This window comes from Marinospirillum minutulum DSM 6287 (genome assembly GCF_000422325.1).
Taxonomy (GTDB): Bacteria; Pseudomonadota; Gammaproteobacteria; order Pseudomonadales; family Halomonadaceae; genus Marinospirillum; species Marinospirillum minutulum.
This window is the reverse complement of record NZ_AULO01000011.1, coordinates 230,686-287,576: the sequence shown is the minus strand read 5'-3', so window position 1 is coordinate 287,576 and position 56,891 is coordinate 230,686. Positions and strand designations below refer to the sequence as shown.

Sequence of the window (56,891 nt, the reverse complement as noted above, 5' to 3'; positions counted from 1 at the left end):
TAAATGCGTTAAGGTATCTAGCTAAGCATCACGGTATGACTGAAGTTGCTAGAGCCGCTGGATTAAATCGTGAGAGCTTGTACAAAGCGTTTAGCGGCAAAGTGCAGCCTAAGTGGGATACGATTGCACGAGTGATGCGTGTATTGCACGTGGATATGACAGTGGTAGCTTAAATATGCACCTTAAAACTAGATGTCAATTTGTTTTTAGCTTATCTAAATAATCTGCCCAGGCTTGCATCATTTCTATACGATCGCCTTAAACGCTGGCAGACTATCTAAAGGGTATGCAAGAAGAAGCGCCTGAACAAGCTTCTGAGCTGATTAAATCCACAGTTAAAATGCAGGGTGAGGGTAACAATACTTTAGCGATAGGTTTGGTAGATCGTAACAACGACGTTGCTTGGGCTAACCTGAATGAAGTTGTGCGTTACTTCATATACCTAAGCAGGCAAAGAGAGGTGTTCGGTGCTTTGGTAGGGGGATATGAAGTATTATTTGAAGAATTACAGGCTGTTGCACTAGCAAGTTGAATCCAAGAAATAACTGGTATTGATTCTCGTTTAAAAAGGGTTGTTAGACAAACAGCCCTTTATTTAGACTAAAGTATTGATAGCTCGTAAAGCTTGATTTTATGGGTACTAAGGTGCCAAAAAGCAGGTTTATTGACGTATGTTAAGTAATTAATCTATTGCTTTAATTAGTAAACAAATGTAAAAAAGTTTAAGTGTAAATTAAAACCACAGTATCTGTTGGATTTGTAAACTAGAAACCAAAGGAATATGCAATGTCAGGAATTAACCAGTTCATTAAAGATAAACTGTCTGAAATGGGTAATAAAACGTGGATAACGCCAGATATTGACCAAAAGAAATTAAATAATGCTGTTAATGCCTTTAAGTTTGATGGCGAACCAACATCGATAATTGGTATTTGTGATAACACGACTTTTGGTAGTGCGAAAGAAGGTTTTATTCTTACTGGTCTTAAGGTTGTATTCAAAGAGGTTTTTGAATCGCCAGTTGAAATTTTTTATGAAGAAATAGAGTCAGTTGACTTTGTAGTGGACGTTACAACAAACAATAAAGGAAAAGAGAAAAAAAGTGAGTATTTAAGAATAATAACCAAGGATGGCAGAACTATAGAAGCCAAGTACTCTTCTTTAGTTAATCTTGAAAAACTAGCCGAAATACTTTCTAGCGTGATTAGTGACTATGAGAGTTACGAGGAACAGAATCAGTTACAGCCGATCGAAGAGTTATCAGATAGTCTTAAAGTAGCTTATCTCAAAATAATTGTGAACATGGCTTTTGAAAATGACGGCGAGGTTGATGATGCTGAGTTTGCAGAAATTATGCAGCTTATGTCTCGGCTTAAGTTAAGTGTTGAAGCAAGAAGTGAAGTAAGGCAATACTTAAGCAGTTTAGAAAACCTAGAGCCTGTTAGTAATTTAGTAGGCACTATTGATAGCGAAGCACCAGATGGAATGAGTAAGTCTCTACATATCTCATTAGTAAAGGACCTTATAAGCATTAACTCATCCTTGACAAGTAGCGTGACCAGTGATTTTGATTTCCTTCAAAAAAATCGTGATGTTTTTCAGGTGACTGATGAGCAGGTAGAGTTAACACAAATGGCTATTGTTAACGATAAAAAATTCTTGATCGAAATTATACTGACACTGCAATAACTAAAAGCGTTAAGGAGCTAAGTGCAAAAGCAGGTGCTGTTGGAGTACCACTTGGTGCAGTATATCTATCTGGTTCAGTAATGGGGATGTCTGCAGCAGGAATGACGTCAGGACTCGCTTCACTCGGCATGGGTGGCGTACTAGGGTTATCCAGTATGGCTACTGGTATTGGAGCTGCTGTTATCTTAGGTGTTGTGGCATATAAAGGAGTGAAGCACTTTACGGGATCTGGTGTAGATGAAGGTGATAAGCGCCGTGAAATTATGCTTCAAGAAGTTATTCGAGGGAGTCAATTAGCGGTCAATATGATGATTGAAGATATTAACCATCTTTCACTAGACTTAAATCGTGCACTTGCTTCTGAGAATGTTACAAAGGAAAAACTGTCAAAATTATCTGTAAAGCTCTCCCAATATATACGTGCTTCTAAAGTTATTTCTGATAGAAATGAAAATGCTGTAGCAGAAAAGACCCGTTTAAAATCGCCAGAGCTTTTAGATGTTGTACGTTTAAAAACATTAACAAAAAGTCATGATAAATCAAAGTATTATGATTTTGTGATGAATTTCTACAAAGAAGAAGTTGTAACTGAACAGAAAAATGGTCAGGAAGTAGAAAGTAAAGTGTACCGTTTAGTTAAGAATGGAAGTGTAAAAGACATGGAGCAGTTAGGGCAGTTTTTTGAATTGCTAGATTACTCAAGTACACAGTCTGCTGTAAAAGGTAAACTCCAAGGATTATTTTCTTAATGACAAAGTTTAAGGAACAAACAGATGCTTTACTAGTTCAGAGACACCAACAAACAGAAGGTGAGCAAAAGCTAGGTGAAATAGAGCAAGGCATCAATGAATTAAAAAAATTCAAAGTGAAAATCTTGATGACTTTGACGAACTTGATGCACAATTAGATGCATTGATGGCAGCAGAGGGAATTGTTTACGACCCTGGCGACTGCTCTTTAGAATTAGAGGTTGAGCTTGCACTAGATGTTGATGTTGAAGGCATTACAGCTCGTCATGAAATATCACTTATAAAAGCTTTAGAGCATGATAATGAAGCAGATTGGGAGAGCTACATAGCTTCAATCAGAAGCTATGCTTCTGAAAATGGTGTAAATCTGGAAGGTGACCCTTTCGCGCGACTAATGACTGAGTCGCAACGTATAGAAATCACTAAGCGTATCAACGACGATTTAACCTATAAAAAATCCAACTGTGATAAGTATGACTATATGATCGCAGCTACATGTGGAATGGTAGCTGGGCTAGTAGATGTCTTTTTTATTGGGTTGCCTGGTACTAGTAAAATCGGTGAAGCAGCTGATAAAACAGTTGATAGTGCAGTTATGGGGGTGTCTAAGCTTTTTGGTTGGAAGGGGCCAAGAGATCCGGAAGGCAATAGTGTAAAAAGTGCAGTTGGTTACTTAGAAAGAAATTACTCTGTTAATTACGACCAAGCATTATCCAACTCCCCAAATAAAAAAATGGGGACTAGCGGCCAAGTTAAAAACCTTACACCTAAGAACCACCATATTAAAAGTTTAGGTCACTCTCCTGACCTTATCGGTCTACTTTTCTCTATCATTAACCAATTTACTAGTACATCAACTTTTGTAAGTGATGGACGGTTAATTACAATAGATACTGAGACCTTTGAATTAAAAGGTAACAATTTTCCTGCTAAAGTTTTTGCTGGGTTTTGTAACTGGCTAGGTCATATAGCATCAGATATGGCTGGGTCCTCTGGATCAAAAGGACGTGGAGCTGGTGTGCCGATACCTTTCTACTCATTACTTCAATTTATAGATGTTGGTTCTTTTGGGCAGCATAGAGATACTTTTGCTAAGGTGGCCGTTAAAGTGTTCGAGGAAGGGTATGACCTTCGTCATGGTGTCGCTCTTGCAGTACCTGTGCTTATAGCTGAACTAATGACTCGCTTAGCTTGGACATTTAAACAAAAGGTTTATCATCAGAAAGAATGGAATGAATGTATTCCAACAGCTAATAATCCAGAGTTGCGGCGCATGTTGTTAGTAGCACATGGAACATTATGTCTCGTTGATGGTGTTGATGCTGGTTTGCGCTCTGGCGGTGACATTGTTCAGTTTATGTTGCGCTCCAATATTTTGGCGTGGGCAAGGTTCGGTACCTTGGCAATTAAAGAGCTACGTGCTTGGTACAAGGTGGGGCATATTGATATTGATGCTGCTAATGAGCATCTAGATAAAGAATATGCAAAGCTATTAGAAAACCAACTATAGAACCCTTAGAGCAAAATAAAGTAGGCTTCGTAATTTTAAAATGTATCTTTTTTATGAGATCTGAACTAACTATTTGAGGAGCGCTTACATCAAGCAGGGCAGATATTTGGTATCGTTGCTCTCTGGTGAGCTGTGTGTAGTGTCTCATGTTTGCTTCTCATTCTTGGTTGATTGAAAAGCATAAGATGCTACAGCAGCTTGCCTTCCAATCCTAACTTAATGAGTTGCACTTGAGAGTTGAATCTAGGAGGTGACATAACAATTTTGAACCAAGAAGAAAGTACGCCACTACATGTGGCGGTGGGGATGCTTTAATCTTTCAAATTATCTTCTATCCCCAATGCCCACCAGTAGGGTGCAAAGCTTTTTTCTGTGGCTTGGGCTACTAGCTTAATAAAGTCATCGTAGTCGCCTGTACAGTGCGCTTTATCTAATGATTGGTAGTAGGCCAAGCGTTGGTCAACTTCAATTACCGTAGCAGGGAAGCCAGCCTTCATTAGTTCAAGATTCATCAACAAACGTGCAGTGCGTCCATTACCATCAACAAAAGGGTGAATCTTCACAAATTCACCATGCACTCTGGCTGCTCTTTCAATCGGGTGTAATGCCTGTGCAGATTGATTGTACCAATCGACAAAGGCCGTCATCTGTTCAGCTACTTGTATTGCTTGGGGAGGGCGGTGTTCTGCACCAGAGATAAGTACGTTTACTCTTCTGTAGCTACCAGCATTCTCTGTGTCGATGTTTTTTAGTACTAACTGATGTAAAGATTTAATCGTCCACTCATCTAAAGGCTGCTGCTTAGTAACTAAATCTTCCACCAAAAAAATAGCATCACGGTGGTTTATAGCTTCAAAATGTTCTCGTATTGTTTTACCACCAATAGTGATGCCTTCTAAAGCAACCTTGGTTTCTTTAAGGGTGAGGGTGTTACCTTCTATGGCATTGCTGTGATACGTCCACTGCAATACAAGGCTCTCATGCAAGTTTTTAACGATCTGTGCATCTAAAGGCCGGTAGGTGTCTAGCTTGGCTTTTAGAGCGTCGAGCATAGAGAAGCTACGCATACTTTAGATCCTTTAAGTTACCGAAGGTGAAGTAGGTTGCTTCGGCAGGTTAGCATTATTCTTTTGCTAAGAAGCTAGTTGGTTTCCATCGAATTTTAATCAATTTTGTCTAGTGCAGAGGCTAGCAAGAAATCGTGTCTAGTCCAGTGTCTAGCCTACAGATTGAAAACCATTAAACCAAAAAAAGACCTACGCTAAGTTGCTGTAAGTCTTTGATTTTACTGCCTTTTTTGGTCGGAGTGATAGGATTCGAACCTACGACCCCTTGCACCCCATGCAAGTGCGCTACCAAGCTGCGCCACACTCCGTCATCTGTCTATTGCTATGTTTCTTTACTGTGTCTTCAGCCTAAGGGGGTTGCTGATTCAACGGGTCGTATTATAGGTAAGTTTAGTTTATTTGCAAGCTATTTTAAAAAACTTGAGTGTTTTCAATCACCTTGGTAGGCTTCTACTCTGGATTTAAGTTTTTGACCAGCCCTAAAAGTAACCACACGGCGTGCTGAAATAGGAATTTCTTCACCTGTTTTTGGGTTGCGTCCAGGTCGCTCACTTTTATCTCGTAAGTCGAAATTTCCAAAGCCTGAAATTTTTACTTGTTCGTTATCTGCTAGGCAGTCTTTGATTTCACTAAAAAAAAGATCAACCATTTCTTTGGCATCACGTTTGGTAAGTCCTAGTTCATCAATTAGCTTTTCAGCCATTTCTGCTTTAGTCAGTGCACCCATGTATTCCGCTCCTTGCAAGTGTTGCACGGAAACTATTCAAACAGATGAACAAGCTTGTTGTGCTTGCTCATCTGAAAGCAGGGTTGTTATCTAAGCTGATTTTTCTGCCTAGCACATAACTTGCTAGTTAATTAACTTGGTTTAGTTATTTTACTAAGTAATTAACTGCGTAGTTCTGCTGCATAACCCTGTGAAAAGGCCGTAACAACTTGATTAACTTGAGTATTAATTTCTTCATCAGTTAGAGTGCGTGAAGGATGCTGCCAGGTCAAGCCCAAAGCGAGGCTCTTTTTACCTTCTTCTACGCCTTTTCCTTGATAAACATCAAACAGGGTGACTTTTTGCAACCACTCGCCACCTTGAATGCGAGCTTCTTGTATGAGTTGTCCTACTGGTAGCTCTGCATCTACCACTAGAGCAAGATCACGTCGCATCTCAGGAAAGCGTGAAAGGCTTTGGAATTGAGCTACTTGCCCTTGAGTAATGCTAGCCAGTGTTACTTCAAATACAAATACCTTGCCGCGTAAATCGAGTGACTTCATCAGTTGTGGGTGAAGTGCACCTATCCACCCCGCAGTTACTAGCTTGCCATCTTCTTGCTGGTAGAGTATTTCTGCACTTTGTCCCGGGTGTAGAGCAGGGTTGCTTGCAGTGCGAAATTGCCAGCGGTCTGTGTTATTACCTAAATCTATTAATGCTTCTAAATCGCCTTTAAGGTCGAAGAAGTCAACTTCTTCAGCCTTACCTGTCCAACCTTCTGGGAAGCGGTTGCCGCTAATTAATCCAGCCAACATTGCTTCTTGTTTTAGGCTTTTGTCTGCTTGTTTAATGAAACGTAGGCCAGTTTCAAAAAAGCGCACTCGGGGTTGTTGGCGTTTTTGATTGTGGCTTAGTGCCTTGGCTAAACCGGGCAGTAGGCTTGTGCGCATTACAGACAAGTCTGCTGAGATAGGATTAGCAAGCGCAAGTGGTTCGTTGTTGGGGTCGAATAAGGTCGACCATTTAGGGTCAATAAAGCTGTAGGTTATGGCTTCTTGATAACCACGAGAGATAAGCAGTTCTCGAATTTTACGTTGGCTAATTTCACTTTCTGGGCGGCTTTGAATAATAAGGTTTGCGGTGGGTGCTTTAACGGGCAGATTGTCATAGCCGTAGACACGCGCAACTTCTTCGATTAAGTCTTCTTCTATGCTGATATCAAAACGGTAGCTAGGTACCTGAGCAACCCAAGCTGAACCTGTGTCGGTCACTTCTAGGCCAAGGCGGGTTAGAATATCGCTAACCTCGGCATCATCTAAGCGAATGGCAAGCAGCTGTTCTAAACGTGCTTTGCGTAGCGTTACTGGCTGGCGAACAGGCAGATGGGCTTCTGAAACGGCTTCTGTAATCGGGCCCGCTTTACCGCCAGTAATTTCTAATAACAGCTCGGTAGCACGTTCCATGGCTCTTTCTTGTAGCTTAAAGTCTACACCCCGTTCAAAACGGTGCGAAGCATCGGTATGCAAACCGTATTCACGTGCTTTACCAGCTAAGGATAAAGGGTCGAAGTAGGCTACTTCTAGCATTAAGTCTTGTGTTGTTTCATTACAGCCGCTGGCTTCGCCGCCCATTATGCCAGCAAGGGCTAGCGCTTGCTGATCATCGGCTATTACCAAGGTTTCAGGCTTTATTTTAAGCTGAGTGCCGTTAAGTAGGGTTAGTTCTTTATTAGGCTTAGCAAAGCGAACGTTGATTGCACCCTTGATATTGGCAAGATCAAAGGCATGCATTGGCTGGCCAAGTTCTAGCATAACGTAGTTGGTAACATCAACGACTGGGTCTAGGCTGCGAATACCGCCACGGCGCAGTTTTTCTTGCATCCAAAGGGGTGTAGCGGCCTTAATATTAACATCACGTATAATGCGGCCTAGGTAGCGTGGGCAGGCCGTAGGTGCTTCTAGGTTAATTGTTGGTTGATCATCAATAACAGGGCTAATGCGGTTAAGTACGGGTTGTGTAACACTAAGGCGGTTAAGTACGCCCACTTCACGCGCTAAACCTGCAATAGATAAACAGTCGCTACGGTTGGGGGTTAGGTCAACATCAAAAATTTGGTCATCTAGCTGCAAGTAGTCACGAATGTCTTGACCAACTGGCGCATCGGCGGGTAATTCCATAATGCCATCGTGGCTTTCAGAAAGTCCTAGCTCTTGTTCCGAGCTGAGCATACCAAAGGATTCAACCTGACGTAGCTTGGCTTTTTTAATTTTGAAGTTGCCGGGTAATACCGCACCGATACGAGCAAAAGCAGTTTTTAAACCGGCTCTGGCATTGGGCGCACCACACACCACGGCAAAGGTTTCTGTGCCATCGGTTACGCTACACACTTGTAGTTTGTCTGCATTGGGGTGGGGTTCGGCGCTAAGTATTTCACCAATAACCACACCAGTAAAATCACCTGCAGCAGCTTCTCTGCCATCTATTTCTAGCCCTGCAAGGGAAAGTTGTTCGTCTAGGCTGTTGGAATCTAATGCTGGGTTAACCCACTCACGCAGCCATTTTTCACTGAATTTCATTATTTTGGAATCCTGTCTTAAAAGGTCGGCAATTAACTAAGTTGGCTTAAGAATTTAATGTCGTTGTCAAAAAATAAACGTAGGTCATCAACGCCATAACGCAGCATAGAAAAGCGTTCCACGCCCATTCCAAAAGCAAAGCCGGTGTACTTTTCAGGATCTATCCCTGACATTTCAAGTACGCGGGGGTGCACCATGCCGCAACCGAGTACTTCTAACCAACGACCATCACCTCGGTCTACATCCACTTCTATGGAGGGTTCGGTAAAGGGGAAGTAGGAAGGGCGAAAGCGTACTTTTAAGTCTTGTTCAAAGAAGGCACGTAGGAATTGTTGCAAAATGCCTTTTAAGTCAGCAAAGCTAATGTTTTCATCAATAAGTAACCCTTCAACCTGATGAAACATGGGGGAGTGGGTCATATCAGAATCGCAGCGATAAACACGGCCTGGGCAAATAATGCGAATGGGCGGCTGCTTGTTTTCCATTTCACGTACTTGCACGGGTGAAGTGTGGGTACGTAAAAGTGTGTGGGCATCAAAGTAAAAAGTATCGTGCATGGCGCGCGCTGGGTGGTGCGCCGGAATGTTTAACGCTTCAAAGTTGTGGTAATCATCTTCAACTTCAGGGCCTTCGGCCACAGTGAAGCCTATGGAAGAGAAAAAATCTTCGATGCGGTTAATGGTACGGGTAACAGGGTGCAGGCCACCCATTTTTTGCCCACGACCTGGCAGGCTAATATCGATGGATTCAGCGGCTAGACGGGCATTTAAAGCAGCACTTTCAAGTTCTTCTTTACGTGTATTTAAAGCATCTTGAACGACCTGCTTAGCGTGGTTAATAACTTCACCGGCTTTGGGGCGCTCTTCTGCTGGTAGGCTGCCTAGGGTTTTTAGTAGGCTGGTGAGTTCACCTTTTTTACCTAGGTAGTGTACCCGGAGTTGGTCGAGGGTTTGACTGTCGGAGGTCTGGGTGATTTTTTCCAGTGCCTGATACACCCTTTGCTGTAATGTCTCGCCTTCTACAGTGAGGGAGGAGAGGTTTTCCATCTGCACAACTCCAGAATTAAATAGAGGTTAAATAAAAATCAATAAAAAAGGGGAAGAGCGCAGCCCTTCCCCTGATTACTTTTTACTAGCTTAAGCTAAAAAATTAGGCCAGAGCGGCTTTAGATTTTTCAACGATAGCTGTAAAAGTAGCCATATCGTGTACTGCTATGTCAGCCAGTACTTTACGGTCAATGGCGATGTCCGCTTTTTTCAGACCTGAAATGAAACGGCTGTAAGACATGCCATTCATACGGGTTGCTGCGTTAATACGGGCAATCCACAGAGCACGGAACTGACGCTTACGAACCTTACGGTCACGGTAAGCATACTGACCTGCTTTGATAACAGCCTGTTTAGCTACGCGGAATACACGGCTACGAGCACCGTAATAACCTTTAGCTAATTTTAGAATCTTTTTGTGACGACGACGCGCCTGAACACCACGCTTTACGCGAGCCATACTTTACTCCTGAAAATGAAATAGAAAAACTTAAAGTCCGGCCAGCATACGCTTGATAAGCGGCTGATCCGCAGCTGCAACTTGCTTCATATTACGCAGTTGACGCTTACGCTTAGGGCTTTTCTTAGTCAGGATATGGCTACGGTGTGACTGCTTGTGCTTAAAGCCGTTGGCAGTCGCTTTGAAACGCTTACGCGCTCCGCTTTTGGTCTTAATTTTATTCTTAGACATTGCTAAGTACTCCACAAGTGCATTTTTTAATGCGTTGCAAGGGATTGGGCATGATCCGAGCCCTGTTGCTTACCTAGTTGCACCCTAGCGTATAACTAGAGTGCAGTAGGGGATCATTTCTTCTTAGGTGCTAGCATCATTACCATTTGTCTGCCTTCTAAACGAGGGCGAGATTCAACAACAATGGTATCACCTAAGTCTTCTTCGATCCGTTGGAAAAGGCGTAAACCAATATCTTGGTGTGCCATTTCACGACCACGGAAACGAAGCGTGATTTTTACCTTGTCACCATCTTCAAGAAAACGGACTACGTTACGGAACTTGATTTGGTAGTCGCCTTCATCGGTGCCAGGGCGGAACTTTAGTTCTTTGATCTGGATTTGTTTCTGTTTTTTCTTTTGAGCGTTTTTTGCTTTTTTCGCTTCAAACTGGAATTTACCATAGTCCATTATTTTACAAACAATGGGGTCGGCATCAGAAATTTTAACCAGATCTAATTCAGCAGCAGCTGCACGTTCTAGTGCATCTTCTAGCGTAACTACGCCCACCTGTTCACCGTCTTGGTCTATAAGACGTACTTCGGTGGCTTGAATATTTTCATTTATTGGTGGCAGGTTCTTTTTTGGATCCCGCCTAATTGGATTAGCGCGCTTGATTGCTATATCTCCATCAATTTTTAGGGTGACACATGGGGCTCTTGTGACACAGGTTAGTGTTTTTCGAGCAGTCTGGACTTAAAAGTTTCTAAATCCATTGAACCAAGGTCTTCGCCATGTCGAGTACGAACTGAAATGGTTCCATTCTCAACTTCCTTATTACCAACTACAAGCAGATAAGGAATCTTAGCGAGGGTATGCTCGCGGATTTTAAAGCCTATCTTCTCATTTCTCAAGTCCGTTTCTACACGGAAGCCTGAATTTATTAAACTTTTTGTTAAATCTTTAGCGTAATCGGCTTGTTTGTCAGTAATATTCATTACTGCAACCTGTACGGGTGCTAGCCAAGTGGGTAGATCGCCCGCATAGTGTTCGATTAAAATGCCAATAAAGCGTTCAAACGAACCTAGAATAGCACGGTGCAGCATGACTGGGTGTTTGCGATTACCGTCTTCAGCTACATATTGTGAACCTAAACGACCTGGAAGTACAAAGTCTAACTGTAGCGTACCACACTGCCACACACGGCCTATAGAGTCGCGTAGGGAAAATTCGATTTTAGGGCCGTAGAAAGCACCTTCGCCAATTTGCAGCTCCCATTTTTGGCCAACTTTGTTCAATGCAGCTTCAAGGGCATGTTCTGCTTTGTCCCAGAGTGCATCATCGCCTAGGCGGCTTTCTGGGCGAGTTGAAAGCTTAAGCTCAACATCAGTGAAGCCAAACTCTTTGTACACATCTAGGGTTAGCTGAATAAAGCGGGTGGATTCTTCTTCCATTTGCTCTTCAGTACAGAAGATATGGGCATCGTCTTGGGTGAAACCACGCACACGCATTAGACCATGCAAAGAACCAGAGGGTTCGTTACGGTGACAAGCACCAAATTCAGCCATGCGTAGGGGTAAATCACGGTAGCTTTTTAAACCTTGGTTGAATATCTGCAAGTGGCAAGGGCAGTTCATGGGTTTAACAGCGTAGTCACGGTTTTCAGACACGGTGGTGAACATATTGGCGTGGTAATGTTCCCAGTGACCTGAGCGTTCCCAAAGAACTTTATCAACTACTTGCGGTGTTCTTACTTCAACATAACCATTTTTGTGCTGAACGTCGCGCATGTAATCTTCAAGAAGTTGGTAAAGTGTCCAGCCATTAGGGTGCCAGAACACCATGCCCGGTGCTTCATCTTGAATGTGGAATAAATCCATACGCTTAGCTAATTTACGGTGGTCACGCTTTTCAGCTTCTTCTAAGCGGTGTAAATAGTCTTTTAAATCTTTTTTATCTGCCCAGCAGGTGCCGTAAATTCGTTGCAACATTTTGTTGTTTGAATCGCCACGCCAGTAAGCACCTGATACCCGCATTAATTTGAATGCTTTGATCTTGCCTGTGCTAGGTACGTGAGGGCCACGACAAAGGTCAGTAAATTCACCTTGGCGATAAAGCGACAGTTCTTCATGGGCAGGAATGTCGCGAATGATTTCAGCTTTGTAGATTTCGCCCTGCTGTTCGAAAAAATCAATTGCCTCATCACGTGACATGGTTAGGCGTTCAACAGGAATATCCTGCTTAACCAGTTCACCCATGCGTTTTTCTATGGCTTCTAAATCTTCAGGTGCAAAGGTGCCGTCTATATCGAAGTCGTAATAAAAGCCATTTTCGATAGTTGGACCAATAGTGACCTGAGACTGAGGCCAAAGTTGCTTAACTGCCATTGCCATAAGGTGAGCACAGGAATGACGAAGCACTTCAACACCTTCATCATCTCTTGCGGTAATTATGGCTAGATTGCTGTCTTCGGTCATTAGATAGCTAGTATCAACCAGCTTGCCATCTACTTTGCCAGCAAGTGCTGCTTTGGCAAGACCTGCACCTATGGATTCTGCAACTTGAAACACGCTGACAGCTTCATCAAAATTTCGCTGACTGCCATCGGGGAGGGTAATTAAAGGCATTTTTTATCCTGAGCAGTGGTGTCCCGTACGAGAGGACACTTGGTTCATTTCCCGTTTTCAGTGGGCTACTGTATTAAAAACTTGTGTAAAAATATAAAAGCCGACCTCTAGGTCGGCGCAAAATTCTGCCACTAAATCAAGGTTTTGTCCAGTGTAATCACTAGTTGTTGGGGATTTATTGGTACATTACACCTTGTTTGGGTAGGGGTGTTCCGTCCAAGGCTGGGTAGTTGCCAACTAGCTGTAAGCGGCCTTGTAAAAACCAGCGTACGGCTATGGGGTATAAGATATGCTCTTGGAGCTGCACCTTACTAGCTAGGCTGTCTTCATCATCGTCAGGGCTAACGGGGACTTTCGCTTGTAAGATTAGTGGGCCACCGTCTAACTCTTCGGTTACAAAGTGAATGCTTAAGCCGTGTTCTTCATCGCCTGCTTCTAATACGCGGCGATGGGTATGCAGGCCTTTGTATTTGGGAAGCAGAGAAGGGTGAATGTTTAATAGCTTGCCATGAAATTTAATCACAAAAGCAGGTGATAAAATTCGCATAAAGCCTGCTAGCACTATAAGGTCGGGCTGTTGCTCTTCTACAAGTCGAGCTAACTGTTGATCATAGGCCTCACGGCTAGGGAAGTCTTTTGCTGCTAGCGTTAAGGCTGGAATATTAACCTGTCGCGCACGTTCTAAACCAAAAGCCTCGGCCTTATCACTAATAACTGCAACAATTTCACCGCCTAATCCTTCCTTGGATTTGGCTGTGTCGATAAGTGCTTGTAAGTTGCTGCCATTGCCTGAAATTAAAACAACAACTCGACGCGCTTCAGGCGTTTCACCCACTTGCATCATGCTTTAAGACCTTTAATTACAACGGCTTCTTCATTTGCATGGCGGGGTGTAATTTCACCTAGCTCAAAAACGGTTTCACCCGCGGCTTCAAGCTTTTTGGTTAGCTCTGCAACCTGGCTAGCATCAACAGCTAGCACCATGCCAATACCACAGTTAAGTGTGCGGTACATTTCGGTTTCAGCAACCTGTCCAGCGTCTTGTAGCCAATCAAACACCGCTGGGCGTTGGTAATTGGTTAAATCTAACTCTGCCTTGCAATTGTCTGGCAATACACGAGGAATATTTTCAAACCAGCCGCCGCCAGTAATGTGAGACAAAGCATGAATGCCTTCATTGCCACGCACTAGGGGTAGCAAAGATTTTACGTAAATACGGGTAGGAGCCATTAGGGCATCACCCAAGGTTTGGCCATCTTTTAGTAGGCTATCCAATGACTCTCCGGAAACTTTAATAAGCTTACGAATAAGAGAATAACCATTGGAGTGGGGGCCAGAAGAGGCTAAGCCTAATAAGCGATCACCAGCCTTTACTTTAGTGCCATCGATTATTTCTGATTTTTCTACAATACCAACGCAGAAGCCTGCTAGGTCATAGTCATCACCTTCATACATGCCTGGCATTTCAGCGGTTTCACCGCCCACCAGTGCGCAGCCTGCTTGTTCGCAACCGGTACCTATGCCGGTTACCACATCAGCAGCGACATCAACATTCAGATGGCCGGTGGCATAATAGTCAAGGAAGAAAAGGGGTTCAGCACCACAAACAAGAAGATCATTAACACACATGGCTACCAAGTCGATACCGATAGTGTCATGCTTGTTTAGGTCTATGGCTAGGCGTAATTTAGTGCCTACACCATCGGTACCAGAAACTAAAACGGGTTCACGGTAGCCTGCAGGAATTTGGCAAAGTGCACCAAAGCCACCAAGGCCACCCATAACTTCTGGACGGCTGGTGCGCTTGGCAACACCTTTTATACGTTCAACTAGGGCATTGCCTGCGTCTATGTCTACGCCAGCATCTTTATAAGTGATAGGGGTTTTGCTACGGCTCATTGGGTGTCCTGCGTTGGAAAAATTGGAACGGTAATATTGGGCAAGAAGCATAAAGTTGCGTATTCTAGCACTCCAACGAGCGAGTCTCCATGCACTAGAGCCGCTCAAGTTGAATTTATTTATACTTAGGTAGATTATTCCGACTTATTGCAAAGGGATGGAATAGGTGAAATTGAAAAAATACGCATTAAAAATAGGTCAGTTGCTGTTAGTAACGCTTTGGTTAGCCCAGCCTGCTTCTGCTGAACGGGTAACGAATCTTTATACCTTAAGTAGTTGGGTAGCCGACACTTCTGATGAGCAGCGTGCGCTGGTTGCTAACGAGTTATTAAAAAAACTTTTCGTCAAAGTTTCGGGCACAGTTGCTGTACTAGAAAAAATGCCTCCCGAAGACTTTAGTAAGCGCCTTATAAACCAAGATCAAGATAATGAAACGGAGTTTCTTGAACTCTATAGCGAACACCCCAGCTATGAGCTTTGGAAGGAACTTTCCTCTGCTCAACACCTCATTAACCAATTTAGTTATACGGCAAGCAATGAACCAGTAACTCTAACTAATGGTGAAGTGGTTAAGGGACAACATTTAGAGCTAACCTTTGATGAAGATGGGGTTAAAAACCTGTTGCGCCGCCTAAATACACAGGTGTGGGATGCTAACCGTCCGAAGGTTTTGTTTTGGGTGGCCTTAGAAAGCAGGAATGGGCGCACACTAATAACACAAGAGTCCAATGCCCCCCTTTCAAAAGTATTAACTGATCAAAGTGAGGAAAGGGGCCTTCCTTATCAGTTACCTGATTTTAATATTCACCCTGCGACAGATACCTTGTTTTCTGATATTTGGGGTGGCTTTAGCCAACAAATTATTGCTGCCTCTGAACCCTACGAACCCGATGCGGTTGCTGTAGGGAAAATAAGAGCATCTGGCAATAGTTGGCGTGTTGAATGGCGGTTATTTACTGGCATGGGAAGTGTTTGGCACAGCGCCACTGCAACTACTTTAAGGGAGGCTTTGCAGGAGGGGGTGCACTTTACTGCTGAAGAGTTATCTAAACGCTATGCTAGCCAAGTAGGACAGGGTGCAGGTACTTATCAAGTGATGGTCAGTAATGTTAAAAGAGTGCAAGACTATGCAGCCATTAGTAACTACCTCAACGGCTTATCCCTAGCAAGTAAAGTGCGTGTTGCTCAATCTGCAGATCAGCGCATTTTATTTGAATTAACGCTGCGTGGAGGTTTAGACCAATTAAGGGCTAACCTTGCACTCGATGGACGATTAAAAGAAGAGTCTTTTTTTGGTCTGCAACAAACCAGCAGCTACTCACAAAAAGCCGTTACAGATCAGCCAGAAAAGCCCTCTACAGAGCAGGCTGATGCTTATTTTCGCTGGCAAGCCAACTAAAAAAGTGCCCTACTTATGACTTTTCAGCCTATGCAATTATCACTTGGCGTAAGCCTGCAGGATGACCTGCATTTTGATAATTTTTTAGCCGGTCAAAATTCAGCTGTTTTAGCCCAGCTACAAGAGCTGTTTACGCCAGAAGAGGAGACTTTTCGTTTTGTTTACCTCTGGGGTTCAGAGGATTCAGGTAAAACGCATCTTCTAAAAGCCGTTTGTCAGCAGGCTAAGCAGCTTTCAAAAACGACTTGTTACCTAAACTTAGCCCAAGAAGCTAAGGCAGAAGTATTAACCAGTATAAGTAGCAAGGTGGTTTGTATAGATAACCTACAAGCTGTTGCAGGGCAGGCTGCTTGGGAAGAAGGGCTTTTTCACCTGTTTAACCGCATTCGAGAGCAACAGGGTTTATTAGTTTTCTCAGCTCTAAGCGGGTCCTCCCACTTAGGTATTGTTTTACCTGATTTATTATCACGGCTTTCTTGGGGGCTGACCTACCATTTGCAAGCCCTACAAGATGATGAAAAGCTACTGGCTTTTAAATTACGTGCAAGGCAAAGAGGCATGGATGTACCCGATGAAGTTATTCGTTATTTAATACACCGTAGCCCCAGAAAACTAAGTGGACTATTTGCCTTGCTGGATGTGTTAGACGAAGCCAGTTTAAAAGAACAACGTAAATTAACGATTCCCTTTGTTCGTCAGGCACTAAATTGGTAATATTTGCTTGTTGTTACATATAGTTGTGATTTAATCTTTCACTTGTGGGTTGCTTAGGGTTAATCTATAGGTATTCTAAGATTAGTATTTAAGCAAACTGTAGCTGTTAGTGTCAGAAGGAAAAGGTCTTGGCTAGAATCTCTGAGCAGGAAGTAACACATATTCTTCAGCAATCACTCGATCTGGTTTTAATACTCGATCCTGGTGATTTAACTCTAATGTTTGTAAATGAGCATGGTGCTAACTGGCTAGGTTACACAGCTGCCGACCTGATGGATAAACTGCCAATAGAGTTTATGCCTGAAATGTCTGCCGCTGAATTAGAAGGCATACTTGAGAATCTACGCATTCTTGATGAAGGTGAAGGAACCGTTTTAGTTACACCTGTGCGCCGTAGCATAGGCAATGATCATGATTTTGAATTCCGCCTTCAGTTAATTCAAATTGATGGACGTGAATTTGTTTTAGCTAACGGTCGTGATATAGCAGAACGTGTAGCGGTGACAGATGAAGTGCACAATCTTTTGGCCGATGCACAAACAGAGTCGCGTCAAGATAAAACAACGCAGCTTTATCAGCGTGATACCTTTCTGCAAATTTTCCGTGATTTAGTAAAAGAAGTTGGGCCAGACGGTTTACGCTTAACCTTGATAGTTATCGACATGAAAAACTTGCATGACATTAACTCTCAGTTTGGGCAAAGTGTTGGTGATCGAGTGCTTCGTAATATGGGTAATCTGCTACGTCATGCTGCTACCCGCGAAGATATTTGTGCTCGTTTTAGTGGCCGTAAGCTGTGTATTTTAATGCCAGGTAAAGGGCAGAATGACGGCCTAACCTTGGCAGATAAAATTAACCGTGCATTAGCCAAGGTTAAATATTCTGAGTTTCCAACACTACGTATTCATTCTAGCGTTGGTGTGGCTGAACTACCTGAACCTAATGAGCCAGAGTTATTGCTTGAAAAAGTAATTAGCCAAATGCGCGAACTCAAAACTGTTGAGCTCGCACAAGAAGTACACCGCTTAGGTTTATTAACCCTACAACTTCCTTAGTTGTAAAACCTTCTAATTATGTAGCTGTGTCGTCGATTACTGCGCCGCGCAGCTCCATACCTCTCCAGCGCCCATACATCATAGCTGCCGTAAAAAGCGTAATCGCTAAGAGGGCTTGCAACGCGCCTATGCCTGCCTTACCTGGCACAATAAATGTTGTTGTACCCTGCATAAAATAAACCAAGCTGACAAAGCATAGCCAAGCGTGCCCACGTGGATTACGCATAAGTACGGCTGGCAAAAAAGCTAAGAGGGGTAACCAAAGCACTGTCAAAATAACCCACAAACGGCTTTCTTCTGGAAGGGGAAAGACAATTAACCCCGCTAAAAGAATAGCTAACAAGCCAAAATAGCTGATTAAAGTTAGCCAGCGGCTAACCTTTAGTTTGAGGTTAAGTTCTTTACGGGGTAGTGGGGTGGCTGGTTTCACGGGTGATTAAAATTCCTAGTCAATTAATTTATGCGCTATGAAGCTTTAAGGCTAAACGTGCAATGCGTTTGCCTTGTTCATGGCACAGCTTTAGTTCTGTTGTGCTGAGTTCGCTGTTACCTTTAACGCCCGCAACATGACTGGCACCATAGGGTGTACCGCCTTCGGTCGTGCTAGTAAGCTCAGGATGAGAGTAGGGAATACCTGCCCAAAGCATACCGTGATGAATTAAAGGAATTGCCATGGTTACTAGGGTTGTTTCTTGCCCACCATGCAAGCTTGAAGTTGAAGTGAAGGTACCTGCAGGCTTGTCTATTAAAGCGCCCGATAACCACAAACCACTGGTTGAATCGATAAAATATTTCATGGGCGCGGCCATATTACCAAAGCGTGTGGGGCTACCTAACAATAAGCCTGAGCAGTGGCGTAAATCCTCTTCTGTACAATAAACCGCACCTTCTTCTGGCACGGCAGGTGCAGTTGCTTCATTAACAGTAGATACCGCTGGCACAGTGCGTAAACGTGCTTCGATTCCACTCACTTGCTCAACACCTTCTGCCAAGGCGCGTGCCATCTTAGCTGTACTACCCTTACGTGAGTAATAAAGCACTAAAATATAGGGTTGTGACATATATTTATTCCTTAAACTTAAATCAGTTCAAGCACTTGCTCGGGTGGGCGGCCAATACGTGCTTGCTGACCATTACTTAAAATTGGGCGCTCAATGAGCTTAGGGTGATCAACCATTGCCTGAATTAATTGCGCTTCAGTAACCTCTACCGCCCCTAAATTCAGCTCTTTATAAAGGTCTTCATCTTTTCGAATTAATTCAGCTGGCTTTTTACCTAACTGAGTTAATAGGCTAGTCAGTTCTTCTGTACTTAATGGGGCTTCTAGGTATTTGCGAATTTCAGGTTGTATGCCTTTTTCTTCAAGCAGTTGAAGGGCTTGGCGTGATTTTGAGCAGCGTGGATTGTGGTAAAAAACTAATGACATAAGGTATCTCTTATTACATCGATTATAGGTGTTAGAATAAGGCCATTCTACCAGTCTGTGATAGGGATTAAACCTCTGACATGCAAAGACTCCAATCTTTACTCAATAACACCCTGCGTTTAAAAGGCATTAACTATGCTTGGCGGGTTTTTCAGCGTTTTTTAAGGGATAACGGTCCTCGCAATGCCGCTGCCTTAACCTACACTTCGCTTTTTGCTGTCGTGCCTATGCTGATGGTGGTTTATTCCATGCTAGCGGCTCTGCCTATTTTTCAGGGTGTGGGCGATGAATTACAAGCAATGCTATTTAATAACCTAGTACCTGCTACGGGTGAGGTTATACAAGACTATATGAGCGGTTTTGCCAAACAAGCAAGGCAAATGACACTTGTTGGTGCCATTGTTTTAATTGTTACCGCTGGCATGATGATTGTTAGCATTGAAAAAGCTTTCAACCATATTTGGCGGGTTGAAAAACCTCGCCGCGGTTTACAAGCTTTACTCATTTATTGGACAGTGCTGACTTTAGGCCCCATGTTGCTAGGTGCAGGGCTGCTGCTCAGTTCATATTTAACTACGCTACCTTTGCTCGACAGGCTTAACGGTTATACAGGTGGCGGTGTTGCTAGTCTTTGGAAGTTCCTACCTTTTATGTTCAGCATACTGGCTTTTACCCTGCTCTATTGGGCTGTGCCCCATTGTTCAGTTAGGTTTAGAGACGCTGCCGTAGGCGGTTTAGCTATGGCTGTTCTTTTTGAAACGGCCAAAAAAACCTTTACTTGGTTTGTTAGTAGTTTTCCCAGCTATGAATTGATTTACGGTGCTTTTGCTGCCTTTCCACTATTTTTAATGTGGATTTATATTGCTTGGATGATGATTTTGCTTTGTGCTCAATGGGTAGCGGTTAGGGGGTTGCCAGCAGAAACTACAGACAAGGATAAATTGCAGCCAGGTTTACAAATGTTGCTGGTGTTAAGAGCACTTTGGGAAGCTTTTGCAAAAGCTGAGGGTGTAGAAGATAATCAGCTGCGTAATTTAGCTGCTAGTGAAAATGCAGAAGACTGGCAAGCCAATATGCAGTGGCTACAAGCAAATCAATGGGTTGTTTTTGATGCTGAGCGTGAAGTCTGGTTGCCCGGTCGAGATTTTAACCGCATAAGTTTTGCCAGCTGGCTACAAGCCTTGCCTTGGCGTTTACCACCTGTAGAAGACTGGCCTGCTTCACTTAACCCTTTGCAAGAAGTACGTGAGAGCCTTGCTGCCTTACAAAAAGAAGAAGCTCAGCGTTTTTCAGCGCCTTTAAGCCAGTTAATTAGCCATTCCAACCTTAAAAAGGAAGATGAATTATGAGACGCGCAATCAGTTTAGTGCTTATTGTTATCGGTATTCTGCTTTTGTATTGGGGCTATGATTTACAGCAGCGCTTAGATACGGAAATTATTAAGCAGATAACCGGTGAGATGCCAGAGCAGGTTTGGCAGTACTATGTAACCGGTGGTATTGCAGTGCTAGTGGGTATTTTAGGTGTTTGGAAAAGTAAGTGATTTAAGCAGAAGCTAGCTACTTAGCTAGCTTCTTATTGGGTGGCTAGCGTTAAATTAGTCGCCCATACTTATTTCCGGCCCTGCTGATTCAGTCATTGCCTGTATTTTTTCGTCAACCTTGGCTGCTATTTCAGCAAAAATACTCGCTGCTTTGCTATCTGGTTCACTAATGGCCAGGGGTTGGCCTAAGTCCATTTGCTTACGAATATTTAATGATAGAGGCAGCTGGCCAAGTAGGTCAGTTTGGTATTCTTCAGCGATTCTTTCACCGCCACCTTCACCAAAAATAGGCTCGCTGTGCCCACACTCAGAGCAGGTGTGTAAGCTCATGTTTTCTACCACACCTAACACTGGCACTTTTACCTGACGGAACATTTCAATACCGCGCTTGGCATCTAAAAGGGCGATATCTTGTGGTGTTGTAACAATAACAGCACCAGTAACTTTAACTTTTTGCGCCATAGTTAGCTGAATATCACCCGTGCCTGGTGGCATATCAATAAACAGGTAATCTAAATCTTGCCAACGGGTTTGATCGAGTAGCTGTTGAAAAGCACCCGCAGCCATAGGGCCACGCCAAATCATCGGTGTTTTAGCATCCACTAAAAAAGCCATCGACATAATTTGTATGCCGTGGGCAATAACAGGATCAAAACTTTTACCATCTTCAGACTTAGGCTTAGTTTCAGCTGGTACTGCAAACATGGCAGCTTGGCTAGGGCCATAAATATCGGCATCTAAAATACCCACACGCTTACCTTTGGCAGCCATTGCCATTGCTAGGTTAGCTGTTACAGTCGATTTACCAACGCCGCCTTTACCTGAAGCAACGGCAATAATATGCTTTACGCCTTCTGTCACTTTATTCTCCTCACAAGGTTTATAGTGCACATCTTAGACCTGTTTGATAACTAGGGCAAAGGACTTACTTAAGGATAGCTTTTAATGCTGGTTGAGAAAAAACACTATAAGTTGCAGGGCTTTACCACTTCTAACGGACAATTCATTCCAGAAGTTGAGGTTGGCTGGGAAAGCTGGGGTAAGCTGAATGCCCAGCGTGATAACGCTATTCTGGTTACCCATTATTTTTCAGGCGCTAGCCATGCGGCTGGACGTTACCAAGAAGATGACCTGCTTGCAGGCTATTGGGATAGCATCATCGGCCCTGGCAAACCTTTGGATACCGATAAATACTTTATTATTAGTAGCGATACACTGGTTAACCAAGAGCCATTTAACCCTAGGGTGATTACCACGGGGCCTGCGACTATTAACCCTGCAACGGGCAAGCCTTGGGGGTTAGATTTCCCCGTTGTAACCATTCGTGATTTTGTAGAAGTGCAGCGGTCTTTATTGCTTTCTTTAGGCATTGAAGCACTTTATGCTGTTATTGGCCCTTCGATGGGTTCACTGCAAGCTTTAGAATGGTCTATAGCCTACCCAGAAGCAGTTAAGCGCATGATCTCAGTGATAGGCATGGGTGAGGCTGATGCGTGGAGCTGCTTAGGGTTGCAGCAATGGGCAGAACCCATTCTAAATGACCCTTTGTGGTGTGAAGGCAATTATTATAACGGTGCATCGCCGGTTGCTGGAGTGCAACAAACGCTAATGCAAATTAGCTTAGCGGCTATGTCACCTACCATTATAAACCGTACTTTTAAAAAGCATTACCCTTTAGAAGAAGCCCCAGCAAAAGCCATCCGTCAGAACTTTCGTATGGTGGACTATTTTAAAGCTCAAAGTTTGGCACAAACAAAATATGCCGATGCCAATCACTTACTGTATTTAATTCGTGCTAATCAGCTATTTATTGCTGGGCAGGGTAAAACACTAACCGAAGGGCTACAGAAAATTCAAGCCAAGTGTTTGTTCTTACCTGCCACTAATGATTTATTATTAAGGCCAGCCTTAGCGAAAAAAATTCACCAAGCGCTATTAAGCTTAGGGAAAAGAAGTTTTTATGCTGAAATTGAAGGCGATTGGGGACATTTAGATGGCCTTAACTCCATTACTAGCCAAGCCGAAACACTAAGCCAGTTTATTAATCAAGATTAGGGTTAAACAACGATGCTTGCTTCAGGAATTGATTGGAATAAAGCTAAAGGCGCAGTATGGCGAGTCCATGCTAAACGCCTAAAGCCAATTATGGATTTTTCAGCCTTACCCTTAGATAGACTGCTGGGTATTGAGCGCCAGAAAGCTGCTTTGGTAAAGAACACCGAACAATTTATTGCCGGTGAAGCTAGTAATCATGTGCTCTTATGGGGTAGCCGTGGTACAGGTAAAAGCTCATTAATTCGTGCACTTTTATACCGTTATCATGTATCAAATTTAAAAATCATAGAAATTCCGCGTGAAAGCCTAAGCTGGTTACCTGAAATTTCTGATGAACTGCGCTTATTACCCTATCGCTTTATTATTTTTTGTGATGATTTAAGTTTTGAAAGCGGCGAAAGTGGCTACAAAGGCTTAAAAAGTATTATGGAAGGCTCGTTAGAAACACCACCAGAGAATATTCGTGTTTATGCTACAAGCAATCGTCGCCACCTAGTACCGGAGTATATGAGTGATAACCAACAAGCAACGGTAGGTGAGCGGGGTGAATTGCATTTAAGTGACAGCGTAGAAGAACGCATTTCTTTAGCGGATAGGTTTGGTTTAAGCCTTTCATTTTATTCAGGTAACCTAGACGATTACTTAACTTTAGTTAAAAGCTATTTTGAAGGTTATGAAGGAGATTGGCAGGCGTTAATGCAAGAAGCACGGCAGTTTGCACAAGCTCGTGCTTCTTATAGTGGACGTACCGCCCAACAGTTTTTTAACTTTAAAGGTTGTAGAGCTAGGGCTGATGTAATACCCAAGTAACAACACCCCAAAAAAGTGTGCCATGATCGTAACGGCTAATGTTTACGGGTTGATAAACGCTATTATTAGATTCCGCTACTAACCAGCTACCTTTAGGATTGATAATAAGGCGACGAACAATCATTTCACCAAATAGAATAGCCACAACAATTTTGTTGTGGCTAGGGGTAAGTGATGAGTCTACAACGAGCAGGTCGCCGTCGTTAATGCCCGCATTTTTCATCGCATCACCAACTACTCGGCAGTAGTAGGTTGAAGAAGGGCGGGGTGCTAAATACTTATCTAAAGATAGCGAACTGGCTTCTCTACCTCCTGCAGGGCTAGGAAAGCCAGTCATCTCGGTGCTAGCGTTGATTTCTGTAGAGGCATTACGTGACAAGGCAGTAAACGTTTGATTAATATCCATGGCAACCTAAGACTGTTTATTTGTACAGCCTTTATTCTAACTGGATACTAAAAATTAAGCCAAGTTTCTAGCCAGCTTTTTGATTTTTTTCTTGATTTGTCGCTTCAAAATACCATTCATGTATCAGCTCTAGGTCTTCTTTAATCGGGTTCGTATTCGCTACACCTTTAATTTCACCCAGTACCCATTTATTTTCTCTTAAATTTACAGCCAAGGTTAAGCGTTTGCTGGCATGAACTTGGTAGATAAATACTTCCCCGTTAGCTACTAATGAATGATAAGAAGCAACACAATGCTTCATTTGTGCGCCCTCCATCATTAATTCAAGCCAACTTGTGAGTGGAACAATCATTTTGTTCCCTGGTAGAGGTGGTTTAGGGTAATCACCATGGTTATCTAGTTGAAACTTTTCTTGTCGTTCAGTTTGAGCAAGGTTATATCGAACCACTAGGCGATCATGCAGGGCATCAAGCTCCGCTAGGCTGGCTATTGAATTTAGCTGGTTTAACTGCATTTCCATACGCCAGCAGTCATTTAGGATTACTGAAATATGGTTGACTGCTTGCCTAGTTGTATCAGGTGTAATTAAATTTAGAAGTTTAGTGGTTAAGGTTCTTGCGTAGCGTCTAGCAAATAGAAAGTGTTGCATGCTGGGCTGCTTAACATGCTGAATTACTTGTAAAAAATTAGAGTTGTTAAGAACTTGAGGAAGCATGTCTAAGTCGGTTGCAAAATCAAAAGTAAACTTAGTGCGAGCCAATATCCTTACCACTGAAGGCCTAGCAGGTAAATTTAAGTAGCTTAAAATTTTTGTTCTTTTTTCTTTTACGAGTGCTTTAAAAGCTTGTTCACTCAAGCCTTGTTTTTGTGCTTCTATAATTAACAATATAAAAAGCAAAGGGTTAGATAAGGCTAATTCTTTAGCTGCAGAACTAATCAAAATAGCTTGTAGAATTTGGTAACTTTTAGCAGGTAGCATATTGACTATTTCTAGCACTTTACTAGGTAATCTAGCTAACTCTTTTTCAGAAACTATAACATCTAAAGAAAACCCCGTTGCTTCTAAAAAAGTGCTTTTGGTTGTTAAGCCTCCTTCATCTAATGAGCGCCAGAATAATGGTCTAGGGTGGCTGGGTGTATTTATCTCTAACCCTAGAGGATAGCCAACAAATTTCTCAAGGTTAATACGTTTGGTTGAATTGGTTGTAGTTTGCTCTAGAGGGGTAAAAGCTGGCATATTATTCCCTTAATCAATGCTATTTAGTTACAAGCTGTAATTTACTAAAAAGACACAAAAAAGACCAGTAATGGAAAGAATATAAAAAAATACTTAACATTAATCCGTTAAGGTATTGCCTGCGGGCGAGCTAAAAATTAAGTTCATGCGGTAAGCACAACTAAATATAGTAATAAATAACTTAAAGTATATTGAATTTTTTGAATATATTTTAGGAGGGAGAATACTAGATGTTATTAAGCTTAGTCTAACTGAAGTGATTAGTGGTGCCCGGAGCGAGACTTGAACTCGCACACTCATAAGAGCGAGGGATTTTAAATCCCTTGTGTCTACCGATTCCACCATCCGGGCATTTGTTACAGAGCTATTGCAGCTCTTACTTCTTGCTAAACAGATTTAAAAATGGAGGCTGGAGTCGGAATCGAACCGGCGTTGACGGATTTGCAATCCGCTGCATGACCACTCTGCCATCCAGCCTTTTTTCTTTCTTAATTCCAGCTTTAAATCTATTGGAGCGGGAAACGAGATTCGAACTCGCGACCCCAACCTTGGCAAGGTTGTGCTCTACCACTGAGCTATTCCCGCTCGATCTGGTTGCACATTATAGGTAGAATTTTTTCCTTGTCAACAAAATAAATGAAATTATTTTAAAAAAACTTCAGATAGGCCAAAGACTTAGCCAATTTACTTACTTTCACTAGGCAAAAGATGAGGGAGAGCCGCTCGCAAATAGCTAAACATAGACCAAAGGGTTAAAAAGGCGGCAAGGTAAAGTACACCTAAGCCAACCCATCCAATTAATTCACCTGGTGGTACTAATAAGAGTAGAAAAATAGATACCATTTGAAAGGTGGTTTTTACCTTTCCTAGCCAGCTAACAGCAACTTTGGCACTTTTACCTAGTTCTGCCATCCATTCGCGCAAGGCAGAAATAACAATTTCACGACCAATAATAACTAAGGCAGGCAAGGTTAACCACCAGTTTGCATAGGCCTCTATTAGTACACCCAAGGCTACTGCAACCATTAACTTATCGGCTACTGGGTCTAAAAATGCACCAAAAGGCGTCATTTGGTTCCAGCGCCTTGCCAAAAAGCCATCAAGCCAATCGGTTAAGGCTGCTAGGCCAAAAAGGCCAGCACAGATTAAATACTTACTCTCTAGCGGTAGGTAATAGATAACCACTAGTAGTGGAATAATAAAAATACGAAATAGTGTTAGAAGGGTAGGGAAGTTCATTGCATTAGCTCTTGAAAATAGGCACTTAGAAATAGACTCTAAAGTTAGTTTTAACTGGTGTGAAGAGTAGCATGAATTTCTTCAGCTAGGGCGCGATTTATACCATCAACTTGGCATAAAGCTTCAACGCTTGCTTCAGCTATGGCTTTGCGCCCACCGAAGTGGCGTAAAAGTGCTTGGCGGCGCTTAGGACCAACGCCAGGTATATCTTCTAAACCTGAGCTAGTCCTTGCCTTGTCTCGTCTTTGTCTGTGTCCTGTAATAGCAAAGCGGTGCGCCTCATCACGTATTTGTTGAATTAAATGCAAGGCTGGGGAATGGCCAGGTAAAGCCAGTTGATTAGTTATCGTTTCTAGGAAAAGTGTCTCTAAACCAGCTTTTCTTGTTGTGCCTTTAGCAACACCCAAAAGGTGGATGTTGGTTAAATCAAGCGATTCCAGAATGGCTTTTGCTGCATTTAATTGCCCCTTACCACCATCAACTAGAAGTAGATCTGGCAGGGTTGTTTCACCAGCTTTTGCACGTTTATACCGTCTTTCAAGAGCTTGACTCATGGCTGCATAATCATCACCACCGGTTATACCTTCTATGTTGAAACGACGATAGTCTTGTTTGCGAGGGCCTTCGGCATCAAACACTACACAAGAAGCAACCGTTGCTTCGCCGTGACTGTGGCTAATATCAAAGCATTCCATACGTTGAATAGGCTGGCTAAAGCCTAAAGCCTCTTGTAAAGCTTTCATGCGCTGCTGCTGTTGACCAACCTTACCACGGTGGGTGGAAAGCTGTTGTTCTGCATTGGTTATGGCTAGCTCTAACCAGCGAGCTCTTTGACTGCGTACTTTATGGGCAAGGCGAGATTTAAAACCGAAGCGCTCTTCCAATGCAGCTTGTAGAGTCTCACCTTCTTCTAGCTCATGGCTTAAGAGTAGTTCTGCAGCGGGTGGTAACGAAGTACGTGTTAAATAATATTGGGCTACAAAAGCAGTAAGGGTTGCACTGTCTGTTTCATCTAAAGGGTTTTTAAAGTTGAAGTGACGGGTACTAATTAAACGACCTTGACGAATTTGCAATAGGCTAATGCTGCTATTACCTTCAGAAGAAACCAAGCCGAATATATCAGCTTCTCCTACGCCAGTATCTACATCTTGCTGAGTTTGTAGTTGCCTTAATTGCTGTATTTGATCACGGTAATGACTGGCTTTTTCAAAGGCAAGCGTTGCGGCTGCCGCTTCCATTTTTTCTGCTAGTGTGTCTGTTACTTGGTTACTTTTACCTTCGAGCAACAACTTGGCATGACGCAGGTCTTCCGCATAGGCTTCAGCTGTTATTTCACCTGTGCAGGGTGCTGAACAGCGTTTTATTTGGTATTGCAAGCAAGGGCGACTACGGTTAGCAAAGGTGGTGTCATCGCATTGGCGTAATTGAAACACTCGGTAAAGCAGTTGCAGGGTGTCTCTTACACTAGAAGCGCTGGGGTAAGGACCGAACCACTGGCCAGCACCCCGCTGATGCCTTGCTCGCTTTATGGTTAGGGCTGGCCAAGCATGGTCTGAAAAATGTAAAAAAGGGTAGGATTTATCATCGCGCAATAAAATATTGTAGGGTGGTTTTAGCGCTTTAATTAAATTTTGTTCAAGCAGCAGGGCTTCTGTTTCGGTGCGGGTAATCGTTAATTCAATGTTATGAATTTTTGCAACTAGGGCCTGGGTTTTAATGGGCAGACCACTGGTACGAAAATAGCTGGCAAGGCGTTTTTTTAAGTTGCGAGCCTTACCGACATAAAGAATCTTACCGTCTGCCGCAAACATTTGGTAAATGCCTGGGGATTGAGTGGCCTGCTTTAAGAAGGTGGACGAATCAAAAGCTGCTGTTGCTGTATCAGACACTATAGTTTCTAGCCTAGTCGGTGACATCTACTAGCTTATGACGCATGGCTAGGTGGGTGAGTTCAACGTCATTGCGTACTGCTAGCTTTTCAAAAATTCTGTAACGGTAGGTATTAATGGTGCGGGGGCTAACAAAAAGACTGTCGGCTATTTCTTGTACTTTTTGGCAGTTAACTATCATAAGCGTAACCTGCATTTCACGATCTGAAAGCTGCGAAAAAGGGTTGTTGTTTTGTGGATCACGCACCAGCATACCGCTGGCAAGCGTTGGGTCTACGTAAAACTGACCAGCAGAAACCAATCTTATAGCACGTACGACTTCTTCGTAACTGGTACCCTTGGTTAAATAGCCTTTGGCACCAGCTTGCAATAAGCGTTGTACAAAGGTTTCATCGCCACTGGCGGTTAAGCCTATAACACCAATAGATGGGTTTGTACGGGTTATTTTTCTGGTTGCTTCAACGCCACCTATACCTGGCATTTTAACGTCCATCAAAACAATGTCTGGTAATAGCTCGCGTGATTTTTGAACCGCTTCTTCACCATCAGAGGCTTGACCTATAACTTCTATACCTTCTGTTTCAGAAAGCATACGTTCTATTCCAGTTCTAACTAGAATGTGGTCATCTACAATCAATACGCGAGTCACGTTCACTTACCTCTAAATTACAGCGAGCAAAATTCAATAAATAGAATACCAGAAACTAAAGCAAAACAGCTAACTCAGCTTGGGAACGCAAGTCAGCACTTCTTTTAGCTTGGTTGGTTTTAAAAAGTTCTTTTTTAGGCTAGTACAAACAGCTAGAATGCCGCATAAAATTTAAACACTAGAGTAAAGTTTTTATGGCTTCAAGCACCGCTTCAACTAGCGATACACATAAAGTTGGCTTTGTCAGTTTAGGTTGCCCTAAGGCATTAGTTGATTCCGAGCGTATTCTCACGCAATTAAGGGGTGAGGGGTATGACTTAGTTCCTAGCTATGAAGATGCTGATTTAGTAGTAGTAAATACCTGTGGTTTTATTGATGCTGCCAAGGCTGAGTCCTTGGATGCTATAGGTGAAGCAATTAATGAGAATGGCCGCGTAATCGTTACTGGCTGCATGGGTGTAGACGAAGCTTTAATTCGTGATTTGCACCCGCAGGTGTTGGCTGTAACTGGCCCGCAGCAATATGAGCAAGTAGTGAAGGCAGTGCATCAGCATTTGCCACCCAAAGTAGATCATAATCCTTACCTAGATTTATTGCCGCCTCAGGGTATTAAGCTAACACCACGGCACTATTCTTATTTAAAGATTTCTGAAGGCTGCAACCATCGATGCAGCTTCTGCATTATCCCTTCATTAAGGGGCGATTTAGTTTCTCGTCCTATAGGTGAGGTTTTAGGTGAAGCTGAACGCTTGGTTAATGCTGGTGTACAAGAGCTGTTGGTTGTTTCTCAGGATACCAGTGCTTATGGCTTAGATTTAAAGTACCGCACAGGTTTTTGGCAGGGACGACCAATTAAAACACGCATGAAAGAACTTTGTGAAGAGCTAGGCCAGTTAGGTAGCTGGGTAAGAATGCACTATGTTTACCCTTATCCGCACGTGGATGACATTATGCCGTTAATGGCTGAGAATAAAATTCTTCCTTATTTAGATATTCCTTTTCAGCACGCTCACCCAGATGTATTGCGCGCCATGAAGCGCCCAGCGGCCAGTGAAAAAACCTTGCAACGCATTCAATCTTGGCGAGAGACTTGTCCAGATTTAACACTCCGGTCTACTTTTATTGTTGGCTTCCCTGGTGAAACAGAAGCACAGTTTGAATACCTGCTCGACTTTCTTGATGAAGCACAGCTAGACAGGGTGGGCTGCTTTACCTATTCACCTGTTGAAGGTGCTACGGCAAATCAACTAGCTAACCCAGTTCCTGAAGAAGTTAAAGAAGAGCGTTTAGCACGTTTTATGGAAAAGCAGGCACAAATAAGTGCAGCAAAACTGCAACAAAAAATAGGCAAGACCTTAGAGGTTTTAGTTGATGAAGTGGGTGATGATGGTGCCGCAGCACGTACTCAAGCCGATGCTCCAGAAATTGACGGGCAAATTTTCTTACTTGGTGCTTCTCACCTTAAGCCAGGACAGCGCTTACAGGTAGAAGTTACCGAAGCAGATGAGCATGACCTATGGGGTCGGCCGGTAGATAAGTAAGAACTTTTTGATACAGTAGTCTATGTACTGCTGTATCGCTTCTTTACTGGGTATTTCACCTGTCATTATAAACTTAGGACGAAAGTAAGCATTCAGCGCACCTTGGAAAAATAAAGCAGCTTGTTCTGGATCATCTACTACTAGGTTGCCTGCTTGATTTTGTAAGGTTAAGAAGTCAACCAAAAGTAGGCGGTCTTTTTCTAACCCAGCTTTGAAGAACATTTCACCAAGGTTAGGGAAGCGAATGGCTTCAGAAATCATCATTCGGAACATAGCGGTATTCTCCGGTGAGACTAAGTCCGCTAGCTTACTTTGCGCATACTTTTTTAATACTTCTTCAACGTTTTCGCTTGTAATATCACTTGAACGCATGGTGGCGTTGTCGTGGTAATCACATTTTTGATCAACAACGGCAATAAATAGTGCATCTTTATTGCCAAAATAGTTATAAAGCGTTTGCTTAGCCACACCTGCCTTGCTTGAAATGGTTTCCATGCTGGTGTTTTGGTAGCCATTCTCTAAAAATGCTTCAGAGGCAGCATCTATAATGGTTTGTCGCTTATCGCTTTTAACTGCTGGCTGTTCTGTCGTTTTAATGCTATTCACTAAAATTTACCGCACTTGTAACCTATGGAAGTTAGACTGAGTATAACAAAATAACCTTGTTGCACATAATGGCTTGTTAAGAGCAAGTGAATTTTGCTCCGATTGACTAGAAAATTTTTTAAGGAGTTTGCCTTGCCTAGTAGCTTACTAGAGACTTTCAGCTGGCTAGATTGGTTAGCTATTGGCTGCTTTTTTATTTGTTGGACTTGGTATTACTATTACTGCCGCTTACGCTTACGGACTAAGCGCTGCTTAGCTGCAACCATGCATGGTTATCGCTATGACTGGATGAAGCGGATGGTCGATAGAGAAGTGCGAATTGCTGATGCTACCATTATGACTCACCTAGAGCGCAATGGTGCGTTTTTTGCTTCTAGCTCTTTGTTAATTTTAGCTGCCTTGTTTAGCCTATTAGGTGCTGCTGAAAAAGCACTCACTATTGTTAATGAGCTGCCTTTTACTAGGGTATTACCTAGTCAGTTAGGAATAGAAATAAAACTGCTTCTACTGATTGGTATTTTTATCTACGCATTTTTTACCTTTACTTGGTCTATGCGCCAATACAATTTTTGCGCCATTCTGATTGCTAGTGCACCGCTGCCTAGCGAAAAGGATATTACGCCAGGTGCGAGAAATGCTTTTGCTGTGCAGGCTGCAAATGTAATCGACCTAGCTGCCAACCAGTTTAATTATGGCCTAAGAGCTTACTATTTTGGTTTGGCTTTATTGGGCTGGTTTTTGCATCCGCTGGTTTTAATTTTTTCCACGGTGGCTGTTGTAGGTATTTTGTATCGCCGTGAATTTCATTCCAAAACCCTTAAGGCTTTAGCAGCAGGGCGTGATCTTAATGTTAGTTTTCGAGGCATCTTGCAAGACATAGAGCCTAGTGCCACAGCCAAACCTAGCTTGTCGCCCGCACGAGACACTACACCGACGAATACAAATCATTAGTATAGCTGGCCTTAACTTTCTAGCTTAAGGCTTTTACTTTATGACTGGCAGCACCCAACTCTTAGGCCGTTTATTAATTTTTTTCCTAGTGTTTTTCTTAACTGGCTGCCAGCTATTGCCAACCAATGAAGAAAAGCAGGTGTTGGTTACCACTAAAGAATTACAGGCTTCCAGCCAAGCCTTGCAAGCTAACTTCCAACAAGCATTAGCCGCTTTAGAAGAACGGCAGTTAACCAACCAAAAACAGCAGGCTAAAGAACTACAGCAGTTAAGAACACTGGTTAAAAACTTTCAGCAAGAAAACTTAAAGCTTCAACAGCAACATTCCTCTCAAATACAACAGCTAGGCAAATTATTAGAGCCAAGTTTCTCTACTACCCCTCTGACCGAAGTTGTTCAGGAAGATGGCAAAATGCTCTTGGGTCAGCATGAGTGGGTTTATTTTCCTGCTCAAAAACTTGTTTTACCGGCGCGAATTGATTCAGGTGCCAATACCTCTTCTTTACATGCTATTAACTTGCAGCAGTTTGAACGCGATGGCAAAACTTGGGTTAGGTTTGAAACCCATTTCCAGCCAGAAAAAGATCAACCAGCATCTAAAGTAGAAGTGGAAGCTCAAATGATTCGCAAGGTAACTGTTACCCAGGCTAGCGGCTCAGAAACACGTCCTGTGGTTTCTTTACCCATACAATTAGGTAATTTAACTCAAACAGTTGAATTCACTTTGACTGATAGAGGCAACCTAACTTTTCCTGTGCTTCTGGGGCGACGTTTCTTTATGGATATTGCTGTAATCGATGTTAGCAAAGCCTATGTACAAGGTAAGCCTGAAGAGTCATCACTATGAAGCAGGGGCGCTCTACTTTACTTTGGACTGCACTACTACTTGTTTTACTGGGTGGTATGCACACCGCTTGGCGGCATTTTGTACACCAAGTGCCGCTTTTACCCGGTAGCCAGCAAACCTATTGGGATTTAGAAGCCCGTGTTGAAATGGAAGCAGAAGGTGCGCCTGTTAAGGTGCGCTTAGCCATACCCCAAAGTCAGCCGGGCTTTTTAATGCGCTCTGAACACACCGCTTCACCGGGCTTTGGTGTTAGCTTTGTAGAAGGCGATCAACGCTTTGCTGAGTGGAGTATTCGTAGTGCGACAGGCACACAATGGCTGTATTACCGTGCCCAATTTCAGTTTGATCCTAAGCGTCATATTCCAGCGGTAGACCATGCGCCAGAGTTAATGCCAAGCACCTGGTCGCTACCCTTGAAAGCAGCGGCAGCACAAATTCTACGCCGTTCATGGCAAGAGTCAGCCGATCCTTTTAGTTTAGCTAAAGCACTGGCTGAGCGTATTAGTAATGAAAACAATCAAAATGGACGGTTATTATTAAGTGAAATGACGGCTTCTGAAGCCATGGTTAATCTTTTAAATGATGCCAAAATTCCAGCAAGAGTCCTTTATGGTGTAAAGCTTGAAGATGGTCGCCGCCGCCAAGCTTTACAACAGCTAGTACAAGTGTTTAGTGGTCAAAATTGGCAACTTTTTGATGTAAATTCTGCAATAAGCTTAGATATAACGGGCAATAACTACCTGTTATGGCAGCAGCAAGCGGGGCCTATTTTAGAAGTTGAAGGAGCGCACGAATCTAAAGTCACTTTTTCTATGCTGACTACCCATGAGCCTGCCAGCAGTAGTGTTAATGCGCTAGCCGTTAAAGATGCTTTATTAAGCCTTTCCATTCATAGCCTGCCTATTTCTGAACAAGCCTTGTTCAAAACCCTCTTGTTACTGCCTTTAGGTGCTTTGGTTGTGGTGCTTTTAAGGGTGTTTGTGGGTTTAAAAACGTCAGGTACTTTTATGCCACTGCTAATTGCTTTGGCCTTTTTAGAAATGTCTTTATCCGCTGGCTTAATTACCTTTTTAATACTTGTCAGCGCAGGCTTAGTACTTCGGCAACTTTTGGCGCATTTAAACTTGTTATTAGTTGCCCGTGTAGCGGCAGTGATTGTTTGTGTAATTGGCATGATTGCCTTGTTTGCGGTTATTTCCTTTCATACAGGAATCACGACTGGCATGAAAGTAACCCTTTTCCCAATGATTATTTTAGCTTGGACTATTGAGCGCATGTCGATTCTTTGGGAAGAGGAGGGTCCCTTAGAAGTGGTTAAGCAGGGTGGCGGTAGTTTGATTACTGCAACGGTTGCTTTTTTATTGATGGATATTTATGAAGTGCGTTATTGGATGTTCAACTTTTTAGGGCTACAGCTAGTGGTTCTGGCACTTATTTTAATAGTAGGCAGTTATACCGGTTATCGCCTGCTAGAACTTTGGCGCTTTAGCCCTTTAGCTAACCAACCCAAGGGCGGGGAGTAGACCATGCTGCGTTGGCTAAAAAACAATTTTGTTAGCCCTAGCCAGTTACGTCAGTTAGGTGTGCTTGGGTTAAATGAACGTAATCTTGCCTGCATTAGCGCCCATAATCCTCGCTCTAGTTTTCCTTCCGTTGATGATAAATTACTAACCAAACTCTTAGCTCAGGATTACCAAATTGCAACACCTGCCTTGCTGGGTACTATTCGTCATCAAGCTGAAATAGCCAAGTTTGAAGATTACCTACCTAAGCAGGGTGGCTTTGTTATCAAACCTGCTAAAGGAAGTGGTGGTAAAGGTATTTTAGTTATTCAGTTTGCCAGTGGTGATAAATACCTAAAAGCTTCAGGGGAGTGGATTTCACGGCAAGCCGTAGAGCGGCATTTATCCAACCTTATTTCAGGGCTTTATAGCCTAGGGGGTCACCCAGATGCCGCCATTATTGAAAGCCTGATTCATAGTGCTAAAGAGTTTGCTGATTTTACTTTTGAAGGCGTGCCGGATATACGGGTAATTATTTATCATGGTTATCCCATTATGGCGATGATGCGTCTTTCTACACGTGCTTCCGATGGTAAAGCCAACCTTCACCAAGGCGCGTTAGGTGTAGGTATTGATTTAACCCTAGGTACAGCGATTCAAGCAGTACAAGATGATCGCCCAGTGTTTGTGCACCCAGATACGGGCAGTGTGTTACAAAAACTACGTATTCAAAACTGGCAGTACCTCCTTGAATTAGCCGCAGGTTGTTATGATATGACTGGTTTAGGCTACCTAGGTGCCGATTTAGTGGTTGATGCTGAACTGGGGCCTTTGTTGTTAGAGCTGAATGCCCGCCCTGGTTTAGCCATTCAAATGGCTAATGGCGCTGGCTTAAAACCTAGACTAGAAGCAATTGATCAACATAGGGCGCAACTAAGAGGCCCAGCAGAGGTGAGTGAAGTCAGAGTAAAGGTGGCACAGCAACTATTTGCTAGGCAAGTTTGTTCTGTTAGCCCGCTCAACGTAGAATAAGCTCACACTGTTTAAAGAAGCTAATAGAATGAGTCAGGTACCAGATGAGTTAATGGCAAAAGCAGATGCCTTTTGCCAGCGTGAGGGGTTAAGATTAACGCCTACTCGCCGCCGCGTTTTGGAACTAATTGTCCAAAGTCCAGGAGGCGCTAAAGCTTACGACCTCCTAGATAGGCTAGCCCTAGAGAACTCCTCAGCTAGACCACCCACCGTTTACCGTGCCATCGATTTTTTACTCAGCAATGGTCTAATTCATCGTATAGAATCATTAAATGCTTATGTTCGTTGCACCTGTCCAGAGCATGTTCAAGCCTACCAACTGCTTATTTGTGAAGTCTGTGGTTATGTGCAAGAGCTACACGAAGATTTAATTGACCAGCGCCTAGATGCCGCCGCCGCTAAACAAGGCTTTAGTGTTGAGAAAAAAACCATAGAAGTGCATGGCAGGTGTCAAGACTGCCAACCAGACAAACACCTTAGGGAGCCAGCCCATGTATGATTTACTTATTTTAAACGCCACCCTAGTTAATGAAGGTCATTTAACTAAAGCTGATGTTGCTGTGTCTGATCAGCGTATTGCTGCTATAGCGCCCGATTTATCTTCAGCACCTGCTAAGCAAGTGATAGACGCAACTGGTTTACACCTTTTACCAGGCATGATAGACGACCAAGTGCATTTTCGTGAGCCAGGTTTAACTCATAAAGGCGATATAGCAACAGAATCAGCGGCAGCAGTGGCTGGCGGTATTACTACCTACATGGAAATGCCCAATGTAGACCCGCTAACCATTAATGCGCAGGCTTTGGAAGATAAGTACCAACGTGCAGCAGGCCGTTCACGCGCTAACTTTGCTTTTTATCTAGGCGCAAGTAATGACAACCTAGAAGAAATTAAAAACCTAGACCCGCAAGCGGCTTGTGGTGTTAAAATTTTCATGGGTGCTTCAACCGGCAATATGCTGGTAGACAACCCAGAAACCTTAGAAGCCATTTTTGAACATGCGCCCATTTTAGTAGCAACCCATTGTGAAGACACGCCCATGATTACTGCTAACGAAGAAGCGGCGCGTGAAAAATACGGTGATGAGGTTCCTTTTAGTGAACACCCTTATATTCGTTCTGAAGCGGCCTGCTGGAAATCTTCATCCTATGCAGTAGAGCTGGCTAAAAAACACAATACTCGCCTGCATGTATTACACATAACCACAGCTAAAGAGTTGGAATTATTTGAGCCAGGCGCTTTAAAAGGTAAACGTATTACAGCAGAAGCCTGTGTACACCACCTTTGGTTTAGTGAAGAAGATTATGAACGCTTGGGTGCACAAATTAAATGTAACCCCGCCGTTAAGCGTAAAGAAGACCGCGATGCCATTTTACAAGCCATAACAGAAGGTCGTATTGATGTTATCGCTACCGACCACGCACCCCATACTTGGGAAGAAAAACAACGCAGCTACTTTAAAGCACCAGCTGGTTTACCTTTAGTGCAACATGCTTTACCTAGCTTGTTTGATCATTACCATGCAGGGCGCTTATCGCTACAAACCTTGGTACAAAAGGCTTGCCATAACCCAGCCGAAGCTTTTCAAGTAAAAGACCGAGGCTATTTGCGTGAAGGTTATTTTGCCGACTTGGTTTTAGTTGATTTACAAGCCACCACCACCGTAACTAAAGAATCCATTCTTTATAAATGTGGCTGGTCACCCTTTGAAGGCCATACCTTCAATAGCCGTATTGTTACTACTCTGGTTAATGGTGGTTTTGCTTGGCATGAGGGTGAGTTAGGTCAAAGTATCCATGGTCAGCGTCTTACTTTTAACCGTTAATTAAGGCTAGCTAATGGCATCAAATAATCAGTTTTGGCTCGATTTAGAAACAGCGCCTGTTGGCTCACAACGTAACATTTCTAAAATAGTTGATCGCTTAGTATTCAATGAGCAAGGCTTAATCACCGCCATAGCTCAGCAGTTCGATACCCAAGAGGTATTGATGCTGGCTTGGATGAATAAAGAGTCTTTATTGATTTCGCTTGAAGAAGGACGAGCCTGCTATTGGTCCCGTTCACGCCAAAAACTATGGCGCAAGGGCGAATCTTCTGGTCAGGTTCAGTGGCTAAAAGGGCTGCGGGTAGATTGTGACGGTGATGCTTTGTTGCTAGAAGTCGATCAGCAAGGCCCAGCCTGCCACACAGGTCGTAAAAGCTGTTTCTACTTAGGCCTAAAAGGTGAGCAATTAGAAGTGCTTACTGCGCCAGAAGTTGACCCTGCTAGCCTGTATAAATAGCTTTAAAGCCAGCTATGCCAGAAAAACAGCTAATAACTCAGCCAAAACCTAAGCCTAAGACGCTAATAGATTGGCTGTTAACACCATTAAAATTACTGGCTTGGTTGCTTAAAAAGCTCTTGATAGGATTATTTCGCTTCTATCAATTATTTATTAGCCCACTTAAACCCCCTAGCTGCCGTTTTTATCCCACCTGTTCTAGCTATGCGATAGAGGCCGTACAAACTCACGGCCCTTTTAAAGGTTTTTGGCTAGCTATTAAACGCTTAGGTAAATGCCACCCCTTGCATGAAGGTGGTGTAGATATGGTACCTGAAAAATCGTTAAAAAAATAAAGCAAGCCCCAAAGCTAGACCTTTAATTGAATTTGGCTGAACATCGCCATTGCTATATCTTTGAATTTACTGCTTTTAAAAAATTGACGTGAGTCATATTTTTAACTAAACAATACTAGTAAGGTGCTTATAAGTAGAAGTCATCAGCATTAAGTATAGACCAAGCACTAGTGAGCAGGCTTGTCACTAAGGCTAGAAGGAGTAGACCTATGCAGCAAGTGAATCGCCGAAATTTTTTAAAAGGTTTAGGTGTGGTAAGTGCCGGAGCTGGTGTTTTAAGTAGCAGTAACACTTGGGCACTTAATCGCTTAGAACCCATCGGAGACACCTTAAAAGCAGACTACCCCTATCGCGGTTGGGAAGACCTTTATCGCAACGAGTGGTCTTGGGATAAAGTAGGAAAAGCTGCTCACTGTATTAACTGCATGGGTAACTGTGCTTGGAATATCTTCACCAAAGATGGGATAGTGCTGCGTGAAGAGCAAATAGCACAATACCCACAAATTAATGTCAAAGTGCCCGATGCTAATCCTCGCGGTTGCCAAAAAGGTGCTATTCACTCTACCGCCATGTACGAAGCTGACCGTATCCGCTACCCACTTAAGCGTACAGGTGAAAGAGGTGCAGGTAAGTGGCAACGGATTTCATGGGATCAGGCGACTGAAGAAATTGCCGATAAAATCATTGATATCTTTGTTAAATACGGTCCAGGTAAGCTTAAAACCCACCAAGGCTCAGGCAACCAAACTATGGTGCGCCAGTCGGCACCTAACCGTTTTGCCTCCCTAGTTGGCGGTATTCAACTAGATGGCTTTACTGTAGTAGGTGACTTAAATACTGGTGCGCACCTTGCTTATGGCAACCCTTTAGAAAGCTTCACTTCTGATGCTTGGTTTGATGCCGATTACATCATGCTGGGTATGATTAACCCTAATGCCACACGTATACCCGATGCTCATTACATTTGGGAAGCTAAATACAACGGCGCACGCATTACCAGTACAGCGCCTGATTACAACCCTAGTTCTATTCATACCGACCTCTGGATGCCTATTAACCAAGGTTCTGATCCCTTCTTAGCCATGGCATTTGTTAACGTCATTATTGAAGAAAAGTTATTCAAACCTGACTTTATGAAAGAACAGACCGACTTACCCATGTTGGTGAGGGTTGATAACGGCAAGCTGTTGCGTGAAGCTGATCTAGTTAAAGGTGGCTCTGATGAGGTTTTTTACCATTGGGATTTAAACACCAAGCAGGCAGTGCAAGCTAAAGGTTCTATGGGTGCTGAGGATAAAACTTTAAGGCTAGGCAAGGTTGACCCTGCTATTGAGGGAACCTTTAGAGTAGAAGGCATTAAAGTCACCACAGTTTTCGAAAAAGTTAAGCTAGAAGCTGCCAAATACACACCAGAAAAAACTTTTAAAGATACTAATATTCATCCAGATGTCGTGCGCCAAGAAGTGCGTCACCTAGCGGCAGCTAAAAAAGCCATCATCATGCTAGGCTACATTACTTCTAGTTATTCCAACTGCCTTTATACTGGTTGGGGTTATGCACTAGCTTTAGCTTTAACTGGTCATGGTGGACGTACTGGTGGCTTAGATACTTCTTGGGTAGTTTGGAATCACCCGCGCTGGAGTGAACTAGCAAACTTTGAAGGTAAAAAATCAGCCCGTTATGAAGCTGGTGGCCTAGGTGAATTTTTACGTGGCGGCATGATGGAAGGTGCACGCAAACATTTTAATAACGCTAAGCTTAAAAAGCGCGTTGGCTTCGATCTCGATGAAATGGAAGAGATGATGAACGAGTCAATAGAAGAGGGCTGGATGCCCTATTATGGCGAAATTAAAGGCATGATTTCCATTGCTGACAATACTTTCCGTCGTAACAAAATGTCAGATAAATACCGTGAAGAGCATTTGCGCCAAGCTGAAGAGCTGTATGTGAATATTAATGTGCGTATGGACTCTACTGCCGAATGGGCTGACTATGTGCTACCCGCCGCTAGTCACTATGAGGCCTGGGATATACGAACCCAAGGCTACCATCGTTTTGCTAATGTTTTTACCCGCTCAGTAGAGCCTGTAGGGGACTCCAAACCTGACTGGGACATTATGGCGCTTTTGACTAAAAAAATTCAGGAGCGTGCGCTAGCCCGTGGTATTGGGCCTATTCAAGATGGTGAGGTTACTCGTGACCTGCACACTATTCACGATGACTTTACTCGTCAAGGAGCCCTGAACACTGATTATGATGTATTTAAATACATTATTGAAAACTCACCTGAATTTGGCGGTGTCAGCGTAGAAGAAGCCTCTGAACGTGGCTTTATAGTTATGAATGAGCAGGCTGGTTTAAATCAACCACTTAAGCCTGATCAACCCTATAACCCCTTTACCGCACAAACTGACGATAAAAAACCCTATGAAACCTTAACGGGTCGTATCACCTTCTATTGTGACCACCCAAGGTTTGTTAAGTTAAAGTCTACAGTACCCACTGCACGTCAACATGCAGGACCCGAAGCTTCAGACTACCCGTTAAACTTCTATTCACCTCATGCACGTTGGGGCATTCACTCTAACTGGCGTTCTAATAAGTTTATGCTGCGGTTGCAGCGTGGTGAACCTAATATTTATATCAATCCCCAGTTAGCAGAGCAGCGTGGGATTAAAGACGGTGACACAGTACGCTTGTTTAATGGCAATGGTGAGTTTTTTGCCCAGGCCAAGTTTTATCCTAGCATTCCAGTAAACTCCATCATGATGGAGCACGGCTGGGAGCCGCATCAGTACATTCAACGTAAAAACATGAATATTTCGAATGCTATTTTTCTACAACCACTCGAACTAGTTGGTGGCTGGGGTCATCTTAAATTTATCTATGCAAAATGGAATGCTAACCAGCATATCCATGAAAGCTGCTACGACATCGAACTAGCCAAAGATAAAGACATTAACGAACCAAGAGCCGTGTAAGGGGAGAAAATTATGACTGTTAAACGTCAACTAAGCATGGTTCTAGATTTAAACAAATGCATAGGCTGCCAAACCTGTACAACGGCTTGTAAACTTATGTGGACTAACCGAAATGGCCGCGAGTTTATGTATTGGAATAATGTTGAAACTCAACCAGGCTTAGGTTACCCACGTGATTACCAAAACATGGGGGGTGGATTTGATGCCGGTGGTGGTCTTAAGCTAGGCAAGCAGCCAAGCAAGGAAGATTACGGTATTCCATGGGAGTACAACTATACCGATGCCCTAATGACCGGTACTGATCCTTGGATGCGTCCCAATGTTAAACCCACTTGGGGCGCTAACTGGGACGAAGACGAAGGGGAGGGTGATTACCCAAACAGCTACTACTTTTACCTACCAAGGCTTTGTAACCACTGTGCTAACCCTGCTTGTTTGGCGGCTTGTTCACGTAACGCTATCTACAAGCGTCAAGAAGACGGTATCGTACTAGTTGATCAAGAGCGCTGCCGTGGTTACCGCTATTGTGTTAATGCTTGTCCCTATAAAAAAGTTTACTTTAACGAAAAAATCTCCAAATCTGAAAAATGTATTTTCTGTTACCCACGTGTTGAAAAAGGCCTACCGCCTGCTTGTGCACGTCAATGTGTTGGTCGTATCCGTTGGGTTGGCTACCTTGATGATGTCGAAGGTCCTATTCATACCCTAGTAAATAAATACAAGGTTGCCTTGCCCTTACACCCTGAATGGGGCACTCAACCTAACGTATTTTATATTCCACCCACCTCACCACCTAAGTATGGCAAAAATGGTGAAGTGCTTGATGAATCAAGAATTCCGCTGGAATACCTAGAAAGCTTATTTGGCCCTAAAGTAAAAGAAGCGCTAGCTACAGTAGAAAAGGAGCGCCAAGCCAAAGCAGAGGGCAAAGAAAGCGAGTTAATGGATACCTTGATCGGTTTTGTACATTCCGAAATGTTTAAGCTCAGCTAAATTAAGGCGCTAAAACTATGGTAAGCCAACAACCTTTAGCCAGGGTCAATACGCCTGAACGTGCGTTAGCCTGTGCTTCAATTTACCAACTAGCAGCGGTTGCACTGGGGCATCCCCTACCTGAGTTTCAGGATGCCTTAGTTGAAGGAAGATTTTATGAAACCTTTAACAAGGCCTGGTATAGCGTTACGGGTCGTGAGTGGCCAAAAAGTCCTGTAAGCAAAGATTTTGCAACCCTAGAAGCTGGTTATATTGCTGCTTTTACACATGGTAAACGCGGTAAACCTAATATCAATCTTTTAGCTGGTGACTATGGGAGTTTACTAGAAGGTTTGTCTCGATCCATTTACATGCTGAATCTTCAGGCTTTTTATAAAAACTTTGGCTTGAAGGCAGCAACTACTGACGAAGGTCGCAACGAAGAACCAGACCATTTAGTAACTATGTTGGAGTGTATGGTAGTGCTACATCACCTTGAAGCACAAGCCCTTAAGCGTGGCATAGACCCTAAGGCTTATCGACTTGCCCAGCGTGATTTTTTACAAGCCTACCTAGTGCCCTTGTTTGAAACCATTAATCAAAAGCTGACATCACAAACCAACTTAGAACTAGATGCAACTTTAGTACGCTTGATCGAAGACCTTCCACTTTGGTTACGCCAACAGCTAAGTGAGTTAGAAACCCTAGTAGGTCTTAGTGCTGCTAAATTAGCGGATAAGGTTGAACGTCCTGCAAGCTTGGCACAGAACCTTTGGAATTAAGGAGTTGACTATGACGGCAACGAAAAGCACTTTAATCAAAAAGATAACCACCTTAGGCATTTTGCTCACGCTTACCGCTAGTTCTTTTATCTTGAATGCAGCAACGCAAAGCGAACCTGACCCTACCATTAAAGAAGTTTTTACAGGTGAAACAGTAAAAGTTTCTCGTTTACCTGAAAATATTTATTTAAGAGATCCTAATGACCCAGATGATATTATTTGGGATCGTATCCCCACTTATCGTATTGCCGTAAATGCTGCACCACCAGTTCATAGCTCTACTTTACTTAGGTTTAACCCAGCCCAAAATGGTCAGGTTTATTTTCAGCTAGCACGTACAGCAGATCGCTTTTATGTGCGTATGCGCTGGAAAGATGCAACCGATAATAGTGCAAAAACAGTTGATGCCTTCAGTGATAGTGCAGCTATTCAGTTTGCACTTAAAGGTGAAAACACCTCCTATATGATGGGCACTGGGCCAGACATGCCTGTTAATATTTGGTTTTGGACTGCCAGCGATACAGACGTGCAAAACTTAGCTGCCGGTGGTTTTGGTAGTACGACCCATCTTCCTGAGCAAACAGTGACAGGCAAAGCAACCTACAAGGTTGATAAAAATCCACAAAATAATCAACGTCGCTTAGTTATGTCTCGTGAAATAAAAACCAAGGGAAAACACCAAATTGCTTTAAAGAAAGGTATAGTTCCTATCGCTTTTGCGCTATGGCAAGGTGAAGATGAACAGCGTGACGGCAATAAAATGGTGACCTTGGGTTGGGTTTTGATGGACTTAGCGGCTAAATAATTGTCGCTTAAATAAATGGGTTAAATTTCATTAGTAATGATACGAGGCGACAAGTGCAGATAAAACATATCAATATTGATGAAACCAAGAATCTATCTGACCAGCCAGCTTGTGGGCTAGGCCATGCTTGTCAGTTCTGCCCTAAAGACCCTGATTGCACCCTAGACAAGTCACGCCATGAAAAGTTATTGATTGAAGCGCGGCTTGCATCTATTGATCAAATTATTCTAGTGATGGCTAATAAGGGCGGAGTAGGCAAAAGTACCATTTCGGCTAATTTGGCAGCTGGACTTGCTGCACAGGGTTACCGTGTGGGCGTGGCCGACGCAGATATTCATGGCCCTAATCAAAGCCGCTTTTTTGGCTTTGTTGGTTCACATATCAAAGTCACCCAAAAAGGCTTAGCCACTTGTAACTTTCAAAACCCTGCTATCAAGCAGCCAATAAAAGTTGGCTCTTTAGCCTTTTTAATGGAAAGTGACGAAACTCCCATTGTTTGGCGTGACTCTTACAAGCATGACTTTATGCACCATTTAATCGGTTCTTTTAACTGGGAAGAGTTGGATTACTTAATTGTCGATATGCCTCCCGGTACAGGCAATGAGCTAATCACCCTTAGTGATATGCTAGAAACAGCCAATACTTCGGCCATTTTGGTAACGAGTCCGCAAGAAATTGCCTTAATGGATAGTCTAAAAGCTCTACGCTTTTGCCAAGACCGCCAAATGCCAATATTAGGTGTTGTCGAAAACATGTCGGGTATTACTTGTCCTCATTGTAGTGGTGAATTTCACCTTTTTCCTAATGGCGGATTAACAGAAAAACTCAATGCTGTTGGTATCAAATCCTTAACTCAAATTCCTTTAGATCCTCATTTAGCCAGTGGCTCAGATGAAGGCCTACCCGATCTTTTAAAACGCCCCACCAGTGCGGTAGCTGTAGCTTTTGCACCCGTGATTGATGCTTGCATTCAACACGCCAGTAAACATTTTGCTGAAACCGCTGTGGAGTCTATCAATGAAGCGCTTGAAAGTAATTTGTTATCACCTGAACTTGAGGCATCGTTAGAAGGGATGCCCAGTGAAGAGCGTGAGGCTGTTCGACATGCTTTAGCTCAACTACTGGGCGCTGAACAAAAACGCCTCGCCACCTCTAGTGGGGAAGATAAATGAGTCACTCTACTGAAAGTGCGCCCACTAATCCGGCTAGAAGAAACCTATTCCGAAAAATAGCTGCAGCAGCTGACCCTAACTCTCCACGTCAAGCTGTATGGCGGCGTGTAGCTCAAGTGGGTGCAGGCGAAGGCGATGTCCTTTGGTCTGGTTGGGCAGCGGATGATGAAATATTTGTGGTGGGTGATGAAGGTGTGGTTCTGCACTTTGATGCTTCTTCAACTAGCCAAGAGGGTTTGTGGCTGAATATGCAAACACCAACTCAGTTACCACTGCATTCTATTTGGGGTAGAAACAGCAAAGAGCTTCATGCTGTAGGTTGGATGGGTACAGTTTTAAGTTTTGACGGTAAAGAGTGGCATCATCGCCGTGGTGGATTAATAGACCCAGAAACTCAGGGTTTTGTGGCTTGTTCAGAAAACAACCCCTTATTTGCAATCACAGGCGATGAAAAGGGCCGTGCTTGGGCAGTTGGTGATAATGGCACCCTTTTGGCTTTTGATGGTAAAGAATGGCAGCAAGAACAAAGCCCAACAAGATTAAATTTACGGGGTATTACCCTTACACCCAAGGGTCAACTCTTTGCAGTTGGAGCTGAAGGTACGGTTATTACTAGCAAGGGGGATGGCCAGTGGGAAAAACTAGACTGCCCTATAGGTGCGGGTTTTATTGCTGTTTTAGCCCTTGCAGATGATGAGCTGTTATTAGCTGGTGGACGTTATTTTGTTGATGCCGGTGGTTTTCGTGGTGAGCTAGTGCGCTGGCATAAAGGCGAGTTTACTAAAATAGAAACGACTCAAGAAATTCCTCGCCTTAGAGCACTGCGTACTTATAAAAAAGGTGTGTTAATTGCTGGTGATCAAGGCCATTTATTCTACCTAGAAGGTGAGCGTTTAAGTCAATTACGCACCGATACGCACCATGATTTAATGGATATCATTCCCTTGCCTAGTGGTGAAGCACTAGCTGTGGGTGACTTTTCTACCATTATGACGGCTGCAGCTAATTTTTCAGAAGCCTTAGCACCTAAAAAAACTGCTCAACAAGTACAGCCTATTTGGGAGCTAATGGAATCAGGAACAGAGCACAACCTTTGGGGGCTACATGCACTTGCTGATGGCCGTGTTTTTGCCTGTGGCGACAGTGGTACCGTTTTAGAGTATAAGTCACAGCAGTGGCAAAGCTTGCCAAAGGCCAATAGTGAACTATCCGTGCACTGCTTATGGACAGATTACCAAGGTGGAATTTATGCCGGTTGCGCTATGGGACAAATTTACCATTATGATGGAAAAACTTGGGAGCTAGCCTTTAATTTAAACCTAGATATAACCATTTTATCTATGTGGGGCAGTGGGCCAGACTCTATTTATGCCGTGGGCGATGAGGGCTTAATTCTGCATTGGAATGGTTTGATCTGGCACCGTATGATTAGTGGTACCAAAACCACTTTGTACAGTATTTGGGGTTATGATGACAAACACCTGTTAACTGTGGGTGATTTTGGGTTGGTATTACGCTGGAATGGCGAAAACTGGGCTGAGTTTTACGCTGGAACTGAAAACTTTCTTTTTGATGTCTGGGGTGATGCTTTAGACAATATCTTTATTGTTGGCCTTTCTGGCACACTGGTACACTTTAATGGCGAGAAATGGAATTTAACCCCCATACGTGCACGTGATGATTTAATGGCGTTAGACGGGTTATCTAATAACTGTATTTATGCCGTAGGTACGCATGGCAGTATATTAAGGTTTGATGGTCAACAATGGCTCTCAGAAACCACACCCAATGCAAGCCTTAGAGCTATTTGTGTGCTTACTGATACTAGTGTCTTTGCAGTAGGCAACCAGGGTGTTATTTTAAAACGTAACGCTTGAAAGCAGCTTAACTGGTTACTAAAAAGCTACCTAAGGGGTAGCTTTTTCCGTTAATGAGTAGTTCTACTTGATGTTCACCTGGGTAATGCTTGCGAGTATTTATCTTAGCAAAACTGATATTCTTCTTTAACAACTCGCTTGAATTAGCAGCTAAAGTGAGTGTTTTTAATTTAAAAACCTTGCCACTACTAGTTGTACCGTTAGCTTTAACAAAGTACACACAAAAATCAATTAATAGCTTTTGCGGCTCTTTACTAGCGCTTAATAATTCAAAGCTTAACTCGACGGTTTCGCCGAGTTTAATGCTTTTAGGTGTGAAACTTACCTGTGTAACCTCAACCTGAGGTGTTTGCCCATAACCTAGTTGTTCCAAGGCTTGGGGGTGGCTTTGTTTAACTAAAGAACGTAAAGCGTGGCGAATTAACCATTGACGATTAGCATCGGCATTTTTAAGCCAGCTTTTTGTTGTTGCTAGTAATAAGCTAGGGTGGTCTTTACCTATATCATTCAAGTTGTTAGCAACCGAGCGCCTTACATACAGCTCTGGGTCATCTTTTAACTTTTCAAGCAGTTCTAAAACGGGGGTAGGGTTTTCTTTAAATACTTGTAAGTGACTAGCCCAAGGTAGGCGAGGGCGGGGGCCTTCAGAGACTAAACGCCGAACATAATGGCAGTCATCGTCTGCCCAAAGGTGTAAACGTTCTAGGGTAGCTTGGGTATGCTGTTCAAGAAAAGGACGAATACAAAACTCACCCGTAAAGCGTTTGGTTAGCTGATAAATAGCCTGCATTGAAGCTTCAAAATGATTTAAGCCATAGTTAGCTATATAAAAGCTATGCGGCAAATAAATAAAGGGCGCCATGCCATTACCCATATCCCGCTCTAAACGAGGCCCCATAGAAGCAACTAGCAAATCTATGGCTTCTTCATAATTGGGCGGTAAGTAGGCGTGCAAAGTTTTAGCTAACTGCTTGCCACGCGCCATTAGGTCGAGTTTTTCATATCCAGCTAAGGCGCTATCAATAAAAGCTTGGTCCTGAAACTCACTAGCAACAGCCTTAATTTGTGCGGCTATTTGACGTGGGATTTCTGGCCCATATTGATTAATCAGCGGCTCAGCCATTTTAACTTAGCCTTGGGTTGCTTTAGCAATGGCAAAAATACGTTCCAACATGGCATGTAAACCGTTACTGCGCGTAGGGCTTAGGTGTTTATCTAACCCTAATACTTGCAAAAAATCAGGCGGAGTAGCTAGAATTTCTGCTGCGGTACGGCCATTATAAATCCGCATAAGTAATGCAATTAAGCCTGAAACAATAGCTGCATCACTAATAGCTGCAAAAGAAATTACGCCATCTTTAGCTTCAGGGCGTATCCAAACCTGAGACTGACAACCCTCTATTTTATATTCAGGCGTTTTCCATTCCTCAGGATAGTCAGGTAAGGCTTTACCTAAATCAATAATGTACTGATAACGATCCATCCAGTTATCAAAAAACTCAAATTCTTCTAGTAGTGATTGTTGGGCTTCTTGTGCTGACAAGGTAAGTCTCCAGAATTAGTGAACATCCAACCGACGCACTTCCATGCGTTCACTGTTGGCAATACGAATCAGTTGTCCATCACGGGTTTTAAAACCACGTTCTTGCAAATCTTTTTTATAAACTTGGTAGGTGTTTATATTTGCTGTATTGGGGGTAATAACCTTTACTTCTAGTAGGGTGCGCTGGTCTTTCCAGTCATAAACCATCCAAGCGGCTGTCGCTAAAAGAATAACGGCTAATACACCTGAAAATATTAACTTAATAGGAGGTTTAGGGTTAGTGGCAGTTAGTGCAGGGCGTGAATTTCCTGTGGTTTCAGTCAAGGCATTGCTTTCACTCTGCTGCTTTCGCCATAAAAAGTAGACTATACCACCAAGGATTGCCGTTATTAGCAATTTACCTAACATGCTGACTCCGCATCATAAAATAGGATTAAAACTAGGGGTTATACTAACAGCCAGGCACTTAACTGTCAGTAAACTAACGTTTGTCAGCCCAAGGCGCTTGCCAGTCTTGCTTTTTGTTTTGCTCTTGCCAGGCTTCATCCTCTTCATGCAAGTAAATACGTGTTGTAGCAAGGTTTGAATGACGTGCATTACGCGCTAAAAACCTTAATTCAACACCGGCATCGGCTTGGTGGGTTATCGAGGTATGCCTAAACCAATGGGTTGAGGTTTTAGCTAGTCGCTTGGCTATGTCTGGATTAGAAATTTCAAAAGCTTGACTGGCTTCATCGGTTAAGTCTTTCATGGTGCGATAAATCATATTCGCACCTATGCCTTGATTACCTGCCAAGTTGCGTATTACTGGGCTAAAGTCTTCACTATCAGGTAGAGCAGGGAGGTTCAAAAATTCTCTATAACGCTTTAAAGCATTGATTAAGGCTTCATTCACCGGTATTTCAGCGTATTTTTTACCTTTGCCTTCTACAGCCCACCACCAATCACCACGGCGTTGAAAAAAATCATTCATTTTAGCTTGTGCCACTTCATGTACACGTGGTGCTAACAAGTACAAAAAAGCCAGCAACAAACGCCAGCGTTCTACTTGCCTTAGTCGCTGTACATCTTCAGTTTTTTGGTGTTGCAGGTAATCAACCAAAGCATCCCAAGTTTCTTGGTCTAAATGCCTTTCTCTTACATTGCGTGAGTCTTGGCGAACTTCTCTTTTACGCATTAAAGCTAAGGGATTGCCAGCTAAGTAGCCAGCCGAATGCAAATATTGAAACAAACCTTTTAAAACCCTAAGTGCATGTTGTTGGCTAGTGGCACTTAAACCACCCTGGAAAGGACGCCATTCCTCAGAATGCCGCGGAGTGCGCCCATGCCCGCACCAACGCGCTGCAGGTTGAGGGTCAGCTAAAAATCCTTGATAAACCGCTAAATCTTGACGATTCAAGCTAGAAAAAGGTTTGCCTAACTCTAACCAGCACCAAAGTAACAGCCTTTCAGCTTCTTTACGGTAAGCACGAAAGGTTTGCGGCTGTTCTTGATACTCCATCAACCAAGACTGAACCGCTTCTAAATCAGTATTCGCGGCAATTTGGCAAATCTGCGTGGCGGGTGGACGGTTCTCACCAAAGCGACCATTTAATTCATCGGGCAGTTTTGGCAAAGATTCTAGCGGCGCGATAGGTAAAGCGAACTTATTGGCCGAACTGGGTATTTTATTGGTCATAGCTAAGCATATCTCTGTTACTGGCATAGGTGGTGCATTTCGTAGTATCTCATAATTTTAGCATTCATGATAATAGTGGTTATCATGAATTAATACTTATTGCTGTAAGTAATTTTACATATTACGTAATACATATTATTATGAATAAAATACGACAAAGCGCCTACCGCTAGGCAGCAGCAACAAAAAAGAGGTTTACTAAGATGGCTAGAATGGGTGTGCAATACGAAGAAGTGGTTGAAGCTGCCGTTCAGCTTCAAAAACAGGGTGATAACCCAACCATACAACGCATTAGAGAATGGTTGGGAACTGGCAGCTTCACTACTATTAGTGAACACTTAAAGCAATGGCGTGCTAATCAACGTAACGCCACACCCTTGCAGCAGGAGTCACAAGATTTGCCCGCTAGCCTGGTTAAAATGGCGCAAGCGTTTTGGCAACAAGCCTGTTCAGAAGCTGATGAAAAGCTACACAGCTATCAGCAACAAGCGGATACAGAAATACGCCAAGCCTTAACCGACAAACAGCTCGCTTTAGAAGAAGCACAGCGCATGGAAGAAAAAAACCTGATAATTGATAAAAAAAATAATGCGCTCTTAACCGACTTAAAACAGCAGGCTGCTCAGTTAAGCCGTTTAGAAACCCAGTTAGAAACCAGTAACCAACAGTTAAGCAGTTTAACAACCGCAAGCCAAGCCAAGGAAACAGCGGCTAAGCAACAAATTGCTCGCATAGAACAGGCTTTAGTAGAGCAACAAAAAGAACAACAACTGGCTTTACAGAAGCAAAAAGAAGAACAGCAAGCTGCCCTCGCCCATGAGCAACAGAGAAATGAAGAAAACCAATTGCGTTGGATGCAAGAAGTAGATATAGCGCGTCAACAAACGGCTAGTTTGAAGGAAGCAACTCAGCAAGAAGCCGCTGAAGCTAAGAAACAAATAAAAACACTAGAGGAGCAGCTAAAAACCAGCCAAGAAAAGGCTCAACAACAACTTATTGAATTACAAGGCAAACAAATAAGAGAAGAGAACCTGCTTAAGCAACTAGAGCAGTTGGAAGCAAGAAGTGATCGGCTAGAAGCTCAGTTAGCAGAGAAGCAAACGGCTTGGTTGGCTAAGCTAGAAGAGTTTAATGCTGAATTAACCAATAAAAACCAACTAATTAATGAACTCAAGGCAGCGCTAGCAAGTGCCAGCCGTCCTGCCCCATTAATTATGGTTTAATCAGTTAGCCAAGAACCCCCTCTGCAGCTAATTGATTTATTGCCTCGTTATCATAGCCTAGTGCTTGTAAAACCTGCTGACTAGCTGCACCTAGGTCTGTGCCTGTGTGCTTGTATGTTGCTGAATTACGAGAGAACTTAATTGGGCAAGCAAGTTGTTTAATCTTGGTGCCATAGCTAGTTTCAACCTCAACTAGCATTTCACGTTCAACCAGCTGTGGGTGATTAGCCGCTTCGGTAATCGTTAAGACAGGTTCAACACAGGCATCAACCGATTCAAAAATAGCCTGCCAGGCTGTATAACTTTTACTAGCAAAAATATCGGTTAATTCTTTACGTAACTGCTGCTGATCTTCAGGTTTTTGGCTCATGCCTAACTGAATTAATTCAGGACGCTCCAGTGTTTCACACAAAAGCTTTAAAAACTGCGGCTCTAGGCTGCCTACAGAAAAATAGCGACCATCAGCTGTTTGGTAATAATCATAGAAGGATCCACCATTAAGAATACCCTGCCCTAACTCTGGTGAAACCCCCGTTCCTAAAGCACCAGCACCTGTCATAGCATTTAAAGCAAAAGCTGTGTCAGTCATACTAATATCAATAAACTGCCCTAAATTACTTTGCTGGCGCTCTATTACAGCGGCTAGTAGGCCAACCAAAGCATGCATAGAACCACCAGCAATATCGGCAACCTGAATACCCAAGGGTAAAGGCCCTTGTTCTGGACGGCCTGTATAACTAGCAACACCAGCTAGTGCCAAGTAGTTAATATCGTGTCCAGGACGATTCTTATAAGGGCCAGTTTGACCATAGCCAGTAATAGCACAGTAGATTAAGCGTGGATTAATCGCCTTTAATGTTTCATAGCCAATACCTAGCCTGTCCATCACCCCAGGACGAAACTGATCTATCACTAGGTCATACTCTACTACTAGTTTCTTAATAATTTCTATCGCTGCTGGTTTTTTTAGGTCTAAGCCAATAGAGCGTTTAGAGCGATTAAGGTAGGAATGAATAAAGTTAACGCCTTGATCATCAAAGGGTGGCATTTCTCGGGTAATTTCTGGTCGGTTAGGTGCTTCAACACGTAAAACCTCAGCGCCCATATCTGCCAGCATCATGGTGGCATAAGGTCCAGGCAAAAGAGTTGAGAAATCTAAAACTTTCAAATTTTTTAAAGGCATAGCAAAAACCTATATTAATCGCGGTCGGGACGAACCACCATGACAGAGACATGTGAACGCTCAACCACCTTGGCAGCCACAGAACCTAGAAAGAAGCGCTCCATACGCTTGGGGTCATGGCTAGGAAGTACAATCAAATCTGCCTTAATACGCTTAGCTTCTTTAAGAATGGCTTGGTGAGGTGTGCCTTCCACTGCCCTAAGTTTAACATTTAGGTCATTAGGTATATGTGGCTCAACCATTTGGCGTAACTTTAGATAAATACTATCCAAAAGCTTGCTTAAATCTTGCTTAGGAAAGTAACTCGCCACCATAGGCGAGCCAAAACCTGGTAAAACGGTTAAAATGTGCAACTGTGCTTCATAGGCAGTGGCTAGCTCTACTGAAGTTTTAATTGCTTTTAAGGTTTGCTGATTAGTGCCGCAAGAAATATCAACGGGTAATAGAAGCTGTTTAAACATGCTGGACACCTTTTGTTTTAACTTTTGCTAAACGAATACGGCGCTTTTGTAACCAAGCAATTAAACCTAATAGAAGTAGCGGTGGTATCATCATCCACTCTTTAGCTGGTTGGTCTAGCTCTTCTTGAATAGCACTGATTTCCCACCCAAAGTCGATACCAATTTTTTCTGCTGGCGAATCAAAAGCAATTAAATCAACCTCTACTCTATCCTCTTCAGCAATTAATAAAAGCCCTGCAGCTTCTAGTCGTTCTTCACCTGTTCCTGCTTCAGCTAAAGGCAAACTTACTAGCTTTTTAATTTCTCGCCCATCAAGGCTTTCTCCACTTACCCAAATTTTTAAGGAAGAATTAACCGGCTGTTTTTCTGCTAATTCAAAAATTTCTGTTGCAGCATGAGTTTGGGTGGGTGGGTAAATCATATCCCACCAAAAACCAGGTCTAAACAAGGTAAAAGTAATTAACAAGAGTGCTAGGGTTTCCCAAATGCGGTTTTTAGTCAGCCACCAATGTTGTGTTGCCGCAGCAAATACCAGCATGGCGGTGATTGCACCAAAAACAACGGTTATAAAATGGAAAGCACTGTCTAGGTCGATAAGTAATAAGTTGGTATTAAAGATAAACATAAAAGGAAGAATGGCGGTACGTATATCGTAGGTAAAACCTTGTACCCCCGTTTTAATTGGATCTGCTTTGGCGACAGCAGCAGCGGCAAAAGCGGCTAACCCCACAGGTGGCGTATCATCAGCCAGTATGCCAAAGTAGAAAACAAACAAATGCACTGCTATTAAAGGCACCATTAAGCCATGCTGTGCGCCTAGCTCTACTATAACCGGCGCCATAAGCGTAGAAACCACTATATAGTTAGCTGTAGTAGGCAAGCCCATACCTAAAACTAGGCTGATAACTGCAGTAAAAAGCAAAATTAAAACTAGGCTACCACCTGAGATAAACTCGACAAAATCTGTCATAACAAGACCAATACCTGTCAGAGTTACAGTACCAACCACTATACCAGCGGCAGCCGTTGCAACACCTATACCTATCATGTTGCGAGCACCGTTAATCATGCCCAACAAAAGCTCATTAAACCCTTGGCGGGTTGCTGCTAGGTAGTTGTCTTTTTTACGGAAGAAGTTTTTTAAAGGTCGCTGAGTTACCACAATAAAAATCATAAAGATGGTTGCCCAGAAAGCTGCTAAACCTGGTGAGAATTTTTCTACTGCTAAACACCAAACCAATACTACGACGGGCAGTAAAAAATAAAGCCCAGACTTAACCGTAGGCCCAACCTCTGGAAGCTCTAAAACCTCTGCTTCAGGGTCGTCCATTTCCAATTCTGGGTAACGGCAAGCGTAAGCAATTAAGCCAACATAGGCAGCAGCAACTAAAAACAAAACCACGGGTAAAGCCCAGTCGCCTAGGTAGGTTTTTATCCAGCCAATGCCGTAATAAACCACTAGGGTAAGCACAGCTAGAACTAAAAAAGCACTGATAAAGTTAATTAATAAGTAAATAAACTTAGTTTCATGGCGACGAGGTAAAGCCTTCATATCTGCTTTACAGGCTTCTAGGTGAACAATATAAAACAAAGCAAAGTAAGAAATTAGAGCAGGTAAAATGGCATGTTTAATAACATCCAAATAAGGAATGCCTACATATTCAACCATTAAAAAAGCGGCTGCCCCCATAATGGGTGGCGTTAACTGGCCGTTTGTTGAAGCTGCAACTTCAACCGCACCGGCTTTAGTCGCAGGAAAACCGACACGTTTCATCAAAGGAATAGTAAAAGTACCCGTAGTCACCACGTTGGCAATAGAGGAACCTGAAATTAAGCCCGACATGCCTGATGCAACAACGGCTGCTTTAGCTGGACCACCACGCAAATGCCCTAAAAGAGAGAAAGCAACTTTTATAAAATAATTACCAGCGCCTGCTTTTTCTAACAAAGCGCCAAAAAGTACAAAAAGAAAAACAAAACTAACAGAAACACCTATTGCAACACCAAACACCCCTTCAGAGGTTAACCATTGGTGAGATAAAAGCCGCTCTAAGCTGGCACCACGGTGTGAAATAACTTCAGGAAAATAAGGGCCAAAATAGGTATAAATTAAGAAGACCGCCGCAACCACCATTAAGGGAGGGCCTAGGGCTCTTCTAGTTGCCTCTAACAGCAGCAGCATTCCCATGCCTGCAAAAATTAAATCAGCTGTATTGGGAATACCTGGCCGGGTAGATAAGGCTTCATAAGCAAAGACTAAATAGGTAGCCGAGGCAACACCCAGCAAAGCGAGCAGCCAATCATGCCAAGGAATTCTGCTTTGCGGTGATTTTTTAAAGGCGGGATAGGCTAAAAAGGCTAGAAAAATAGCAAAAGCCAAATGCATTGGACGTGCAAAGGATGAACTTATAAGAGAGAAAGGTGAAGCGTACCAAAGTTGAAAGAGCGACCAACTTAACGCAACCAATAGAATTAATTTGCCACTTAACCCTGCTGGAAGCCGCGAGCCACTCTCAGATTCAACCAATCTTTCTGCTTCATTTATAGAAGTGTCATCTATACTTATACGTTTGCTGCTATTATTTTCTGTCATTTAAACTTGCCTCTTGCAGGTCAGCCCATCTTTATTATTAGTTTGCTGGCAGATAAAAAAACCAGCTAGTCAATTGCTGAATAGCTGGTTTTTATTTACCCGCTTACCTACTCGGGTACAGACTACTTATTTAAGTAAGCCTGCTTCACGATAGTACTTTAAAGCACCAGGATGAAGTGGAGCAGAAAGGCCTGCGCTTACCATATCTTTCTTGTCTAGGTCTGCAAAGGCAGGGTGTAGACGTGTAAAGGTATCGAAGTTATCGAATACTGCTTTAACTAACTGATAAACCTGTTCATCAGAAGTTTGTGCACTAGTCACTAGTGTTGCTGCTACACCAAAGGTGTGAGTGTCTTTAGGATTACCGTTGTACTCACCACCTTTAATAACCGCACGACGGTAGTAAGGGTACTTTCTTAGTAGTTGGTCAACATAGTCACCACGTACGTTAACTAGGTTGCTGTCACAGCTACTAGTGGCTTCTTTAATAGAGCCGCTTGGGTGACCTACAACATAAATCATTGCATCTATACGGTTATCACAAAGGGCGCTCGACATTTCTGCAGCACGTAAGTCTGCCGCTAGAGAAAAGACACCCATATCTTGACCGCGTAAGTCTAGTAGCTGCTCCATAGTTGAACGCTGACCAGAACCTGGGTTGCCCACGTTAACGCGCTTATCTTGTAAGTCATCAAACTCAGTAGCCTTGGCATCGGCACGAGCCACCACAGTAAAGGCTTCAGGGTGTAGGGAGAAAACCGCACGTAAATCAGTATAAGCACCTGATTCATTAAACTGCCCTTCACCACGGTAAGCGTTATACTGAACATCAGACTGGGCAATACCAAAATCTAACTCACCAGCACGAATGGTGTTGACGTTATAAGCAGAACCACCGGTGCTTTCAACGGAACAACGAATACCATGCTCTTTACGGGTACGGTTTACTAAACGACAAATAGCGCCACCTGTTGGGTAATAAACCCCAGTAACACCACCAGTTCCTACTGTAATAAAGCTCTGCTCTGCAGCCAGTGCGGCAGAGCTAATAGCTGCTGCACCTAAACCTATGCCTGCAGTGACAACCGCTGTTGCCAGTGTTTTTCTTAGCATTGACATGCTTTTATTCTCCCAAGCAGTTTTTATTCGTTTTATCCTACACCCTGAATTTAGGCAGTCACTAGCTATCTGTCAAACCAATTCACTGATTTAGTTTAAGTTTATTTATAATAAGCGTTCTCAGTTACCGTGTGGTCTGTTTCATCACGAATACCACGTAATTGCGGTAAACGCTCTAACAAGGTTTTTTCTACACCGTCTTTTAGGGTTAAATCAACTGCTGAACAACCCTGACAACCACCACCAAACTGCAATACGGCAACATTATCTTCGGTTAACTCAACCAGTTTAATTTCACCACCATGAGCGGCCAAACCTGGGTTAATATCACTGTAAAGAATGTAGTTAATTTGGTCTGCTAAGGGGCTATCAGCACTGACCTTAGGCATTTTAGCATTGGGTGCTTTAATGGTGAGCTGGCCACCCATGCGGTCTGGGTTAAAAT

Annotated in this window: 58 protein-coding genes and 4 tRNA genes (2 of these 62 only partly in view); 29 read left to right on the top strand and 33 right to left on the bottom strand. The window is 43.1% G+C overall.

The genetic code is table 11. The features are described 5' to 3' along the window. From H571_RS14495 to H571_RS14485, 6 genes are all read left to right on the top strand, one after another. A protein-coding gene (locus H571_RS14495) for an addiction module antidote protein (protein WP_084482721.1) crosses the window boundary here: on the top strand, positions 1-173 show its 3' portion. The gene continues 7 nt to the left of window position 1, outside the view; the window shows 173 of its 180 coding nt (coding positions 8-180); its start codon lies off the left edge, out of view; the stop codon is at positions 171-173. 113 nt (positions 174-286) lie between these two features. After that, complete coding sequence (locus tag H571_RS0106645; protein WP_027848620.1) at positions 287-532, top strand: hypothetical protein; 246 nt, start codon at positions 287-289, stop codon at positions 530-532. Positions 533-786: 254 nt separating this feature from the next. After that, positions 787-1,689: a hypothetical protein gene (locus H571_RS15505; protein ID WP_051168195.1), complete on the top strand. Its 903-nt coding sequence runs from the start codon at positions 787-789 to the stop codon at positions 1,687-1,689. An 86-nt stretch (positions 1,690-1,775) separates the two neighbouring features. Then, positions 1,776-2,438 (top strand): hypothetical protein, encoded by a 663-nt coding sequence (locus H571_RS15500; protein WP_156887844.1) that lies wholly within the window; start codon positions 1,776-1,778, stop codon positions 2,436-2,438. Continuing rightward, on the top strand, positions 2,438-2,596 hold the full coding sequence (locus tag H571_RS16005) for a hypothetical protein (RefSeq protein WP_211219769.1): 159 nt from the start codon (positions 2,438-2,440) through the stop codon (positions 2,594-2,596). Before H571_RS15500 ends, H571_RS16005 begins: the two co-directional genes overlap by 1 nt. A gap of 8 nt (positions 2,597-2,604) precedes the next feature. Continuing rightward, positions 2,605-3,948: a hypothetical protein gene (locus tag H571_RS14485; protein WP_211219768.1), complete on the top strand. Its 1,344-nt coding sequence runs from the start codon at positions 2,605-2,607 to the stop codon at positions 3,946-3,948. Positions 3,949-4,259: 311 nt separating this feature from the next. Here H571_RS14485 and H571_RS0106625 read toward each other — a convergent pair whose 3' ends face one another. From H571_RS0106625 to purM, 11 genes are all read right to left on the bottom strand, one after another. Then, positions 4,260-5,015: a Fic family protein gene (locus H571_RS0106625; protein ID WP_027848619.1), complete on the bottom strand. Its 756-nt coding sequence runs from the start codon at positions 5,013-5,015 to the stop codon at positions 4,260-4,262. Positions 5,016-5,246: 231 nt separating this feature from the next. Continuing rightward, positions 5,247-5,323, bottom strand: a tRNA-Pro gene (locus H571_RS0106620). A 122-nt stretch (positions 5,324-5,445) separates the two neighbouring features. Continuing rightward, positions 5,446-5,742 carry an integration host factor subunit alpha gene (gene ihfA, locus H571_RS0106615; RefSeq protein WP_027848618.1) on the bottom strand — a complete coding sequence of 99 codons (297 nt, stop codon included), beginning with the start codon at positions 5,740-5,742 and terminating at the stop codon, positions 5,446-5,448. 161 nt (positions 5,743-5,903) lie between these two features. Continuing rightward, positions 5,904-8,297, bottom strand: coding sequence for a phenylalanine--tRNA ligase subunit beta (gene pheT / locus H571_RS0106610; RefSeq protein ID WP_027848617.1), 2,394 nt, complete (start codon positions 8,295-8,297; stop codon positions 5,904-5,906). Positions 8,298-8,329: 32 nt separating this feature from the next. Continuing rightward, positions 8,330-9,343, bottom strand: coding sequence for a phenylalanine--tRNA ligase subunit alpha (pheS, locus tag H571_RS0106605; protein WP_027848616.1), 1,014 nt, complete (start codon positions 9,341-9,343; stop codon positions 8,330-8,332). 103 nt (positions 9,344-9,446) lie between these two features. Beyond that, complete coding sequence (gene rplT / locus H571_RS0106600; RefSeq protein WP_027848615.1) at positions 9,447-9,803, bottom strand: 50S ribosomal protein L20; 357 nt, start codon at positions 9,801-9,803, stop codon at positions 9,447-9,449. A 30-nt stretch (positions 9,804-9,833) separates the two neighbouring features. Continuing rightward, on the bottom strand, positions 9,834-10,034 hold the full coding sequence (gene rpmI, locus H571_RS0106595; RefSeq protein WP_036217802.1) for a 50S ribosomal protein L35: 201 nt from the start codon (positions 10,032-10,034) through the stop codon (positions 9,834-9,836). Between the two features lie 113 nt (positions 10,035-10,147). Further along, entirely contained in the window at positions 10,148-10,639 is a 492-nt protein-coding gene (gene infC, locus H571_RS0106590; RefSeq protein WP_027848613.1) for a translation initiation factor IF-3, read from the bottom strand. Positions 10,640-10,743: 104 nt separating this feature from the next. Further along, positions 10,744-12,639, bottom strand: coding sequence for a threonine--tRNA ligase (thrS, locus tag H571_RS0106585; RefSeq protein ID WP_027848612.1), 1,896 nt, complete (start codon positions 12,637-12,639; stop codon positions 10,744-10,746). A gap of 175 nt (positions 12,640-12,814) precedes the next feature. Further along, complete coding sequence (purN, locus tag H571_RS0106580; protein WP_211219767.1) at positions 12,815-13,483, bottom strand: phosphoribosylglycinamide formyltransferase; 669 nt, start codon at positions 13,481-13,483, stop codon at positions 12,815-12,817. Then, entirely contained in the window at positions 13,480-14,538 is a 1,059-nt protein-coding gene (gene purM, locus H571_RS0106575) for a phosphoribosylformylglycinamidine cyclo-ligase (RefSeq protein WP_027848610.1), read from the bottom strand. Before purM ends, purN begins: the two co-directional genes overlap by 4 nt. Positions 14,539-14,704: 166 nt before the next feature. Between purM and H571_RS0106570 the strand changes: the two genes are divergently transcribed. The 3 genes from H571_RS0106570 (at position 14,705) to H571_RS0106560 (ending at position 17,706) form a co-directional block, all read left to right on the top strand. Then, entirely contained in the window at positions 14,705-15,937 is a 1,233-nt protein-coding gene (locus tag H571_RS0106570) for a DUF2066 domain-containing protein (RefSeq protein ID WP_027848609.1), read from the top strand. 15 nt (positions 15,938-15,952) lie between these two features. Next, on the top strand, positions 15,953-16,651 hold the full coding sequence (gene hda / locus H571_RS0106565; protein ID WP_027848608.1) for a DnaA regulatory inactivator Hda: 699 nt from the start codon (positions 15,953-15,955) through the stop codon (positions 16,649-16,651). Positions 16,652-16,779: 128 nt separating this feature from the next. After that, complete coding sequence (locus H571_RS0106560; protein WP_027848607.1) at positions 16,780-17,706, top strand: GGDEF domain-containing protein; 927 nt, start codon at positions 16,780-16,782, stop codon at positions 17,704-17,706. A gap of 16 nt (positions 17,707-17,722) precedes the next feature. Here H571_RS0106560 and H571_RS14480 read toward each other — a convergent pair whose 3' ends face one another. The 3 genes from H571_RS14480 to arsC are packed head-to-tail and all read right to left on the bottom strand — an operon-like array spanning position 17,723 to position 19,132. Beyond that, on the bottom strand, positions 17,723-18,136 hold the full coding sequence (locus tag H571_RS14480; RefSeq protein ID WP_036217800.1) for a DUF2069 domain-containing protein: 414 nt from the start codon (positions 18,134-18,136) through the stop codon (positions 17,723-17,725). 28 nt (positions 18,137-18,164) lie between these two features. Beyond that, positions 18,165-18,767 (bottom strand): NAD(P)H:quinone oxidoreductase, encoded by a 603-nt coding sequence (wrbA, locus tag H571_RS0106550; RefSeq protein WP_027848606.1) that lies wholly within the window; start codon positions 18,765-18,767, stop codon positions 18,165-18,167. Between the two features lie 17 nt (positions 18,768-18,784). Then, positions 18,785-19,132 carry an arsenate reductase (glutaredoxin) gene (arsC, locus tag H571_RS0106545; RefSeq protein ID WP_027848605.1) on the bottom strand — a complete coding sequence of 116 codons (348 nt, stop codon included), beginning with the start codon at positions 19,130-19,132 and terminating at the stop codon, positions 18,785-18,787. Between the two features lie 80 nt (positions 19,133-19,212). On the opposite strand from arsC, the gene H571_RS0106540 reads away from it, so the two are divergent. Continuing rightward, positions 19,213-20,481: a YihY family inner membrane protein gene (locus tag H571_RS0106540; RefSeq protein WP_051168193.1), complete on the top strand. Its 1,269-nt coding sequence runs from the start codon at positions 19,213-19,215 to the stop codon at positions 20,479-20,481. Next, the gene (locus H571_RS0106535; RefSeq protein WP_036217799.1) at positions 20,478-20,675 is read left to right on the top strand and encodes a DUF3185 family protein; all 198 of its coding nucleotides are present in this window, start codon (positions 20,478-20,480) and stop codon (positions 20,673-20,675) included. The genes H571_RS0106540 and H571_RS0106535 overlap by 4 nt, the downstream gene beginning before the upstream one ends. 54 nt (positions 20,676-20,729) lie before the next feature. Here H571_RS0106535 and apbC read toward each other — a convergent pair whose 3' ends face one another. Next, positions 20,730-21,536 (bottom strand): iron-sulfur cluster carrier protein ApbC, encoded by an 807-nt coding sequence (gene apbC / locus H571_RS14475; protein WP_051168192.1) that lies wholly within the window; start codon positions 21,534-21,536, stop codon positions 20,730-20,732. 84 nt (positions 21,537-21,620) lie between these two features. Here apbC and H571_RS14470 point away from each other — a divergent pair, with 84 nt between their 5' ends. Next, a complete protein-coding gene (locus H571_RS14470) occupies positions 21,621-22,730 on the top strand; it encodes an E22 family MetX-like putative esterase (RefSeq protein ID WP_036217798.1) in 1,110 nt (369 codons plus the stop codon). A 12-nt stretch (positions 22,731-22,742) separates the two neighbouring features. Next, a complete protein-coding gene (locus H571_RS0106520; RefSeq protein ID WP_036217797.1) occupies positions 22,743-23,540 on the top strand; it encodes an ATP-binding protein in 798 nt (265 codons plus the stop codon). On the opposite strand, the gene H571_RS0106515 is transcribed toward H571_RS0106520, so the two are convergent. The 8 genes from H571_RS0106515 to H571_RS0106480 all read right to left on the bottom strand — a co-directional run bounded on the left by H571_RS0106515 (position 23,515) and on the right by H571_RS0106480 (position 28,960). Continuing rightward, positions 23,515-23,946: a LexA family protein gene (locus H571_RS0106515; protein WP_027848601.1), complete on the bottom strand. Its 432-nt coding sequence runs from the start codon at positions 23,944-23,946 to the stop codon at positions 23,515-23,517. The two genes, H571_RS0106520 and H571_RS0106515, sit on opposite strands and share 26 nt — an antisense overlap. A 67-nt stretch (positions 23,947-24,013) precedes the next feature. Continuing rightward, a complete protein-coding gene (locus tag H571_RS0106510) occupies positions 24,014-25,183 on the bottom strand; it encodes a PcfJ domain-containing protein (RefSeq protein WP_027848600.1) in 1,170 nt (389 codons plus the stop codon). A 264-nt stretch (positions 25,184-25,447) separates the two neighbouring features. Beyond that, a tRNA-Leu gene (locus tag H571_RS0106505) sits at positions 25,448-25,534 on the bottom strand. 52 nt (positions 25,535-25,586) lie between these two features. Continuing rightward, a tRNA-Cys gene (locus H571_RS0106500) sits at positions 25,587-25,660 on the bottom strand. A gap of 33 nt (positions 25,661-25,693) precedes the next feature. Then, positions 25,694-25,768, bottom strand: a tRNA-Gly gene (locus H571_RS0106495). A gap of 99 nt (positions 25,769-25,867) precedes the next feature. Further along, on the bottom strand, positions 25,868-26,422 hold the full coding sequence (gene pgsA, locus H571_RS0106490) for a CDP-diacylglycerol--glycerol-3-phosphate 3-phosphatidyltransferase (protein ID WP_027848599.1): 555 nt from the start codon (positions 26,420-26,422) through the stop codon (positions 25,868-25,870). A gap of 50 nt (positions 26,423-26,472) precedes the next feature. Then, complete coding sequence (gene uvrC / locus H571_RS0106485; protein WP_027848598.1) at positions 26,473-28,311, bottom strand: excinuclease ABC subunit UvrC; 1,839 nt, start codon at positions 28,309-28,311, stop codon at positions 26,473-26,475. Positions 28,312-28,324: 13 nt separating this feature from the next. Continuing rightward, positions 28,325-28,960, bottom strand: a complete 636-nt coding sequence (locus tag H571_RS0106480; RefSeq protein WP_027848597.1) for a response regulator — start codon at positions 28,958-28,960, stop codon at positions 28,325-28,327. Positions 28,961-29,154: 194 nt separating this feature from the next. Here H571_RS0106480 and rimO point away from each other — a divergent pair, with 194 nt between their 5' ends. Continuing rightward, the gene (gene rimO, locus H571_RS0106475; RefSeq protein ID WP_027848596.1) at positions 29,155-30,501 is read left to right on the top strand and encodes a 30S ribosomal protein S12 methylthiotransferase RimO; all 1,347 of its coding nucleotides are present in this window, start codon (positions 29,155-29,157) and stop codon (positions 30,499-30,501) included. Here the strand turns inward: rimO and H571_RS14465 are convergent. Then, on the bottom strand, positions 30,475-31,107 hold the full coding sequence (locus H571_RS14465; protein WP_051168190.1) for a TetR/AcrR family transcriptional regulator: 633 nt from the start codon (positions 31,105-31,107) through the stop codon (positions 30,475-30,477). The genes rimO and H571_RS14465 overlap by 27 nt on opposite strands. 132 nt (positions 31,108-31,239) lie before the next feature. On the opposite strand from H571_RS14465, the gene H571_RS14460 reads away from it, so the two are divergent. From H571_RS14460 to H571_RS0106400, 14 genes are all read left to right on the top strand, one after another. Further along, on the top strand, positions 31,240-32,058 hold the full coding sequence (locus H571_RS14460) for a DUF599 domain-containing protein (RefSeq protein ID WP_084482713.1): 819 nt from the start codon (positions 31,240-31,242) through the stop codon (positions 32,056-32,058). 40 nt (positions 32,059-32,098) lie between these two features. Then, positions 32,099-32,905 carry an ATP-dependent zinc protease family protein gene (locus H571_RS0106460; protein ID WP_027848595.1) on the top strand — a complete coding sequence of 269 codons (807 nt, stop codon included), beginning with the start codon at positions 32,099-32,101 and terminating at the stop codon, positions 32,903-32,905. Continuing rightward, complete coding sequence (locus tag H571_RS0106455) at positions 32,902-34,428, top strand: UUP1 family membrane protein (RefSeq protein ID WP_027848594.1); 1,527 nt, start codon at positions 32,902-32,904, stop codon at positions 34,426-34,428. Before H571_RS0106460 ends, H571_RS0106455 begins: the two co-directional genes overlap by 4 nt. A 6-nt stretch (positions 34,429-34,434) precedes the next feature. Then, positions 34,435-35,439 carry an alpha-L-glutamate ligase-like protein gene (locus H571_RS0106450; RefSeq protein WP_027848593.1) on the top strand — a complete coding sequence of 335 codons (1,005 nt, stop codon included), beginning with the start codon at positions 34,435-34,437 and terminating at the stop codon, positions 35,437-35,439. A 28-nt stretch (positions 35,440-35,467) separates the two neighbouring features. Beyond that, entirely contained in the window at positions 35,468-35,938 is a 471-nt protein-coding gene (locus tag H571_RS0106445) for a transcriptional repressor (protein ID WP_027848592.1), read from the top strand. Then, positions 35,931-37,265 (top strand): dihydroorotase, encoded by a 1,335-nt coding sequence (locus H571_RS0106440; protein ID WP_027848591.1) that lies wholly within the window; start codon positions 35,931-35,933, stop codon positions 37,263-37,265. The genes H571_RS0106445 and H571_RS0106440 overlap by 8 nt, the downstream gene beginning before the upstream one ends. 13 nt (positions 37,266-37,278) lie before the next feature. Beyond that, positions 37,279-37,722: a phosphoribosyl-AMP cyclohydrolase gene (gene hisI, locus H571_RS0106435; protein WP_027848590.1), complete on the top strand. Its 444-nt coding sequence runs from the start codon at positions 37,279-37,281 to the stop codon at positions 37,720-37,722. A 14-nt stretch (positions 37,723-37,736) separates the two neighbouring features. Beyond that, positions 37,737-38,057 carry a membrane protein insertion efficiency factor YidD gene (gene yidD / locus H571_RS0106430; RefSeq protein ID WP_084482711.1) on the top strand — a complete coding sequence of 107 codons (321 nt, stop codon included), beginning with the start codon at positions 37,737-37,739 and terminating at the stop codon, positions 38,055-38,057. Positions 38,058-38,266: 209 nt separating this feature from the next. Beyond that, positions 38,267-41,038, top strand: coding sequence for a chlorate reductase subunit alpha (gene clrA / locus H571_RS0106425; protein ID WP_027848588.1), 2,772 nt, complete (start codon positions 38,267-38,269; stop codon positions 41,036-41,038). 12 nt (positions 41,039-41,050) lie between these two features. Continuing rightward, positions 41,051-42,031: a chlorate reductase subunit beta gene (gene clrB, locus H571_RS0106420; protein WP_027848587.1), complete on the top strand. Its 981-nt coding sequence runs from the start codon at positions 41,051-41,053 to the stop codon at positions 42,029-42,031. A gap of 17 nt (positions 42,032-42,048) precedes the next feature. Then, the gene (locus H571_RS14455) at positions 42,049-42,792 is read left to right on the top strand and encodes a molecular chaperone TorD family protein (RefSeq protein ID WP_051168189.1); all 744 of its coding nucleotides are present in this window, start codon (positions 42,049-42,051) and stop codon (positions 42,790-42,792) included. 10 nt (positions 42,793-42,802) lie between these two features. After that, positions 42,803-43,597, top strand: a complete 795-nt coding sequence (locus tag H571_RS0106410; protein WP_036217796.1) for an ethylbenzene dehydrogenase-related protein — start codon at positions 42,803-42,805, stop codon at positions 43,595-43,597. Positions 43,598-43,650: 53 nt separating this feature from the next. Further along, entirely contained in the window at positions 43,651-44,769 is a 1,119-nt protein-coding gene (locus H571_RS14450; protein ID WP_245562330.1) for a P-loop NTPase, read from the top strand. Next, positions 44,766-46,646: a WD40/YVTN/BNR-like repeat-containing protein gene (locus H571_RS0106400; RefSeq protein ID WP_027848585.1), complete on the top strand. Its 1,881-nt coding sequence runs from the start codon at positions 44,766-44,768 to the stop codon at positions 46,644-46,646. Before H571_RS14450 ends, H571_RS0106400 begins: the two co-directional genes overlap by 4 nt. Before the next feature lie 7 nt (positions 46,647-46,653). Here the strand turns inward: H571_RS0106400 and H571_RS0106395 are convergent, their stop codons facing one another. The 4 genes from H571_RS0106395 to H571_RS14445 form a co-directional block, all read right to left on the bottom strand. Further along, positions 46,654-47,769: a DNA alkylation repair protein gene (locus H571_RS0106395; RefSeq protein ID WP_027848584.1), complete on the bottom strand. Its 1,116-nt coding sequence runs from the start codon at positions 47,767-47,769 to the stop codon at positions 46,654-46,656. A gap of 6 nt (positions 47,770-47,775) precedes the next feature. Beyond that, positions 47,776-48,189 carry a SufE family protein gene (locus H571_RS0106390; protein WP_027848583.1) on the bottom strand — a complete coding sequence of 138 codons (414 nt, stop codon included), beginning with the start codon at positions 48,187-48,189 and terminating at the stop codon, positions 47,776-47,778. 15 nt (positions 48,190-48,204) lie between these two features. After that, positions 48,205-48,597, bottom strand: a complete 393-nt coding sequence (locus tag H571_RS0106385; protein WP_027848582.1) for a hypothetical protein — start codon at positions 48,595-48,597, stop codon at positions 48,205-48,207. A gap of 73 nt (positions 48,598-48,670) precedes the next feature. Next, the gene (locus tag H571_RS14445; RefSeq protein WP_051168188.1) at positions 48,671-49,867 is read right to left on the bottom strand and encodes a tyrosine-type recombinase/integrase; all 1,197 of its coding nucleotides are present in this window, start codon (positions 49,865-49,867) and stop codon (positions 48,671-48,673) included. A gap of 203 nt (positions 49,868-50,070) precedes the next feature. Here H571_RS14445 and H571_RS0106375 point away from each other — a divergent pair, with 203 nt between their 5' ends. Further along, positions 50,071-51,090, top strand: a complete 1,020-nt coding sequence (locus H571_RS0106375) for a DNA-binding protein (RefSeq protein ID WP_027848581.1) — start codon at positions 50,071-50,073, stop codon at positions 51,088-51,090. 4 nt (positions 51,091-51,094) lie between these two features. Here H571_RS0106375 and H571_RS0106370 read toward each other — a convergent pair whose 3' ends face one another. From H571_RS0106370 to nfuA, 5 genes are all read right to left on the bottom strand, one after another. Further along, entirely contained in the window at positions 51,095-52,273 is a 1,179-nt protein-coding gene (locus H571_RS0106370) for a CaiB/BaiF CoA transferase family protein (RefSeq protein ID WP_027848580.1), read from the bottom strand. Positions 52,274-52,287: 14 nt separating this feature from the next. Beyond that, on the bottom strand, positions 52,288-52,734 hold the full coding sequence (locus tag H571_RS0106365; protein WP_027848579.1) for a universal stress protein: 447 nt from the start codon (positions 52,732-52,734) through the stop codon (positions 52,288-52,290). After that, complete coding sequence (locus tag H571_RS0106360) at positions 52,727-55,327, bottom strand: TRAP transporter permease (RefSeq protein WP_051168187.1); 2,601 nt, start codon at positions 55,325-55,327, stop codon at positions 52,727-52,729. The genes H571_RS0106365 and H571_RS0106360 overlap by 8 nt, the downstream gene beginning before the upstream one ends. Positions 55,328-55,453: 126 nt before the next feature. Then, positions 55,454-56,440 carry a TAXI family TRAP transporter solute-binding subunit gene (locus H571_RS0106355; protein WP_027848577.1) on the bottom strand — a complete coding sequence of 329 codons (987 nt, stop codon included), beginning with the start codon at positions 56,438-56,440 and terminating at the stop codon, positions 55,454-55,456. A 107-nt stretch (positions 56,441-56,547) separates the two neighbouring features. Beyond that, on the bottom strand, positions 56,548-56,891 hold the 3' portion of the coding sequence (gene nfuA / locus H571_RS0106350) for a Fe-S biogenesis protein NfuA (RefSeq protein WP_036217794.1). It continues 265 nt past the right edge of the window; the window shows 344 of its 609 coding nt (coding positions 266-609); its start codon lies beyond the right edge, outside the window — the gene reads right to left on this strand; it ends in the stop codon at positions 56,548-56,550.

What these genes read in the sequence shown, in the direction of transcription:
- H571_RS0106375 (WP_027848581.1), top strand. Translation starts at nt 50,071, where the DNA reads ATGGCTAGAATGGGTGTGCAATACGAAGAAGTGGTTGAAGCTGCCGTT.
- H571_RS0106460 (WP_027848595.1), top strand. Translation starts at nt 32,099, where the DNA reads ATGACTGGCAGCACCCAACTCTTAGGCCGTTTATTAATTTTTTTCCTA.
- H571_RS0106395 (WP_027848584.1), bottom strand. Translation starts at nt 47,769, where the DNA reads ATGGCTGAGCCGCTGATTAATCAATATGGGCCAGAAATCCCACGTCAA.
- ihfA (WP_027848618.1), bottom strand. Translation starts at nt 5,742, where the DNA reads ATGGGTGCACTGACTAAAGCAGAAATGGCTGAAAAGCTAATTGATGAA.
- thrS (WP_027848612.1), bottom strand. Translation starts at nt 12,639, where the DNA reads ATGCCTTTAATTACCCTCCCCGATGGCAGTCAGCGAAATTTTGATGAA.
- hisI (WP_027848590.1), top strand. Translation starts at nt 37,279, where the DNA reads ATGGCATCAAATAATCAGTTTTGGCTCGATTTAGAAACAGCGCCTGTT.
- H571_RS0106510 (WP_027848600.1), bottom strand. Translation starts at nt 25,183, where the DNA reads ATGCCAGCTTTTACCCCTCTAGAGCAAACTACAACCAATTCAACCAAA.
- H571_RS0106360 (WP_051168187.1), bottom strand. Translation starts at nt 55,327, where the DNA reads ATGACAGAAAATAATAGCAGCAAACGTATAAGTATAGATGACACTTCT.
- H571_RS15500 (WP_156887844.1), top strand. Translation starts at nt 1,776, where the DNA reads ATGTCTGCAGCAGGAATGACGTCAGGACTCGCTTCACTCGGCATGGGT.
- H571_RS0106400 (WP_027848585.1), top strand. Translation starts at nt 44,766, where the DNA reads ATGAGTCACTCTACTGAAAGTGCGCCCACTAATCCGGCTAGAAGAAAC.
- H571_RS0106455 (WP_027848594.1), top strand. Translation starts at nt 32,902, where the DNA reads ATGAAGCAGGGGCGCTCTACTTTACTTTGGACTGCACTACTACTTGTT.
- pgsA (WP_027848599.1), bottom strand. Translation starts at nt 26,422, where the DNA reads ATGAACTTCCCTACCCTTCTAACACTATTTCGTATTTTTATTATTCCA.
- clrB (WP_027848587.1), top strand. Translation starts at nt 41,051, where the DNA reads ATGACTGTTAAACGTCAACTAAGCATGGTTCTAGATTTAAACAAATGC.
- wrbA (WP_027848606.1), bottom strand. Translation starts at nt 18,767, where the DNA reads ATGTCACAACCCTATATTTTAGTGCTTTATTACTCACGTAAGGGTAGT.
- H571_RS14455 (WP_051168189.1), top strand. Translation starts at nt 42,049, where the DNA reads ATGGTAAGCCAACAACCTTTAGCCAGGGTCAATACGCCTGAACGTGCG.
- clrA (WP_027848588.1), top strand. Translation starts at nt 38,267, where the DNA reads ATGCAGCAAGTGAATCGCCGAAATTTTTTAAAAGGTTTAGGTGTGGTA.
- H571_RS0106540 (WP_051168193.1), top strand. Translation starts at nt 19,213, where the DNA reads ATGCAAAGACTCCAATCTTTACTCAATAACACCCTGCGTTTAAAAGGC.
- pheT (WP_027848617.1), bottom strand. Translation starts at nt 8,297, where the DNA reads ATGAAATTCAGTGAAAAATGGCTGCGTGAGTGGGTTAACCCAGCATTA.
- purN (WP_211219767.1), bottom strand. Translation starts at nt 13,483, where the DNA reads ATGATGCAAGTGGGTGAAACGCCTGAAGCGCGTCGAGTTGTTGTTTTA.
- H571_RS14445 (WP_051168188.1), bottom strand. Translation starts at nt 49,867, where the DNA reads ATGACCAATAAAATACCCAGTTCGGCCAATAAGTTCGCTTTACCTATC.
- H571_RS0106370 (WP_027848580.1), bottom strand. Translation starts at nt 52,273, where the DNA reads ATGCCTTTAAAAAATTTGAAAGTTTTAGATTTCTCAACTCTTTTGCCT.
- H571_RS16005 (WP_211219769.1), top strand. Translation starts at nt 2,438, where the DNA reads ATGACAAAGTTTAAGGAACAAACAGATGCTTTACTAGTTCAGAGACAC.
- rplT (WP_027848615.1), bottom strand. Translation starts at nt 9,803, where the DNA reads ATGGCTCGCGTAAAGCGTGGTGTTCAGGCGCGTCGTCGTCACAAAAAG.
- pheS (WP_027848616.1), bottom strand. Translation starts at nt 9,343, where the DNA reads ATGGAAAACCTCTCCTCCCTCACTGTAGAAGGCGAGACATTACAGCAA.
- H571_RS14485 (WP_211219768.1), top strand. Translation starts at nt 2,605, where the DNA reads ATGGCAGCAGAGGGAATTGTTTACGACCCTGGCGACTGCTCTTTAGAA.
- purM (WP_027848610.1), bottom strand. Translation starts at nt 14,538, where the DNA reads ATGAGCCGTAGCAAAACCCCTATCACTTATAAAGATGCTGGCGTAGAC.
- H571_RS0106365 (WP_027848579.1), bottom strand. Translation starts at nt 52,734, where the DNA reads ATGTTTAAACAGCTTCTATTACCCGTTGATATTTCTTGCGGCACTAAT.
- arsC (WP_027848605.1), bottom strand. Translation starts at nt 19,132, where the DNA reads ATGTCATTAGTTTTTTACCACAATCCACGCTGCTCAAAATCACGCCAA.
- H571_RS0106410 (WP_036217796.1), top strand. Translation starts at nt 42,803, where the DNA reads ATGACGGCAACGAAAAGCACTTTAATCAAAAAGATAACCACCTTAGGC.
- rimO (WP_027848596.1), top strand. Translation starts at nt 29,155, where the DNA reads ATGGCTTCAAGCACCGCTTCAACTAGCGATACACATAAAGTTGGCTTT.
- H571_RS0106440 (WP_027848591.1), top strand. Translation starts at nt 35,931, where the DNA reads ATGTATGATTTACTTATTTTAAACGCCACCCTAGTTAATGAAGGTCAT.
- H571_RS0106520 (WP_036217797.1), top strand. Translation starts at nt 22,743, where the DNA reads ATGCTTGCTTCAGGAATTGATTGGAATAAAGCTAAAGGCGCAGTATGG.
- H571_RS15505 (WP_051168195.1), top strand. Translation starts at nt 787, where the DNA reads ATGTCAGGAATTAACCAGTTCATTAAAGATAAACTGTCTGAAATGGGT.
- rpmI (WP_036217802.1), bottom strand. Translation starts at nt 10,034, where the DNA reads ATGTCTAAGAATAAAATTAAGACCAAAAGCGGAGCGCGTAAGCGTTTC.
- H571_RS0106645 (WP_027848620.1), top strand. Translation starts at nt 287, where the DNA reads ATGCAAGAAGAAGCGCCTGAACAAGCTTCTGAGCTGATTAAATCCACA.
- H571_RS14470 (WP_036217798.1), top strand. Translation starts at nt 21,621, where the DNA reads ATGCTGGTTGAGAAAAAACACTATAAGTTGCAGGGCTTTACCACTTCT.
- H571_RS0106355 (WP_027848577.1), bottom strand. Translation starts at nt 56,440, where the DNA reads ATGCTAAGAAAAACACTGGCAACAGCGGTTGTCACTGCAGGCATAGGT.
- H571_RS0106445 (WP_027848592.1), top strand. Translation starts at nt 35,468, where the DNA reads ATGAGTCAGGTACCAGATGAGTTAATGGCAAAAGCAGATGCCTTTTGC.
- yidD (WP_084482711.1), top strand. Translation starts at nt 37,737, where the DNA reads ATGCCAGAAAAACAGCTAATAACTCAGCCAAAACCTAAGCCTAAGACG.
- H571_RS0106625 (WP_027848619.1), bottom strand. Translation starts at nt 5,015, where the DNA reads ATGCGTAGCTTCTCTATGCTCGACGCTCTAAAAGCCAAGCTAGACACC.
- hda (WP_027848608.1), top strand. Translation starts at nt 15,953, where the DNA reads ATGACTTTTCAGCCTATGCAATTATCACTTGGCGTAAGCCTGCAGGAT.
- H571_RS0106515 (WP_027848601.1), bottom strand. Translation starts at nt 23,946, where the DNA reads ATGGATATTAATCAAACGTTTACTGCCTTGTCACGTAATGCCTCTACA.
- H571_RS0106385 (WP_027848582.1), bottom strand. Translation starts at nt 48,597, where the DNA reads ATGTTAGGTAAATTGCTAATAACGGCAATCCTTGGTGGTATAGTCTAC.
- H571_RS0106535 (WP_036217799.1), top strand. Translation starts at nt 20,478, where the DNA reads ATGAGACGCGCAATCAGTTTAGTGCTTATTGTTATCGGTATTCTGCTT.